Below are 56,114 nucleotides of genomic sequence, written 5' to 3'. Positions count from 1 at the left end.
GAGGGAGCCGACGAAGCCGATGGTGAGCAGACCGCGGAGGGACCGCTGCCGGTCGGGGTCGGGGCGGCGCTTGAACGCCTCCCAGGTGTGTCCGAACGCGAGGGCGCTGCAGACCGCGAACATCCCGACCGCGAGGATCCCGACGAAGCCGCCGACCTCGGCGATCCGAAGGCCCTGATAGGCGAAGCGCAGGAGGAGGCAGGAGACGGCTGCGGCGGCGAGGGAGCCGAGGGCGACGCCGATGCGGCGGGCCGCGTAACCGTTGTCGTGGTCGACCCAGGTCGTGCCGAAGAAGCGGATGGGCTCGGGGCGGGGGCCCGCCGGGGCTCCCGGGGAGCCCGCGGTGCTGTCCGGGATGCCGTTCTCTGCGCTCACGCATCGATTATGGCTCCGGGCGCGCCGCGGGCTCCGGGCGGGCCACGAGGGGCCCCGGGCGGCGTCAGGCGCAGCGCGATGCCACGTAGCCGTCGCTGCCGGTCAGCACGTAGGTGTCCGAGACGTACTCGCCGTTGCCGATGTTGTCCCAGATGTTCGACGTGCCGTACGTGCCCGTCACTGTCTCGCCCGGTGTCTGGCAGTAGATCGCGACGCTGGTTCCGGCGGGCAGGATACGCACGAGGTTGTAGTGCGTGCCCGGACCGCTGCGGACGTTGAGACGGACGCCCGGTGCGACCGGGTAGTAACGGACAGCGGCCTCGGCCGCCGTGCCGAGCACCAGGAGTAATGCTCCGGTGATACCGGCGAGCAGGACGGATCTGCGTCGTTTCAAGGTCATGCGTACTCCTGGGTGATGGGTGGCGATGGCGTCAGGCGCAGCGCGATGCCACGTAGCCGTCGCTGCCTGTTTTCACGTAAGCGTCCGAGACGTACTCGCCGTTGGCGATGTTGTCCCAGATGTTCGACGTGCCGTACGGGCCCGTGACCGTGGTTCCCGGGGACTGGCAGAAGACGGGGACCTTCGCCCCCTCCGCCAGGACGCGGACGACGGTGTACCCGGTGCCCGGACCGCTGCGGACGTTGAGACGGACGCCCGGCGCGACCGGGTAGTAACGCAGGGCCGCCGTGCTGACGGACTCCGTCCCGCTGGTGCCCTCTGCCTCACCGACATGGTCGACCGACATGGAAACCCTCCCCCGTTGTGCACCCCATGACTGTCATGGGGGTCCGTTCCTTCCCCCGAAACACGCCACGCACACCTGTTCATTCATGGAACACGGACACCAGCGAGCCGCCTCGGGCTCGTACGTGTCATCGACTAGGCTCCGTGCGTCGCGCGCGCGAACGAACAGCACGGGGGTGGTTCCATGGCGCCGCAGCGGAACGCCGGAGCGGGCGCGGAAGCGGAACTTCCCGAGTACGCCGGTCACTACCGTCTCGAGTCATGTCTCGGCTCCGGTGGGATGGGCGTGGTGCATCTGGCCCGGAGCACGTCCGGGCTGAAGCTCGCGGTGAAGGTCGTACACGCCCAGCTCGCGCGGGACCGCGAGTTCAGAGGACGTTTCCGGCAGGAGGTGGCGGCTGCCCGGCGGGTGAGCGGCGCCTTCACCGCACCGGTCGTCGACGCCGATCCGGAGGCCGAACGTCCTTGGATGGCAACGCTGTTCATCCCCGGACCGACGCTCGCCGAGCATGTGAAGCGGAACGGCCCGATGCCCTCGCCCCAGTTGCGCAGACTGATGGCCGGACTCGCGGAGGGGCTGCGGGACATCCATCGCGTCGGAGTGGTGCACCGCGATCTGAAGCCCAGCAACGTACTGCTCGCCGAGGACGGGCCGAAGGTCATCGATTTCGGCATCTCTCGGCCAAAGGACAGCGAACTGCGGACCGAGACGGGGAAGTTGATCGGCACCCCGCCCTTCATGGCGCCCGAGCAGTTCCGGCGTCCTCGTGAAGTGGGGCCCTCCGCGGACATCTTCGCGCTCGGTTCGCTCCTGGTGCACGCGGCCACCGGACGCGGGCCGTTCGACTCCGACAGCCCGTACGTCGTCGCCTACCAGGTCGTGCACGACGAGCCCGATCTGACCGGCGTGCCGGAGGGACTCGCCCCGCTGGTGCTGCGCTGCCTGGCCAAGGAACCCGAGGACCGGCCCTCTCCGGACGAGTTGATGCGGGAGCTGCGGTCCGTCGCGGCCTCGTACGACACCCGGGCGTTCCTGGCCGAGGCCTTCGTACCGGCGCAACGGACGGAGCCGACGGCCTCGACGAGCGCCGTACCCGGCCGTCAGGCGGAACCGGAACCCGAAGCACCCGAAGCACCCGAAGCACCCGAAGCAGCGGAGCAGGGCTCCGGGCCCGGGGCGGATGCCGAGGAGCCTCCCGCCGGGCAGGCGGCGGTGCGGCGCTCCGCACGGCCTCGGTCGAGCAAGCGGGCGCTGATCGGGGGCGGGGTGCTCGCCCTCGCCGTCTTCGGCACGTTGTTCTCCGTCCAACTGCTCGGTGACGGACCCCCGGAAAAACGGAGCACCGACGTGCGGACCGCGGCGGCCTCGTTCCAGGCGTGGGAGGTGACACCGTCGGGGAGGCAGAACGCCCCGCAGTGCGCGTACGGAGCCGACCGGCTGTTCTGTGCCCTGCCGGAGCAGGTGTTCGCCCTCGATCCCGACGACGGCGGCACGCTGTGGCGGCACACCGTCGCGCGGACGGACCGGAGCGGGCCACCGATCCTGTCGGGCGGCCTCGTGCAGCCCGCGCTCAACCAGCGCCGCGGCCTGGAGTCGCTCGACCCCGCCTCGGGGAAGCCGGTGTGGAGTCAGGACACCGTCGAGTACCGCGGGCTGGACAGGGCCGGGAGCACACTGCTGCTCACCGGCGACGACGGCACGGTCACCGGCGTGGACGCCGCCTCGGGCGACACCAGGTGGAGCTGCCCGATACCCGGACACGACATGCCGTACTTCGACTCGTTCGCGGGGGATCCGCTCGCATACGCGACGAGCACCTCCGCGGACGGCTCCGGCACACGGGTGACGGCGGTCGATCCGCAGACCGGTGAGGTGCGCTGGGACACGCGGCTGACGGGAACGCTGAAGCCGATCGGCACCATGGACGGTTCGGTCGTCCTCACCTCCGAGGACGCCGTCTACGGCGAGGTGAAGGCCCTCGTCCGCTATGCACCGGGCATCCGGGAGGTGCGACGGGTGGCACTGCCCGCCCCTCTGGCGCAGGTGCAGGGCACCGTGCACGAGGGCGTCGCCCACCTGGCGGGGACCGGCGGCAGGCTCGTGGCCGTCGACATGGGCGCGCTGCGGCAGCGGTGGAGCCTGGAGACCGGCGTGGCCCGTACGTCCGCGCCGGTGGCCGACGGGCGGCATGTCTTCCTCACGGCGCCCGACGGGCGGTTGCTCGCTGTGGATGCGCGGGTGGGGCGCCTCGTCGGGCAGACGGGGCCGCGGATGGCGGATGCCTCCGACCGGGTCGTCGCCGCGCTGCCCCAGCCGGTGCTCGCCGGCGGCCGTGTCTACGCCGCCGCCCCCGACGGCACGGTCTTCGCCGTGGACGGCCGGGACCCGGCCGACTGGTAGGGAGCACCACGCGCGCGTGCCCCGTGGACGAGGGCCACGCGCGCGCGGTGATGTGTGGTCGGGCCGGGGTCAGGCGAGCTTCGAGATGTCCCGCACCGCGCCCTTGTCCGCGCTGGTCGCCATCGCGGCGTACGCCTTCAGGGCCGCCGAGACCTTGCGGTCGCGGTTCTTCGGGGCGTACCGGCCGTTCAGGGCCTCTTCGCGGCGGGCCAGCTCGGCGTCGTCCACCAGGAGCTCGATGGAGCGGTTGGGGATGTCGATGCGGATGCGGTCGCCCTCCTCGACCAGGGCGATGGTGCCGCCCGAGGCCGCCTCCGGGGAGGCGTGGCCGATGGAGAGGCCGGAGGTGCCGCCGGAGAAGCGGCCGTCGGTGATCAGGGCGCAGGCCTTTCCGAGGCCGCGGCTCTTCAGGTACGACGTCGGGTAGAGCATCTCCTGCATGCCGGGACCGCCCTTGGGGCCCTCGTAGCGGATGACGACGACGTCGCCCTCCTCGACCTGCTTGGTGAGGATCTTCTCGACGGCCTCGTCCTGCGACTCGCAGACGACCGCCGGGCCCTCGAAGGTCCAGATGGACTCGTCGACGCCGGCCGTCTTGACCACGCAGCCGTCCACGGCGAGGTTGCCGCGCAGCACCGCCAGGCCGCCGTCCTTGGAGTAGGCGTGCTCGGCGGAGCGGATGCAGCCGCCCTCGGCGTCCTCGTCGAGGGTGTCCCAGCGCTCGGACTGGGAGAAGGCCTCGGCGGAGCGGACACAGCCGGGGGCCGCGTGCCACAGCTCCACCGCCTCCGGGGACGGGGAGCCGCCGCGGATGTCCCAGGTCTTCAGCCAGTCGGCCAGGGACGGGCTGTGGACCGAGTGGACGTCCTCGTTCAGCATGCCCGCGCGGTGCAGTTCGCCGAGCAGGGCGGGGATGCCGCCCGCGCGGTGCACGTCCTCCATGTAGTACGTGCGGTCCTTGGCGACGTTCGGCGCGACCTTGGCCAGGCAGGGGACGCGGCGCGAGAGGGCGTCGATCTCGGTCAGGCCGAACGGGACCTCGGCCTCCTGGGCGGCGGCCAGCAGGTGCAGGATCGTGTTGGTCGAGCCGCCCATGGCGATGTCCAGCGCCATCGCGTTCTCGAACGCGGCGACGGTGGCGATGCCGCGGGGCAGGACCGTCTCGTCGTCCTGCTCGTAGTAGCGGCGGGTGATGTCCATGACCGTGCGGGCGGCGTTCTCGTAGAGCGCCTTGCGGGCCGTGTGGGTGGCGAGGACCGAGCCGTTGCCGGGGAGGGAGAGGCCGATGGCCTCGGTGAGGCAGTTCATCGAGTTTGCGGTGAACATGCCGGAACAGCTGCCGCAGGTCGGGCAGGCGTTCTCCTCGATGCGCAGGACGTCGGCGTCGGAGATCCTGTCGTCGGCGGCGTCCACCATCGCGTCGATCAGGTCCAGCGTGCGGACCGTTCCGTCGACCAGGGTGGCCCGGCCGGCCTCCATCGGGCCGCCGGAGACGAAGACCGTCGGGATGTTCAGCCGCAGGGCGGCGTTGAGCATGCCCGGGGTGATCTTGTCGCAGTTGGAGATGCAGATCAGGGCGTCCGCGCGGTGCGCCTCGACCATGTACTCGACGCTGTCCGCGATCAGGTCGCGGGAGGGGAGGCTGTACAGCATGCCGCCGTGACCCATCGCGATGCCGTCGTCGACGGCGATCGTGTTGAACTCGCGCGGGATGCCGCCGGCCTCGACGACCGCCTCGCTGACGATCCTGCCCACCGGTGCGAGGTGGGTGTGACCGGGGACGAACTCCGTGAAGCTGTTGGCGACGGCGATGATCGGCTTGCGGCCGATGTCCGCGCCAGGTACACCGGAGGCTCGCATCAGGGCGCGGGCGCCCGCCATGTTGCGGCCGTGGGTGACTGTGCGGGACCTCAGCTCGGGCATCGTCGCTCGCTCCTTCAGACCTGTCGGGGTGCCGGCGTCAGAGAGTTCTGACTCCGGTCGAGCGTACGCCGGTCATCCAGGGATCGGGACAGGGTGTCCGGGGTGCGAGACACGTGTCTCAGTGCGGGAGCGGTGGGCCGCGGGTGCGTCAGGGGCCGGTCAGGTGTCCCTGCACCACCGGGGCCACCCGCCTGATGATCTGTTCGGGGTCCGCCGAGGCCAGCGGCTCCACCTTGATCACGTACCGGATCATCGCGATGCCGACCAGCTGGGCGGCGGCGAGCTCGGCGCGCAGCTCCGCGTCCGGCAGGTCGAGCTGTCCCGCGATCCGGCGCAGCAGCTGACCGGCGACCAGACGGCGGAAGACGCCGGCCGCGGTCTCGTTGTTGACGGCGGAGCGGACGATCGCGAGCAGCGGGGCCCGGGTCACCGGGTTCTCCCACAGACCGAAAATCATCCGGGTCATCTGCTCGCCGACCTCCCCGGGGGGCGCGTCGAGGACGGCGTCCCGGCCCTTGAGCGCGGGGGCGAAGGCGACCTCGACGGCCGCCTCGAAGACCTGTTCCTTGGTGCCGAAGTAGTGGTGGACCAGTGCGGAGTCGACTCCGGCCGACTTGGCGATCCCCCGTACGGAGGTCTTCTCGTACCCGCGTTCGGAGAACTCCTCGCGGGCGGCGTCCAGGATGCGGTCGCGGGTGTCGGCCGACTCCGTACGCGGAGGACGGCCGCGGCGCCGGGCGGTACCGCTGCCGCCGCCACCGGGGGACGTGTCCGGGCCGTCGGGCGCGCTGACGCCGGTCATCGCCGCGGCGTCCAGAGCGCCGAGGACCCTGTGGCTTCTGTGACCCCTGCGGTCCCAGTGGCCCCTGTGGTCCCGGTGGACCCGGACGCCAGGTGCAGGCGGGTGAACGCGAGCGCCTCCGCCAGGTCGGCCTCGCGCTCCGCGCTGGACATGGCGCGGCGGGTGTTGACCTCGATGACGACATGGCCGTCGAAGCCGTCGGCCGCGAGGCGCTCCAGCACCTCGGCGCACGGCTGGTCGCCGCGGCCCGGCACGAGGTGCTCGTCCTTGGCCGAACCCCGCCCGTCGGCGAGGTGGACGTGACCGAGGCGGTCGCCCATCCGGTCGAGCATCCCCAGGGCGTCGGTGCGGGCGGTCGAGGCGTGGCTGAGATCGATCGTGAAGTGGCGGTAGTCGTCCTTGGTGACGTCCCAGTCGGGGGCGTAGGCGAGCATCTCGCGGTCGCGGTAGCGCCAGGGGTACATGTTCTCCACGGCGAACCGCACATCCGTCTCGTCCGCCATCCGCCAGACTCCCTCGACGAAGTCACGGGCGTAGTGGCGCTGCCAGCGGAAGGGCGGGTGGACGACGACCGTGGTGGCCCCGAGCCGCTCGGCGGCGGAACGCGCCCGCTGGAGCTTGGTCCAGGGGTCGGTGGACCACACGCGCTGCGTGATGAGCAGGCAGGGGGCGTGCACGGCGAGGACGGGGATGTGGTGGTAGTCGCTGAGTCTGCGCAGCGCCTCGATGTCCTGGCTGACCGGGTCGGTCCACACCATGACCTCGACGCCGTCGTACCCGAGGCGTGCGGCGATCTCGAAGGCCGTCGCCGTCGACTCCGGGTAGACGGAGGCCGTCGACAGAGCGACCTTCGCATCCGGGATGCGCACCGCTGGTTCTGCCACGAGGGACAGCGTACGGGGTGTGTTCGACGGGCGGGACGTGGGCGATGTGCTTCGGCCGGAGCCGTTCGCCCCCGCCGGGACGGCGTGTCCGCAGGGCACGGGCGCTTGTCCGGCGCCCCCGGCCCGCCGGTCCGGGCGTCCGCCGTGTGATCGACCTGACCGAACACGGGTCGCCCCGCGCCCGCCCGCCGCGCGGGCCTCGCTACGCCGGGCCCATGTGGTCCAGGCGGCGCAGTATGACGCCCTCGCGCAGGGCCCAGGGGCAGATCTCCAGGCACTCCACGTCGAACAGGTCCATCGCGGCCTCCGCCACCAGCGCCCCGGCCACCAGCTGGCCCGCGCGGCCCTCGGAGACTCCGGGGAGCCCGGCGCGTTCGGCGGTGGTCATGCCGGACAGCCGCGGCACCCAGCTCTCCAGGGACTGGCGCTTGAGCTCACGCGGGACGTACGGGCCCTCGACGGAGCGGGCGGCGCCCGTGATGCGGGCGAGCTGCCTGAAGGTCTTGGAGGTGGCCACCACCCGGTCGGGCGGGCCGAGGCGGCTGAACTCGCCGACCGTACGGGCGATCTCCGCGCGGACGTGCCGGCGCAGCGCGCGGACGTCGTCCGGGGCCGGCGGGTCGCCGGGCAGCCGGGCGAGGGTGAGACGGCCGGCGCCCAGCGGCAGCGACACCACGGCGTCGGGCTCCTCGTCGAGACCGAAGGCGACCTCCAGGGAACCACCGCCGATGTCGATGACCAGCAGCTTCCCCGCCGACCAGCCGAACCAGCGACGGGCGGCGAGGAAGGTGAGCCGGGCCTCCTCCGCACCGGTGAGGACCTGCAGCTTGACGCCGGTCTCCTCACGCACGCGCGCCAGGACGTCCTCGGCGTTGCGGGCGTCACGCACCGCCGACGTCGCGAACGGCAGCAGCTCCTCGACGCCTTTGTCCTCGGCGGCCCGAAGCGCTTCCCGGACGACCGAGACCAGCAGGTCCGCCCCCTCGGCGCCGATCGCTCCGTCGGCGTCCAGCAACCGGGCGAGGCGCAGCTCAGCCTTGTGCGAGTGGGCGGGCAGCGGGCACGCCCCGGGGTGCGCGTCCACCACCAGCAGATGCACCGTGTTCGAGCCCACGTCGAGGACACCGAGTCTCATGTACGGCACGCTACTGCCCGCCGGACGGCGTGGACCCCGCTCCGCGGAACTCGAGCCGGTGCCGGGGAGTGAGATGGGCGACTTACCCTGGACGGGTGCCAAAGACGAAAAAGGCGAAAACCGAGAATGCCGAGAATGCCGAGAAGACGGACATGAAGGCCAAGAAGGTCAAAAAGGTCGCCGGTCCTTCCCGGGTTCCGTCGGATGTTCCGCCGAACGACGAGAAGGGCCTCGACTTCGCGCGGGCATGGGTGGAGTTCCCCGACCCGGCCGACGACGAGCAGGTCTTCCGCTGCGATCTGACCTGGCTGACCTCTCGCTGGAACTGCGTTTTCGGCAGCGGCTGCCAGGGCATCCAGGCGGGCCGCGCGGACGACGGATGCTGCACCCTGGGCGCGCACTTCTCGGAGGAGGACGACGAGAAGCGGGTTGCGGGGCACGTGGCGCGGCTCACCCCGGACATCTGGCAGCACCACGCCGAGGGCACCCGGAACGGCTGGGTCTCCGAGGACGAGGACGGCGACCGGCAGACCCGGCCGTTCCAGGGCTCGTGCATCTTCCAGAACCGGCCGGGCTTCGCCGGTGGCATGGGCTGCTCGCTGCACATCCTCGCCCTGAAGGAGGGGCGCGAGCCGCTGGAGACCAAGCCGGACGTGTGCTGGCAGCTTCCGATCCGGCGGACCTACGACTGGATCGACCGGCCCGACGACACGCGCGTGCTGCAGGTCTCCATCGGTGAGTACGACCGCCGCGGCTGGGGTCCGGGCGGCCACGACCTGCACTGGTGGTGCACATCGGCGACCTCGGCGCACGGCGCGGGCGATCCCGTGTACGTCTCCTACCGGGCGGAGCTGACCGAGCTGATGGGCAAGGCCGGCTACGACCGGCTGGTCGAGCTGTGCGAGGAACGGCTGGCCTCGCGGTTGCCGCTGGTGGCACCGCATCCGGCGGACCCCGCCTGATCCTCGCCACCTCTCCCGGGCGCCGGGCCTGCGGCACGGCGCCCGCGGAACACACGGTGCACGCGTCAGGGCGCGGGCGGGCTCGCGCTGCCGCCGGACACCGGACGGGGACGCCGAGTCCGCCGGGGCGGTGGGCTCCGGAGCGGTGCTTCAGAGCGAAGGGCGAAGGGGTCCGCTCGAACGGTGCACGCGTCAGGGCGCGGGCGGGGACGCCGAGTCCGCCGGGGCGGTTGAGAACGGATCGGTCGAGGCCGGGTCGCTCGGTGTCGGGTCGGTGGGCTCCGGGGCGGTCGGCTCCGGGGCGGGGGACGAGGGGGGTCCGCTCGGGTCGGGCTCCGACGGGGACGGTGCGGTGGGCGTCGGTTCCGGGGCCTGGGAGGACGGCGGCGGTCCCCCCGGCTCGCCGGAGCCCGGAGGAGAGGCGCTCGGGGAGCCGGGGTGCGCGGATCCCGGGCTTCCGGGACGACCGGAGTGCCCCCCGCCGGGGGCGGAGGGGGTGGGGGCCGGGCCGTGGCCCTCGATGGTCACCACGGCGCCGGCGGGTGAGACCGCCACCCGCGCGCTCCAGCGGCCGGACGGCTCGCGCAACTGGTCGACGTACACCCTGATCGTCAACGACCGGCCCGGCCGGAGCGTCCCCGACGACTGGCTCAGGTACAGCCAGGACACACCCGTCGACGCGGACCAGCGGACCGGGGCGGAGCCCCTGGCGGTCAGCGTGATCAGCGTGGTGTCACCGCTGTGACCGGCCGTGACGCCCAGTGCGGCGGCGCCCGTACGGCCGGTCCCGGCGACCCCGGCGACACCGACGACCTCCACGGACACGTCGCCCTCCTTGCCGTTCCCGCCCGCCTTGTCCTTCTTGCCGAAGGGGCCGCCCGGCCGGGTGCTGGCGTTGCCGGCGTTCTCGTAGCCGCCCGCCCCTTCGCCGTCGAGGTCGACGGGCATGTCGGCCTCCCGCGCGGAGGCGGAGCGGCCGTCCCCGGCCTCGCCGACCGGGGTGCCCCGGTAGGCGGCCCACAGTGCGAGCACGGGGGCCGCGACGACGGTGGCGACGACGGTCGTCGTGACGGCACGCGTGCGCAGCCGCTCTCTTCGCGCGACCCGGTCCTTGGGATCCATCGGGAAGCCGCGCCGGTCGAAGCGGGGCGCGGCACCACGCGCGCGCCGCTGCCGCGCCATCGCCGCGCGCAGGGCGGCGTCGGGAACCGCCAGGACCGGCAGTTCGTCGGGGGTGACGCCGGTGCCGGGCCAGCGGCCGGGGACGGCGTGCTCGGCGGTGCGGCGGCAGCGCGGGCAGTCGTCGACGTGCCGGACGAGTTCGCGGCGCAGCGTGCTGCTGAGCACGAGCCGGTTGTCGCCGGTGAGGTGCGCCACGCCCCGGCAGGCACCGGCCTCGACGACGGCGAGCGCCGCGCGGGTGCGTTCGACCTCGCAGGCGGCGGAGGCGAGCAGCTCGCGGGCGGCGGCGGGTTCCATGCCGAGCACGGCGGCGACCTCGTGGGCGCCGAGGTGGTGGCGGACGGCGAGTTCGAGCGCCTCGCGCTGCTCCGGCGTGGTGCCCGCGGCCTCCGGCCAGGCCAGCAGGGCCAGCTCACCGCGCCGCTCCTCCCGGACCTCCTCGGAGACGGCCGGGGCGGTGGCGGTCCGGTCCGGTCGTCTCCGGCCGCCGCGGCCCGCCGCCCGGGTGACCTGCCGTTCCTGTCGGGCCTCGGTCAGCTTGCGCAGACACGCCCAGCGGGCCAGCGCGTACAGCCAGGCCCTGCGGTCCCCGGCCGCGTCCGGCCCCTGCCGGCCGCGGCGCTCCGCGAGCGTGAGGACCTCGGCGAGGGCGGCGGTCGCCGCGTCGTGGTCGCACAGCACGGACAGGCAGTAGGTGAACAGGCCGTCCAGGTACGGTTCGTGGCATACCGGCGGCCGGTGCGCCAGCGTGCGGGCGGCCCCCAGGTCGCGCACCTCCCGGTGCGCCCGGTGTACGCCGGTCATGCGGGTCGGGATCTCCGGGCCACTGCTCATCATTCGGCGACCGTAGGCGGCCTGAGGTGGCCCCTTCCGGAGCCCTGAGCAGTTTTAATCCGTACGGGTGAAACGATCCCTCAATCGGGGACAGGAACCTTTCGCCGCACGGCCGGCGTGGGTCCCGTCCGGTGGGCTCCGGTCCCCGTTGTCAGTGGCGGGGGCTACCGTTTCGACCATGGCTGCCCGTACCAAGACCACCAAGGACCGACCGTCCTACCGCTGCACCGAGTGCGGCTGGCAGACGGCGAAGTGGCTCGGCCGCTGCCCCGAGTGCCAGGCCTGGGGGACGGTCGAGGAGTACGGCGTGCCCGCGGTCCGTACGACGTCCCCGGGGCGGGTCACCACCTCCGCCCTGCCCATCGGCCAGGTCGACGGCCGGCAGGCCACGGCCCGCTCCACCGGCGTCCCCGAGCTGGACCGGGTGCTCGGCGGCGGGCTGGTCCCGGGCGCCGTCGTCCTCGTCGCGGGCGAGCCGGGCGTCGGCAAGTCCACGCTCCTGCTGGACGTCGCGGCCAAGTCGGCGAGCGACGAGCACCGCACGCTCTACGTGACGGGCGAGGAGTCGGCGAGCCAGGTCCGGCTGCGGGCCGACCGCATCCACGCCATCGACGACCACCTGTACCTCGCCGCCGAGACGGACCTGTCCGCCGTGCTCGGCCACCTCGACGCGGTGAAGCCGTCCCTGCTGATCCTCGACTCGGTGCAGACGGTCGCCTCCCCGGAGATCGACGGGGCGCCGGGCGGCATGGCCCAGGTCCGCGAGGTGGCCGGCGCGCTGATCCGGGCCTCCAAGGACCGCGGGATGTCCACCCTCCTGGTGGGCCACGTCACCAAGGACGGCGCGATCGCGGGCCCGCGGCTGCTGGAGCACCTGGTGGACGTGGTCCTGAGCTTCGAGGGCGACCGGCACGCGCGCCTGCGCCTGGTCCGGGGCGTCAAGAACCGCTACGGCACGACCGACGAGGTCGGCTGCTTCGAACTGCACGACGAGGGCATCACGGGCCTGGCCGACCCCAGCGGGCTGTTCCTCACCCGCCGTGCGGAGCCGGTCCCGGGCACCTGTCTGACGGTGACGCTGGAGGGCCGCCGCCCCCTGGTCGCCGAGGTGCAGGCGCTCACGGTCGACTCGCAGATCCCCTCCCCCCGCCGCACCACGTCCGGACTGGAGACCTCGCGCGTCTCGATGATGCTCGCGGTCCTCGAACAGCGCGGCCGCATCAGCGCCTTGGGCAAGCGCGACATCTACTCCGCGACGGTCGGCGGGGTGAAGCTCTCCGAACCGGCGGCGGATCTGGCCGTCGCGCTCGCCCTGGCGTCGGCGGCGAGCGACACCCCGTTGCCCAAGAACCTGGTCGCGATCGGCGAGGTCGGCCTCGCGGGCGAGGTGAGGCGGGTCACGGGCGTTCAGCGCAGACTCTCCGAGGCGCACCGCCTGGGCTTCACGCACGCGCTCGTGCCGGGCGATCCGGGCAAAATCCCGTCAGGAATGAAGGTTCTGGAAGTCGCGGACATAGGGGACGCCCTGCGCGTCCTTCCTCGCTCCCGTCGCCGAGAGGCCCCACGGGACGAGGAGGACCGCCGGTAGACTTTGCCCTGGTCTCGCCCGTCCGTACGAACCGAGTGCGGTCAGGGTCTCTCGTGTGGACCAGGCCGGATCAGGGAGCGGGACCCGGTGCGTGCATCTGTAAGGCGGAGGTGGGGGTCCCCCCGGCCGAAGGCTGGGGGCGGAGTCATGGCGGAGCCATGGCGACCGACGACAACGCCGCAGATGTGCGTGCCGGGGCACGCGAGCCCGGCCTGGTCCACACGAGAGACCCAGAACGGGGGCGCCCCAGACATCGCGACCGGAGGAGTGCAGTGGCAGCCAACGACCGGGCAGCAGCTCCCGGAAAGTCCGGCGGGAGCGCCGGTTCCGATCGCCAGATGCGCGCCTCGCTGAGTGCCGTGGCACCCGGTACCGCCCTCCGTGACGGTCTGGAGCGCGTACTGAGGGGCAACACCGGTGGTCTCATCGTGCTCGGTTCGGACAAGACCGTCGAGACGCTGTGCAGTGGCGGCTTCGTCCTGGACGTCGAGTTCACCGCGACCCGGCTGCGCGAGCTGTGCAAGCTGGACGGCGGCATCGTCCTGTCGTCCGATCTGTCGAAGATCCTCCGGGCCGGCGTCCAGCTGGTGCCGGACCCGACGATCCCGACCGAGGAGACCGGCACCAGGCACCGCACCGCCGACCGCGTCTCCAAGCAGGTCGGCTTCCCGGTCGTCTCGGTCTCCCAGTCGATGCGCCTGATCGCGCTGTACGTCGACGGCCACCGCCGCGTCCTGGAGGACTCGGCGGCGATCCTGTCCCGCGCCAACCAGGCGCTCGCGACGCTGGAGCGCTACAAGCTCCGCCTCGACGAGGTCGCCGGCACCCTGTCGGCGCTGGAGATCGAGGACCTGGTGACCGTGCGGGACGTGTCGGCGGTCGCGCAGCGGCTGGAGATGGTGCGCCGCATCGCCACCGAGATCACCGAATACGTGGTCGAGCTGGGCACCGACGGCCGTCTCCTCTCCCTCCAGCTCGACGAGTTGATCGCGGGAGTGGAACCGGAGCGCGAGCTGGTCGTGCGGGACTACGTCCCCGAGCCCACCGCCAAGCGTTCACGCACCGTCGACCAGGCCCTGCACGAGCTGAACGCGCTCCCCCAGGCCGAGCTCCTGGAGCTGTCGACGGTGGCCCGCGCCCTGGGGTACACCGGATCCCCCGAGACACTGGACTCGGCGGTCTCCCCGCGCGGCTTTCGGCTGCTGGCCAAGGTGCCGAGGCTGCCCGGCGCGATCATCGACCGCCTGGTGGAGCACTTCGGCGGCCTGCAGAAGCTGCTCGCCGCCAGCGTGGACGACCTCCAGACGGTGGACGGCGTCGGCGAGGCCCGCGCCCGCAGCGTCCGGGAGGGCCTGTCGAGGCTGGCGGAGAGTTCGATCCTGGAGCGGTACGTCTAGCGGTCGGCCCGACCCGGCCCGGTCCGCTTCCGGCCGCTCCGGGTCCCGCCCGCTCCGGTCCGGGTGAGCCTCAGGCGCTCTCCAGCACGAAGGACGTCTGCACCTTCGCGAACCCCGGCGCCTTCGCCTCCACCAGGTACGTACCGGCCTTCGCCGACCCGGCCGGTGGCGTCGCGCACTGCGCGGCGCTCGGCTTGCGGTCCCACTTCACGCCGTAGGTGATGCTGTCGCCGGCGGGGACCCGGAAGACGAGGCTCCCCGGGCCCTTCGGGCAGTCGTCCGAAGCCCAGTACGGCTCGTCGCCGTCCGCCTGAGTGATCGTCAACACCGTGCTCTTCGGCCCGAGGTCGACCTTGCAGTCGCTGCCGGAGATGTTCCGCGCGGTCAGCCGGAAGGCGGGCTTCGCGTCGGGATCGTAGGCGTTGCGGACGCTGCGCAGACTGAACTTCACCGCGCTCGGGGCGCAGTCGGGCAGTCCGGACCCGGCCGGCAGCGCGTCACCCGCGCCGACCCCCGCCGAGGCGCCGCCTTCGGAGCCGTCGGCGTCACCGCCGTCGGCGTCGCCACCGGCACCGTCGCCGCCACCGCCGTCCGAGCCGCCGCCGGAGTCCCCGGGGTCGCCGTTCGCCCCGTCGTCCTCATCACCGCTCCCGGACGAGGAGCCGCCCGAGTCCTCACCGCCCGACTCGTCCCGTCCGCCCGGCGCCTGACTGATCGCCGGCCCCGAACTCGACGGTCCCGGAGTGATGGTGGACGGCGCGGGATTCTTGCCGTTGGCCCCGTTGTCGTGTCCGCCGTCGCCCCCGTCGCCGGAGACCACGATCCAGGTGACGAGCAACGCCGACACCACCAGCAGGGACAGCAGTACTGCCCTCCTACGCCAATAGATGGAGGAGGGAAGCGGCCCGACCGGATTGCGCAGAGATCCCACGGCGCAAACTGTACGAGAGATCCGGGCCGTCACCGGCCCCACCCGCCGCCAAGAGCCACAACTTTTCCGGATCATCATCCCGGAAACCGCCCGCTGCTGCCGTTCCCCGCCGGGAGCGGCGCGCGATGATCGCACGGCGTGACCGTTTCCGCATCCTGTGCACGATCCGTGACCGCGGGCTTCGCGGGCGGCGAACGGCACCGTCGACGCGGCACTCCGGCCCACGCGTTCGCGATCGTGTCCCTTGCACCTCTGGCCAGAGCCCTGTCGCCCGCTTGACGGGGTGGCGGAGCGCCCGTTCCCGTGGGTGGTCGTGGCAGGATCGAGGTGCCATGACTGCTCCCACCAAGCCCCCGCACAGCGGCACCGCCGAGACCACCGAACCCAGCGAACCCAGCGAACCCAGCGAACCCAGCGAGGCCACTGAGCCCACCGAGACCGCTGAGGCCTCAGAAACCTCTGAGACCTCTGAGACCTCTGAGACCTCAGCCGACGGCACGGCGCCTCAGCGTGCTCCCGGAGAGCCGCTGCACTCCCCCGTCATCGACTGGTTCGACGAGCACGCCCGGGATCTGCCGTGGCGGCGCCCGGAGGCCGGCGCGTGGGGGGTGATGGTCAGCGAGTTCATGCTCCAGCAGACCCCGGTGAACCGGGTCCTGCCCGTCTACGAACAGTGGCTGGCCCGCTGGCCGCGCCCCGCCGACCTCGCCGCCGAGGCACCCGGTGAGGCCGTCCGCGCCTGGGGCCGGCTCGGCTACCCGCGCCGCGCGCTGCGGCTGCACGGCGCCGCCGCCGCCATAACGGAACGGCACGGCGGCGACGTACCCGCCGACCACGCGCAGCTCCTGGCGCTGCCCGGCATCGGCGAGTACACGGCGGCCGCCGTGGCGTCGTTCGCGTACGGGCAGCGGCACGCGGTGCTGGACACCAACGTCCGCCGGGTGTTCGCCCGCGCGGTCACCGGTGTGCAGTACCCGCCGAACGCCACCACCGCCGCCGAACGCCGGCTCGCCCGCGCGCTGCTGCCCGAGGACGAGGCGACCGCCGCGCGGTGGGCCGCCGCCTCCATGGAGCTGGGGGCGCTGGTGTGCACGGCGAAGAGCGAGGCGTGCCACCGCTGCCCGATCGCCGCGCAGTGCGCCTGGCGGCTCGCGGGCAAGCCGGAGCACCAGGGGCCGCCGCGCCGGGGCCAGACGTACGCGGGCACGGACCGGCAGGTCCGCGGGCGACTGCTGGCCGTGCTGCGGGAGGCGCACGGTCCTGTCCCGCAGGGGGTCCTGGACCGGGTGTGGCACGAACCGGTGCAGCGTGCGCGCGCACTGGACAGCCTCGTCGCCGACGGTCTGGTCGAACCCCTGCCCGGCGGGCTGTACCGGCTGCCGCTGACCTGATCCGCCTGCGGGCAGCCTCCCCGTGCGCGGGCGCCCGTCGGCACCCCGGTGCGGCCATATCGCCGCACACTCCCCCCAACCGTCCCACGGCTTTAGCTCGTTCCTACTTCCGTTACACAACCGACGGACAGCCGACGGCCGTCCGCAGGCTGCCCCGCACAGTGCCGTGACAACACCTCCGTAGCTTCGTTCCCGTGCCCTCCAGTCAGGGACACGACGGCCACGGATCACAGCGGTGGGGGCCGGAACGCACGAGCGGGCCGGCGCGGGGAGCGGAAGGGCGGATCACCATGGCGCAGGGCGAGGTGCTCGGGTTCGAGGAGTACGTCCGTACCCGGCAGGACGCGCTGCTGCGCAGCGCCCGCCGTCTGGTGCCGGACCCCGTCGAGGCGCAGGACCTGCTGCAGACCGCGCTGGCCCGGACCTACGGCCGCTGGGACGGCATCGCCGACAAGCGGCTGGCCGACGCCTATCTGCGCCGCGTCATGATCAACACGCGGACCGAGTGGTGGCGCGCCCGCAAGCTGGAGGAGGTGCCCACCGAGCAGCTCCCGGACGCCCGCGTGGACGACGCCACCGAGCAGCACGCCGACCGCGCGCTCCTGATGGACGTGCTGAGGGTGCTCGCCCCGAAGCAGCGCAGTGTGGTGGTGCTGCGACACTGGGAGCAGATGTCCACGGAGGAGACGGCCGCCGCCCTCGGCATGTCGGCGGGAACGGTCAAGAGCACGCTGCACCGGGCGCTCGCCCGGCTCCGCGAGGAGCTGGAGGCCCGCGAACTGAACGACGCACGCGCGCTGGAGCATGAGGAGCGGGAGCGTTGCGCGGCCTGACCGGCGCGGGGCCCGAGCGGGCCCGGAGAACCGCCCGGGCGGCGACCACGGTGACGTCCGTGCTCGCCGCCCTCGTCCTTGTCGCCACCGCCTGCGGTACGAGCGGCACCGGCGCACGGGACGAGGGGCCCGCGCGCGCGGAGGCGGCCGGCGGCCGGTCCTCCGCTCCGTCCTACGCGGCCTCGCGCACACCGGACACGGCCGGCGCCCGCGTGGACGCGGTGCGGCTGGTCAAGGGCGACCCCACGGTCTCGGCGGCGGTCAAGCGGGAGCTGAAGCCGTGCGTGGCCGACGAGTACCCCGTCGACGTGAGCTACGGGAACCTCACCGGGGGGACCGTGGACGATGTCGTCGTCAACGTGCTGACCTGCAGCGACGCGGTGGGCGTCGGCTCGTACGTGTACCGCGGCCAGGGCGGCGCGTACCGGAACGTGTTCCGGACCGAGGAACCGCCCGTGTACGCGGAGATCGACCGCGGGGACCTGGTGGTGACCATGCAGGTGTACGAGCGGGGCGACCCGGTGTCGAGTCCCTCCGGCGAGAACATCATCACCTACCGCTGGACCTCGGGCCGGTTCGCCGAGAAGTTCCGCACCCACAACGACTACGGCAAGGTGGCGGGCGCGGAACCGACGCCGGCGCCCGACAGCTGAGGAGCACCGGCATGGCAGACCAGACCCACGTGTTGTTCGTCGAGGACGACGACGTCATCCGTGAGGCCACCCAACTCACCCTGGAACGGGACGGCTTCGCGGTCACCGCGATGCCCGACGGGCTGTCCGGCCTGGAGGCGTTCCGGGCGGACCGGCCCGACATCGCGCTGCTGGACGTCATGGTCCCCGGCCTCGACGGCGTCAGCCTGTGCCGGAGCATCCGCGACGAGTCGATGGTTCCGGTGATCATGCTGTCGGCGCGCGCGGACTCCATCGACGTCGTCCTGGGCCTGGAGGCGGGCGCCGACGACTACGTGACCAAGCCGTTCGACGGCGCCGTCCTGGTCGCCCGCATCCGCGCGGTGCTGCGCCGCTTCGACCGGGCGAACGGCGGCCGGCGGGATCCGTCGGCCGCGGGCGACGGGGGCGTACTGGCCTTCGGCGAGCTGGAGATCGACACCGTGGGCATGGAGGTGCGGCGGGCCGGGGAGCCCGTGTCCCTGACACCGACCGAGATGCGGCTGCTGCTGGAGTTCTCGTCGGCGCCGGGCACCGTGCTCTCCCGCGACCGGCTGCTCGAACGCGTGTGGGAGTACGGGTGGGGCGGCGACACCCGGGTCGTCGACGTCCATGTGCAGCGGCTGCGCGGGAAGATCGGCCAGGACCGTCTCGAGACGGTCCGCGGCTTCGGCTACAAACTGAAGGCCTGAGTACGGGCATGCGGGGGTACTTCCGGCGTCCGGTGCGAGCCGTTCTCGACCGGGCGGGCATCCGGACCGGTCTGCGGTGGAAGCTCAGTGCCGCCATCGCCCTGGTCGGCGCGCTGGTGGCGGTCGCGCTGAGCCTGGTGGTGCACAACGCGGCCCGGGTGTCGATGCTGGACAACGCGCGCGATCTCGCCGACGAACGCATCATGATCGCCCAGCGCAACTACGAGCTGTCCGGGCGGCTGAACTTCCCCAACACCAGGATCGACGACCCCGACCTGCCGGCCGAGCTGCGGGCGAAGGTCGAGGCGGGGCGGCGCGCGACGTACGTGGCCGACCGGCCGGGCGGGACGCCGGACATCTGGGCGGCCGTACCGCTGCAGGACGGGCATGTCATGTCCCTGCACTCGGGTTTCACCGACCGCAGCTCCAACATCCTCAAGGACCTCGACCGGGCCCTGGTGATCGGCTCCATCGCGGTCGTCCTGGGCGGCAGCGCGCTCGGGGTGCTGATCGGCGGCCATCTGTCCCGTCGGCTGCGCAAGGCGGCGAGCGCCGCCCACCGGGTCGCCAAGGGCGAGAGGGACGTCCGGGTGCGCGAGGCCATCGGCGGGGTCGTCCTGGACGAGACCGACGACCTGGCCAGCGCGGTGGACGCGATGGCGGACGCGCTGCGCCAGCGGCTGGAGGCCGAGCGCCGGGTCACCGCCGACATCGCGCACGAACTGCGCACCCCGGTGACCGGCCTGCTGACCGCCGCCGAACTGCTGCCGCCGGGCCGGCCGACCGAGCTGGTGCTGGACCGGGCGAAGGCCATGCGCACCCTGGTCGAGGACGTCCTGGAGGTGGCCCGGCTGGACGGCGCCTCCGAACGGGCCGAACTGCAGGACATCCTGCTGGCCCGGTTCATCACCCGGCGGATCGCGGCGAAGGATCCGGACGTCACGGTGCGCGTGGTGCACGAGTCGGAGGTCACCACCGACCCGCGGCGGCTGGAGCGGGTGCTCTTCAACCTCCTCGCCAACGCCGCCCGGCACGGCAGGCCGCCCATCGAGGTCTCCGTCGAGGGTCGGGTCGTCCGGGTCCGCGACCACGGGCCCGGCTTTCCCGCGGACCTGCTCGCCGAGGGGCCGAGCCGGTTCCGCACCGGCAGCGCGGACCGGGCCGGCCGTGGTCACGGCCTGGGTCTTACCATCGCGGCCGGGCAGGCCCGGGTGCTGGGGGCGCGGCTCACCTTCCGCAACGTACGGCCGGCCGGAGCCCCGGAGGACGCGCCGGCCGAGGGCGCGCTCGCCGTGCTGTGGCTGCCGGAGCACGCGCCGACGGACACGGGGAGCTACCCGATGCTGCCCCAGTGAGCAACCGCCGCGGCGGGGCGGCGGGCACGCGGGCGTCCGAAAGCCCTCCGGAGGGGAGGGACCCGACGGAGGGCTTGGAGGACATGGGCGGAGACTCGGCCCGGTTCGCTCATCGCGGTGCCGGGGCGGCCGCCCGGGGAGTGCTCAGCACCCGGTACACGACGCTGGGTACGCGGGGCCGGCTCTCATCGCGGGGTTCTCAGAGCCGGACGCCCTTGCCGCTGAGGAACTTCACCGGGTCGATGGCGGAACCGTAGTTCGGGCTGGTCCGGATCTCGAAGTGCAGGTGGGGGCCGCTGGAGTTGCCCGTGTTGCCGGACAGGGCGACCTTCTGGCCGGTCTTGACGACCTGGCCGGGCTGCACGTTCACCTGGGAGAGGTGGGCGTACTGGGAGTACGTGCCGTTGCCGTGGTTGATGACGACGGCGTTGCCGTACGCCGGACCGTCGCCGGCGCCGTTGCCGCCCGCCTTCACGACCGTGCCGCCGTGCGTGGCCACGACCTCGGTGCCGTTCGGCACGGCGTAGTCCTGGCCGCTGTGGGCGGACTGCCACATGCCGCCGGCCTGGGCGTAGCTCGCGGAGACCGTGTAGCTCTTCACCGGGCTGACCCAGGCGGCCGCCTTCTTGGCGGGCTGGGCGGCCTTCTTCGTCTCCGCGGCCTTCTTCGCCTCGACGGCCTTCTTCGCCTCGACGGCCTGGGTCTGCGCGGCCTTGGCCTGGGCTGCCGCCTGGGCCTGCACGGCGGTGGCGCTGGCGCTGGTGGTGGCGCTGGTGGCGGTGGCGGCCGTGTTGTTGGCGGCGGCCGCGATCCCGACTCCCGCGACGGCCGAGACCCCGACACCGGCGGCCAGCACGGCGGCACGGGTGCGGAGGTGGGACGCGAGGAAGGAACGGGACGTGACGCGCTGGAACATCGAAACCTCATGGGGGAGGGGGCAGAGGAAAACCACCCGGCGAACAGGTCCGCGCCGCAGTGGCCATTCCTTGGTAACCCCTCACCCGCAAAGCCACAAAGAGGGTCATCTACGACGGAAGTTCGTACTTCCGCCATGAGATGCACGTCTCTTGACACAGCGGACAGAGGGCACGAAAGCCCCATTTAAGGCTGATCGATCAGAGTTTTAATCCAAATGTCTGCTTTGCCCTACAGCCTCTTGCCACTATTTCGGCTAGTACCGGACAAAACGCCTGTGCAGCATGTCACCGGGAGCCCGGGGCGGACATTCCATAAATGTGGCGTGCGCCTCTAGCCGCCTACCGTCCGGTAACCCTACGGTTCCCCTCGCGCCACCCTCACAGACGAGCATGCACACGACATGTTGACCGCGTTATGAGCGTGAGAGGACCCCTCACCCCATGAGAAGCCGACGCCCCTGGCTGCGCCGTGCATCGGTGACCGCCGTGTCCGCCGCGGCCCTGATGGCCCTGGCCGTCCCCGCCCAGGCCTCGAGCACCCCCGCGACCACCGCGACGGCCACCACGGCCACCACGGCCACCGCGGCCGTCGACTACGAGACCTGGCAGCGGGACTGCCGGGCGGTCATGGAGCAGGCCCTGCCCCAGCTGAAGCAGCGCATCGCGGCCCCGCGGCCGGGCGAGAAGCAGGCGATCGTCCTCGACATCGACAACACCGCGCTGGAGACCGACTTCGGGTTCAGCTTCCCGCAGCCGGCCAACCAGCCGGTCCTGGAGGTCGCCGAGTACGCCCAGGAACGCGGTGTCGCGGTGTTCTTCGTGACCGCCCGGCCGGGCATCATCCACGCCCCCACCGCCTTCAACCTCGACCACGCCGGATACGAGTCCGCCGGACTCTACGTCCGCGGCTTCTTCGACCTGTTCCGGAACGTGGCCGAGTACAAGACGGCACAGCGCGTCGCCATCGAGTCGAAGGGCTACACGATCATCGCCAACATCGGCAACAGCGCCACCGATCTCTCGGGCGGCCACGCCGAGAGGACCTACAAGCTGCCGGACTACGACGGTCAGCTGTCGTAGTCACGGGGCCGTCCGGGCATCCGGGCGGCCGGGCATGCGAGAGGGGCCGGTGCCCTGCTCGGGCACCGGCCCCTCTCGGCTGCCGTGACGCTTACGCTTCCTTGCTGAGGTTCGGGCCGGCTCCACCGGCCGCCTGCTCGATCGGCGGGACGTCGGGCAGGGCCGACTTCTCCTCACCGCGGAAGGTGAAGGTGGCGGTCTCGCCCTCGCCCTCGGTGTCCACGACCACGATGTGACCGGGACGCAGCTCGCCGAAGAGGATCTTCTCCGACAGCGAGTCCTCGATCTCGCGCTGGATGGTCCGGCGCAGCGGCCGGGCGCCCAGCACGGGGTCGTAGCCCCTCTTGGACAGCAGCTCCTTGGCGGACTGGGAGAGCTCGATGCCCATGTCCCGGTCCTTCAGGCGCTCGTCCACCTTGTGGATCATCAGGTCGACGATCGCGAGGATGTCCTCCTGCGTGAGCTGCGGGAAGACGACCACGTCGTCGACACGGTTGAGGAACTCGGGACGGAAGTGCTGCTTGAGCTCGTCCGACACCTTGTTCTTCATGCGCTCGTAGTTGGTCTTCTTGTCGCCCGCGGCGGCGAAGCCCAGGTTGAAGCCCTTGGAGATGTCCCGGGTGCCGAGGTTGGTCGTCATGATGATGACCGTGTTCTTGAAGTCCACGACCCGGCCCTGGGAGTCGGTCAGGCGACCGTCCTCCAGGATCTGCAGCAGCGAGTTGAAGATGTCCGGGTGGGCCTTCTCGACCTCGTCGAAGAGGACGACCGAGAACGGCTTGCGGCGCACCTTCTCCGTCAGCTGACCGCCCTCCTCGTAGCCCACGTAGCCGGGGGGCGAACCGAAGAGGCGCGAGACCGTGTGCTTCTCGCTGAACTCCGACATGTCGAGGGAGATCAGCGCGTCCTCGTCACCGAAGAGGAACTCGGCGAGGGCCTTGGACAGCTCGGTCTTACCGACACCGGACGGACCGGCGAAGATGAACGAGCCACCGGGACGCTTCGGGTCCTTGAGCCCCGCGCGGGTACGGCGGATCGCCTTGGACAGCGCCTTGACGGCGTCGATCTGGCCGATGACCCGCTTGTGGAGCTCGTCCTCCATGCGCAGCAGACGCGAGGACTCCTCCTCGGTCAGCTTGAAGACCGGGATGCCGGTGGCCGTGGCGAGGACCTCGGCGATCAGGTCGCCGTCGACCTCGGCGACGACGTCCATGTCGCCGGCCTTCCACTCCTTCTCCCGCTTCGCCTTGGCGGCCAGGAGCTGCTTCTCCTTGTCCCGCAGCGAGGCGGCCTTCTCGAAGTCCTGCGAGTCGATCGCGGACTCCTTGTCCCGGCGGACACCGGCGATCTTCTCGTCGAACTCGCGCAGGTCCGGCGGCGCGGTCATCCGGCGGATGCGCATCCGGGAACCGGCCTCGTCGATCAGGTCGATCGCCTTGTCCGGGAGGAAGCGGTCCGAGATGTACCGGTCGGCCAGGGTGGCCGCCTGGACCAGCGCCTCGTCGGTGATGGAGACGCGGTGGTGCGCCTCGTACCGGTCGCGCAGGCCCTTGAGGATCTCGATGGTGTGCGGCAGGGACGGCTCGGCGACCTGGATCGGCTGGAAGCGGCGCTCCAGGGCCGCGTCCTTCTCCAGGTGCTTGCGGTACTCGTCCAGCGTGGTCGCACCGATGGTCTGCAGCTCACCGCGGGCCAGCATCGGCTTCAGGATGGAGGCCGCGTCGATGGCGCCCTCGGCGGCGCCCGCACCGACCAGCGTGTGCAGCTCGTCGATGAACAGGATGATGTCGCCGCGGGTGCGGATCTCCTTGAGCACCTTCTTCAGGCGCTCCTCGAAGTCACCGCGGTAGCGGGAGCCGGCGACCAGGGCACCGAGGTCCAGGGTGTAGAGGTGCTTGTCCTTGAGGGTCTCGGGCACCTCGCCCTTGACGATGGCCTGGGCGAGGCCCTCGACGACGGCGGTCTTGCCGACGCCGGGCTCACCGATCAGCACCGGGTTGTTCTTGGTACGGCGGGACAGCACCTGCATGACCCGCTCGATCTCCTTCTCGCGCCCGATGACCGGGTCGAGCTTGGACTCGCGGGCGGCCTGGGTGAGGTTCCGGCCGAACTGGTCGAGGACCAGGGACGTGGAGGGGGTGCCCTCGGCAGGACCGCCGGCGGTGGCGGTCTCCTTGCCCTGGTAACCGGAGAGCAGCTGGATGACCTGCTGCCGCACCCGGTTCAGATCTGCGCCCAGCTTGACCAGGACCTGGGCGGCGACACCCTCGCCCTCGCGGATCAGGCCGAGCAGGATGTGCTCCGTACCGATGTAGTTGTGACCCAGCTGCAGCGCCTCGCGGAGCGACAGCTCGAGCACCTTCTTGGCACGGGGAGTGAAGGGGATGTGGCCGGACGGCGCCTGCTGCCCCTGGCCGATGATCTCCTCCACCTGCTGGCGGACCGCCTCGAGCGAAATCCCGAGGCTCTCAAGGGCCTTGGCGGCGACACCCTCACCCTCGTGGATCAGGCCCAGGAGAATGTGCTCGGTGCCGATGTAGTTGTGGTTGAGCATCCGGGCTTCTTCCTGAGCCAGGACGACAACCCGCCGCGCGCGGTCGGTGAACCTCTCGAACATCGTTAATCGCTCCTCAGAGCGGTCAGGCAGTGGGGGGAACTTCCCCTCCCTGTCCTTCCGCAGCTTAGTCCCGCAAGCGGGGACCGCTCATTCCTACTGCCGACACCCTCGATGGCCTCCTGACCCCGAACGCCGACATATGCTTCAACCCGATGGTGCGAGACGATGTTCCCGCAGGCCAGGTGGTTACCCCCATCTCCAGTACGCCCGTGGCGAACGGAATACGTCCCCGTCCTGCGTGTCGCCCCCTCCCACTAGGGATGTCTTACCCGCTGCCACCGACCATCCATGCCGAGTGCACGGGTTCCCTCCGCTACGGGCGAACAACCTTGCACCTCCCCGCACTCCCTCACACCCCCCTGTTCGACACCCTGTGCGCATACATGCGCACCCAGCGTAACCCGAACGGCCTTCCGGGGGTTGCACTTGGCATGGTCGATCCGGTCCGGCACTGGTACGAGAACGAGCGGGGCTGGCCGACGGTGCCCGGGAACCCGGTGCGCCTGTCGGTGGGGGTGCGCTTCGACGTCCTGGACGTGCCCGCCGAGGCGGGACACGCGGCGCTGGAGCGCCTGCGGGGGGACGGGCGGGCGGGGCGGCGGCCGGGACCGGCGGACGCGGGGTTCCCGGTGGCCCTGCAGCGCGGTCGGATGCTGCTGCTGGTGGCCGCGGGCAGCGCGGAGGAACTGCCGGGACTGCTCGACTGGTTGGAGTGGGGCACGCTGGCCCTCGATCTCACCGCGATCGGCGCGGGCGGTCTCATCGACGCTCCGGCGCCCCCCGCGGCCGGCCGCGGCGCTCTCCGGCCGTCTGCGGGCCGCGCCGGTTCACAGGGGGCCGCCGTCGTCTGGCTGCGACCCCCCGGGCCGGGGCGCGAGGTCGAGGCCTCGCTGCCGACACTGTCGGCGACGGGGGGCCGGGACGGCGCCCCCGATCTCGTACGAGTGGTGAGCACGGTGGCCACCGAGTGCCACCGCATTCGACTGCTGCGCGCCTGCGGCCGGCCACCGGTCGGCACGCGCGAGGCCGGTCGGGCCGACGCTCAGCCGTTCGCCCGCTCGTAGGCCTCGCGAATGGCCGCGGGGACACGGCCGCGGTCGTTGACCTCGTGACCGTTCGCCTTCGCCCAGGCGCGGATCGCCGCGGTGTCCTGGTTGCCGCCGGAAGAGGCGCGGGCCTTTCCACGCCCACCCGAAGCACGGCCTCCCGTACGACGGCCGCCCTTCACGTAAGGCTCGAGAAGGCCGCGGAGCTTGTCCGCATTGGCGGTGGTGAGATCGATCTCGTATGTCTTGCCGTCCAACGCGAACGTCACGGTCTCGTCCGCCTCGCCGCCGTCGAGGTCGTCGACAAGAAGGACCTGAACCTTCTGTGCCACCGGATTTCCTTTCATCGACAACTTGAGGACCGGGATGTACCGGCATCCGCCGTATCGCCGTCCCCTTGTTATATGAACTACTGCAGTACCTCGGAAAGCAAACCGCTTTTGACGGAAAAACACAAACCCCGAGGAGAGGTCCGCCGCCCTCCCGCACCCCGGAAACGTGCGCGTTTCGGACATAGGGAGCGAGGTCAAGACGCGATGCGGAATACGCCTTGGCGTTGCGTGCGGGGCCCTCCGCCGCATGGCGCCGGGTGCGGAACACGACTGCGGAACGGCGACGATCACAGATGCAGAAGCATGCGGCTGTTGCCCAGGGTGTTCGGTTTCACTCGTTCGAGACCCAGGAACTCCGCGACTCCCTCGTCATAGGAACGCAGCAGCTCGGCGTACACATCGGTGTCGACCGGCGTCTCACCGATCTCCACGAAGCCGTGCCTGCCGAAGAAGTCGACTTCGAAGGTCAGACAGAAAACCCGGCGAACACCGAGCCAACGGGCGGTCTGCAGCAACTTCTCCAGCAAGTGGTGGCCCACGCCGGCGCCCTTCAGACCGGGCTTCACGGCGAGAGTGCGGACTTCCGCGAGGTCTTCCCACATCACATGCAGCGCGCCGCAGCCGACCACCTCGGCGTTGTCGTCCCGTTCCGCGATCCAGAACTCCTGGATCGCCTCGTAAAGCGTCACCGTCGCTTTGTCGAGCAGGATGCCCTTGCGGACGTAGGCGTCCAGGAGGCGGCGCACCGCCGGGACATCGCTGGTACGGGCCCGGCGGACGGTGATGGCTTTTGCGGTGACATCGGGGCTGTCTGCTGACATGAGCGGACGCTATCGCCCGCCGCGGCCCTCTGCGGAGGCGGGGTTCTCGCCCGGAGGTTCCACCTGGCCGGGCCGTCGAGCGGATCCGGGTTGTTCGGTCGGGCGGGGTTGTTCCGCTGTTTCCGGCAGTCCGGCAACGCGTACCGCGTCCCTGAGGGACTGACGCTGTTCCTCGCTCATCATGCCGAAGAAGGCGACGAGTGCGGCGGCGGCGTTGTCGCTCTGCGACCACGCCTCGTTCATCAGCGCGGCGGCGTAGGCGGCACGGGTGGAGACCGCCTCATATCGATAGGCCCGGCCTTCCGCCTCGCGGCGCACCCAGCCCTTCTGATGGAGATTGTCCAGAACGGTCATCACCGTGGTGTACGCGATGGACCGTTCCTTCTGCAGATCTTCCAGGACTTCCCGAACGGTCACCGGGCGGTTCCACTTCCACACCCGCGTCATGACCGCGTCTTCGAGTTCTCCCAATGGCCGGGGCACAACTGCACAGTAGTGGGAAACAGCGCCCACTGCTTATCGAACGCGCTTGAACACGGGTGAACATCAGCGAACACCGATGAACACTGATGAACGCCGATGAGTGCTGATGAACGCCGGCGAACGCGGACAAAAAGGGTGCGCGCGTCGCGCCCGACCCCACGCGGGCCGTACGCCCGGACCGGTCAGCCGTCGGCCTTGGCGGAGGACCGCTGGGCGCTCTCCGCGCGGGCGAGGGCCGCGTCCACGGCGGCGTCCTCCTTGGCCTTGTTGGCGCCGCCCTGGGTTTTCACGATCACCCGGATCACAGCGATGAAGAGGGCGGCCATGACGGCCGGGGGCAGCAACGCGGCGACGTATTCCATGGGTCCAGAGTAGCCAGGGCGCGACGGACGACCGGGCCGGGGTGGGCGCGGTGCGGCGGGTTTTTCAGCCCGCGGCCAGCCGCCGGCCCGACGGGGGCGGAGCCGGCTTGCGGCGGGGGAAGACCTCGCCCGGGGTGGGAAAGGGGCGGCCGGGCTTCGGCGCGCCGGGAGCGGGAGCCGGGTGCGGCACGGGCTCGGGCCGCGGGACGGACGGCTCGTGCTCCGGCTTCCTCTCGGGCTTCCCGGTCCCCTCGCTCCTCTCGGGCCGCTCCGACTGCTGCGAGCCCTCGGCGCCCTCGGCCTCTTCGACCCCTTCGATCCCTTCGGCCCTTTCGATCCCCTCGACCCTTTCGGCGTCCCCGGCACCCCGGGCCTGCCCGCCCGGCAGGGCGAGGAGCCGGACGCGGGAGGCCGGGGCGCCGGGCAGGGGGTCGGCGGCGGGGACCGCGCGGCCGGCGAGGCGGGCGCGTACGTCCTGTTCGGCAAGGAGCCGGCAGCGGTCCAGGAGGGCGGCGGCGGTGGGGTTGCCGCGCAGCGCCCGGAGCGCGGCGAGGTCGTCGGGGTCGGGCCGGTACCCGGCGCCCAGCGCCTCCTCCAGGAGCACCAGATAGCCGGCGGCGGTACCGGGCAGGGCGGCGCGGTAGCGGCCGAGGTCGGCCACCAGGAAGGCGCGCAGCCTGGTGTACTCCCGCATCGCCTCGTCGAGGGAGGCGGCGAGGCGGAGGCAGTCCTGGACGTCTTCGGCCGAGGCGGACGTGGGGTGCGGGGCGAGGGCGAGGGCGCGGCGGAGCACACGCAGCTCCTCGGCGCCGAACACCATGCCGCCGCGCGTTCCGTAGGGCGTGGGCATGCCGTGACGATACGCGCTAATCAGACAAACCTCGCATAGCGAACGGGTGTGGCGCGGGGCGTCCACCCAGGTGGAAGGCGTCCCGGGTGGAGGGCGCCCCGAGTGGAAGACGCCCGTTGCCTCACATCCGCGACACGTTCCGTTCGTAGACCAGGCGCAGGCCGATGAGGGTCAGCCAGGGCTCGTGCTCGTCGATGACCTCGCTCTCGCCCAGGACCATCGGCGCCAGTCCGCCCGTCGCGATGACGGTCACCCGGTCGGGGTCGTCACAGAGCTCGCGGGCCATCCGGCGGGCCACTCCGTCCACCTGGCCGGCGAAGCCGTAGACGATGCCGGACTGCATCGCCTCGACCGTGTTCTTGCCGATCACGCTCCGGGGCCGCGCCACCTCGATCTTGCGCAGCTGCGCGGCCCTGACCCCGAGGGCCTCCACCGAGATCTCGATGCCGGGGGCGATGACCCCGCCGACGTACTCCCCGCGCACCGAGATCGCGTCGAAGGTGGTGGCGGTGCCGAAATCGACGACGATCGCCGGGCCGCCGTAGAGCTCGTTCGCCGCGACCGCGTTGATGATGCGGTCGGCGCCGACCTCCTTGGGGTGGTCGAACTGGATCGGCACCCCCGTCTTCACGCCCGGCTCGACCAGCACCGCGGGCACGTCGCCGTAGTAGCGGCGGGTCACCTCACGGAGTTCGTGCAGGACGGAGGGGACCGTCGCGCAGATGGCGATGCCGTCGATGCCGTCGCCCAGTTCGTCGCCGAGCAGGGGGTGCATGCCCATCAGGCCCTGGAGCAGGACCGCGAACTCGTCGGCCGTGCGGCGCGGGTCGGTGGAGATCCGCCAGTGTTCGACGATGTCCTCGCCGTCGAACAGCCCCAGGACGGTGTGCGTGTTGCCCACGTCGATCGTCAGCAGCATGGCCGGCCCTACTCCGCTGCCCGCAGGTCCAGGCCGATGTCCAGGATCGGCGAGGAGTGGGTGAGGGCGCCCACGGCGAGGTAGTCGACCCCCGTGTCGGCGTAGGCCTTGGCGTTGCCGAGGGTGAGCCGGCCGGACGCCTCCAGCGCGGCCCGGCCGGCGACGACGGCCACGGCCTCCTCGCACTCGCCGGGCGTGAAGTTGTCCAGCAGGATCAGGTCGGCGCCGGCGTCGACGGCCTCGCGGAGCTGGTGCAGGGTGTCGACCTCGACCTCGATCGGCACGTCGGGGAAGCGCTCCCGAACCGCCTGGAATGCCTCGGCGACACCGCCCGCGGCGATGACGTGGTTGTCCTTGACCAGGGCCGCGTCGGAGAGCGACATGCGGTGGTTGACGCCGCCGCCGCAGCGCACCGCGAACTTCTCCAGGGAACGCAGGCCCGGGGTGGTCTTGCGGGTGTCGCGGACCTCGGCCCTGCTGCCCTCCAGGACGTCCGCCCACGCGCGGGTGGCCGTCGCGATGCCCGACAGACGGCACAGGAGGTTCAGGGCGCTGCGCTCCGCCGTGAGGAGGTCCCGGGTGCGGGCGGTGACGGAGAGCAGCTTGTCGCCGGCCTCCACCCGGTCGCCGTCCTCCACGTGCCGTTCGACCTCGAACTCCGCCGTGCAGACCACCGAGACGACGGCCTCGGCGATCCTCAGGCCCGCCACGACGCCCGCTTCCCGCGCGGCGAAGTCGGCGGTGGCGACGGCGTCCTCCGGGATGGTCGCGACCGTCGTCACGTCCACACCGCCCGCCAGGTCCTCCTGGACGGCGACCTGGGCGATGTCCTCCACCTCCACCGGATCCAGACCGGCGTCGGCCAGGAGCTGGGCGAGCGCGGGGTCGAGGCCGCACTCCGTGTAGTCGTCGTATCCGTCGTATCCGTCGTGTCCGTCGTGTCCGTCGGGGGTCTCGCCGCAGGCGCAGCCGTCGCCGCAGCCGCCGGACGGGACGAGGGGAAGATCTGGGGTGGTCACGGCAGTCACTGCTCCTGGAGGGCGTGAAGGGGGAGGGTCGGGGGGAAGTCCGTGGTGTCGGTGGTGTGCGCCGCCAGCGTGCGGTCCGGGTTCAGCCGTACGACGATGTGCCGGCGCCAGGCGGTGTCGTCGCGCTCGGGCCGGTCCTCGCGCCAGTGGCAGCCGCGGGTCTCCTCGCGCTGCCGCGCGGCGTCGACCAGGACGCGGGCCACGCACAGGAGGTTGGTGGCCTCCCAGGTGTCGACGCCGGGCTCGGCGGTCTTGCCGTTCTCGTCGAGGGCGTCACGGGCCTCGGCGTGCAGCCGCCGGAGCTCCTCGGCGGCCCGGGCCAGCGAGTCGGCGGAGCGCAGCACACCGGCTCCCCGGGTCATGATCCGCTGGATGGTGAGGCGGGCCTCCGGGGGGAGCAGGGGGTGCCCGGGGCGGTCGGCCTGCGGGAAGGGCTGGGGCACGCGCGCGCGGAGGGTGTCCCCGGTCCGGCTCGCGGCGATGTCGGCGGCGATCCGCTCGGCGTAGACCAGGCCCTCCAGGAGGGAGTTGGAGGCGAGCCGGTTGGCGCCGTGCACGCCGGTGCAGGCGACCTCCCCGCACGCGTACAGACCGGGGACGGTGGTGCGGCCCCGGGAGTCGGTGCGGACGCCTCCGGAGGCGTAGTGGGCGGCCGGGGCGACCGGGACGGGCTCGGTGACCGGGTCGATGCCGTGGGCGCGGCAGGCCGCGAGGATCGTCGGGAAGCGGTGCTCCCACATCTCGGCGCCGAAGTGGCGGGCGTCGAGGTACATGTGCTCGGCGCCCTTCTCCCGCATCCGGCGCATGATGCCCTTGGCGACGATGTCGCGCGGGGCGAGTTCGGCGAGCTCGTGCTGCCCCGCCATGAAGCGCACGCCGTCGGCGTCGACCAGGTGGGCGCCCTCGCCGCGCACCGCCTCGGAGACCAGGGGCTGCTGGCCCTCCGCGTCGGGGCCGAGGAACAGGACAGTCGGGTGGAACTGGACGAACTCGAGGTCGCTGACCTCGGCGCCCGCGCGCAGGGCCAGCGCCACGCCGTCGCCGGTGGAGACGGAGGGGTTCGTGGTCGCGCTGAACACCTGGCCCATGCCGCCGGTCGCGAGCACCACCGCGGGGGCGTGCACGGCCCCCACGCCGTCGTGCTGGCCCTCCCCCATGACGTGCAGGGTCACACCCGCGGTGCGGCCCTCGGCGTCCGTCAGCAGGTCCAGGACGAGCGCGTTCTCGATGGTGCGCGTCCCGGCCGCGCGCACGGCCTCCACCAGCGCGCGGGAGATCTCCGCGCCGGTGGCGTCCCCGCCCGCGTGCGCGATGCGCCGCCGGTGGTGGCCGCCCTCCCTGGTCAGTTCCAGGCCGCCCTCGGAGGACTCGTCGAAGTGGGCGCCGGTGGCGATGAGACGGCGTACCGCGTCGGGGCCCTCGGTGACGAGGATGCGGACCGCTTCCTCGTCGCACAGGTCCGCTCCGGCCACCAGGGTGTCGTCCCGGTGCTGCTCGGGGGTGTCGCCCTCGCCGAGGGCCGCGGCGATGCCGCCCTGGGCCCAGCGGGTGGAGCCGTCGTCGAGCCGGGCCTTGGTGACCACGACGGTGGCCAGCCCGGCGGCCTCGCAGCGCAGCGCCGCGGTCAGTCCGGCGACACCGGAGCCGACGACCACGACGTCCGCGTCGATGGACCACCCGGGCGCGGGCGCATGCAAACGGGGGCGAGCGCGAAGCGCTCTCGTTCGAGGGTGGTGGCGGGCGACGGGCGGGCGTATGCCGGTGCTGGTCACGAGGCGGCTCCGAGGGTGCCGAAGGTCAGGGGGAGGTTGTCGATCAGCCGGGTCGTCCCGACCCGGGCGGCCACCGCGAGGACGGCCTCGCCGGTGAAGCCGTCGTCGATCTCGGTGAAGTCCGAGGGGTCGACCAGGGCCAGGTAGTCCAGGGTGAGCGGCGGGGTGAGGTGGGCCGCCCCGTCGAGGACCTGGCGGGCGGCGGCGAGGACGGCCGCCGGGCCGGCCGCCGTGGCGACGGCGTGCGCGTCGGCCGCCGCGCGGGCCTCGCCCAGCGCGTTGAGCGCCTCGGCCCGCGCGTGCGTGGAGGGCACTTCGCGGGCCCGCGCGCGCAGCGCCTCCTGCGCGGCGTGCCGGTCCCGGCCGGCGAACAGCGCGCCGGACAGCGCGAGGGCGGTGCGCCGCTCCGCGGCGGAGAGGTAGCGGTTGCGGCTGGACAGGGCCAGTCCGTCGTCCTCGCGGACGGTGGGGACGCCGACGATGTCGACGCCGAAGTTCAGGTCGCGCACCATGCGGCGGATCAGGGCGAGCTGCTGGGCGTCCTTCTGGCCGTACAGGGCGACGTCGGGGCGTGTGAGGTGCAGCAGTTTGGCGACGACGGTGAGCATGCCGTCGAAGTGGCCGGGGCGGACGGCGCCCTCCAGGCGTTCCCCCATGGGGCCGGCGCTGATCCGGACCTGGGGCTCGCCGCCCGGGTAGACCTCCTCGGCCGACGGGGCGAAGACGGCGTCGGCGCCCGCCCGTCCGGCGACGTCGAGGTCGGCGTCCAGGGTCCGCGGGTACCGGTCGAGGTCCTCGCCCTCGCCGAACTGCAGCGGGTTGACGAAGACGGTGACCACGACCTCGCCGTCGGCGCCCGCGAGGTCACGGGCGGCGCGGATCAGGGTGGCGTGGCCCTCGTGCAGGGCGCCCATGGTCATCACCACGGCGCGGCGGCCCGTACGCGTGCGTGCGTGCAGTTCCCCGGCGGTGCGCAGCAGGGTGGTGGTCATCGGGGTTCGCCTCCGCCTTCGCCTTCGCCTTCGCCTTCACCGGGGGCGCCTGTTCCGCCGGTGGCGCCCGTCGTCCCGCCGGCGAGCACCCCGAGCAGGTCCTCGGCGAGCTCCGGCTTCAGCAGGCCGTGGGCGAGGGCGCGGTCCGCGGTCGCGCGGGCCATCGCCAGGTAGCCGGCGACGGTCTGCGGGGCGTGCCGCCGCAACTCGGCGACGTGCGCGGAGACGGTGCCGGCGTCGCCGCGCGCGACGGGGCCGGTGAGGGCCGCGTCGCCGGAGCGCAGGGCGTTGTCCAGGGCCGCGCCGAGCAGCGGGCCGAGCATCCGGTCGGGGGCCTCGACCCCGGCGGCGCGCAGCAGTTCCAGGGACTGCGCGACCAGGGTGACCAGGTGGTTGGCGCCCAGGGCGAGGGCCGCGTGGTAGAGCGGGCGGCTCTCCTCGGCGATCCACTCCGGCTCGCCGCCCATCTCGATCACCAGCGCCTCGGCGGCCAACCGCAGCTCCTCGGGCGCCGTCACGCCGAAGGAGCATCCGGCGAGCCGCTGCACGTCCACGGGGGTGCCGGTGAACGTCATCGCCGGGTGCAGGGCCAGCGGCAGCGCCCCGGCCCGCCGGGCGGGGTCCAGCACCTTCGCTCCGTACCGCCCGGAGCTGTGCACGAGGAGTTGCCCCGGCCGCACCGCACCCGTCCCGGCGAGCCCGGAGACCAGCTCGGGCAGCGTGTCGTCCGGGACGGTCAGCAGCACCAGTTCGGCCCGCTCCAGCACCTCGGCGGGCGGGACCACCGGTACGCCGGGGAGCAGTTGCTCGGCGCGCCTCCTGGACGCGGCGGAGACCGCGGAGACGGCCACCGGGCGGTGTCCGGCGAGCCGGAGGGAGGCGGCCAGGGCCGGGCCCACCCGCCCGGCGCCGACGACGCCGACGGTGAGCCGCGCGGGGCGGTCCCTGGGATCCGGCTGTGGGGCTGTGTTCACGCGAGGGCGGCCTTCCCGTTCCAGTCCGCTCGGGGTACCGGACGATTTCTCGTCATGTTAACGCGATCGGTTCCCCGGATGTTCGGCGGAAACCCTGATGCCCTCGCTCTCCCGCCCGGGGGATGATGCCGGGCATGAGTGGTGCGGCGGGGAACGACATGGCGGAAGCAGAAGCGGAAGCGGAAACAGAGCAGGGCGGGCGGCGCACCGGCGGGGAGGGGCAGCGCGAGCTCCGCGAACGGCGGGTCGCCGCCTACCGCGCCGCTCCGCGCGTCCTCGCCCGCCTCGGGTTCCTGGGCACGCTCCGGGAACGGCTGGCGCTGCTGGCGGAGGCGGACGGCCGGTACGACCTGGACGAGGCGTCCGACCTGTACGGCGACGGTGTCGTCGAGGCGCTGGAGGAGCGGGTCGCCGGGCTCCTCGGCACCGAGGCCGCCGCGTTCTTCCCGACCGGCACGATGGCCCAGCAGGTGGCGCTGCGCTGCTGGGCGGGCCGTACCGGCAGCCCCGTCGTCGCCCTGCACGGGCTCAGCCACCCCGAGGTCCACGAGCGGAACGCGTTCAGCCGGGTCGCCGGGTTGCGTCCGGTGCGGGTGACGAGCGAGCCCAGGACGCCGACCGCCGCCGAGGTGCGGGACTTCGAGGAGCCCTTCGGCGCGCTGATGCTGGAGCTCCCCCTCCGGGACGCCGGTTTCCTGCTGCCCACCTGGGAGGAGCTCACCGAGGTGGTGGCCGCCGCGCGGGAACGCGAGGCCGTGGTGCACTTCGACGGGGCCCGGCTGTGGGAGTGCGCCGTCCACTTCGGCCGGCCGCTGGACGAGATCGCCGGCCTGGCGGACAGCGTCTACGTGTCGTTCTACAAGTCGCTCGACGGCTTCGGCGGCGCGGCCCTCGCCGGCCCCGGGGCGCTGGTGGCGGAGGCGAAGGCCTGGCGGCACCGGTACGGCGGCACCGTCTTCCAGCAGTTCCCGACCGCGTTGTCGGCCCTGATCGGCCTGGAGCGGGAGCTGCCCCGGCTGCCGGAGTACGTCACCCACGCGCAGGTGGTGGCCGCCGCGCTGCGCGCGGGCCTGGCGGCGGCCGGGGTGCCGTGGGCGCGCGTCCATCCCGAGGTGCCGCACACCCACGACTTCCAGGTGTGGCTGCCGTACGACGCGGAGGTCCTCGCGCGGGCGGCGATCCGCACGGCCGAGGAGACGGGGGCCATGCTGTTCGCCAACGGCTGGGAGCAGCGGGGTCCCGGCCTGGCACTCACCGAGGTGTACGTGCGGGCGGCCGGTCTGGAGTGGTCCCCCGAGGACGTGCGGACGGCGGCCGCGGACTTCGTGACCCGGCTGCCGGAGACGGCACGGGGGGCGGCCGGGCGTTAGCGCCCGCGGGGTCGGCGACGTCTGCGGGGGCGGCCGGGCGGTAACACCCGCGAGGCCGACGACACCTGCGGGGGCGGCCGGGCGACAGCGCCCGCGAGGCCGACGACACCTGCGGGGGCGGCCGGGCGACAGCGCCCGCGAGGCCGACGGCGTCCGCGGGGGCGGCGGCGTCCGCGGGGGCGGCGGCGTCCGCGGGGGCGGCGGCGTCCGCGGGGGCCTCAGTCGAAGCGGATGTGCCGGAGTCCGACGCGCGCCTGCCGCAGCCGGGTGCGCAGCGGGCCCCCGCCGTGGGGGCGCAGCTCCAGTCCCGCCAGTACGGCGACGCGGTCCGCCGTCTTCGGCACGGTGGTGCGGTCCGTCCACAGCTGCTCGGCGAACTCCGGTCCGGTGAGCCGCTCCAGACAGTGGTCGAGCTGCCGCACGGCCCAACTCTCCCGGTGCGGGACCGTTTTCTTCCCCGCGACGGAGCGCAGCAGGCGTTCGAGGCCGCGTTCGCGCAGCCGTCCGAGCACCGTCTCGCGTTCGGCGAGAAGGGCGAAGTGGTGGACCTCGTGGCCGAGTTCGCGCAGCCGGCCGACCGTCTCGGCGAAGTGGCCGGAGTCCGTGACCGTCATCGGCGCGATCACGACGCCGTGGTGCCGGGTCAGGGCGAGGTCGAGGACCTCGACGACACCCTGCCGCCAGGAGGTCAAATCCCGGAAGTCCTCACGCAGTTCGGGTGGAAGCATGCGGCGCAGCCCGAATCCGGCGTGCTCCGGGTCGCAGACGACGCTGCCCGGGAGACGACGGTGTATCTCGTACGCGGTTTGTGTCTTACCGCCCCCGAAAGGGCCGTTGATCCACAGCAGCATGCGCCGACCCTACCGACGCCGGGGCTCCCGGTCAGCCGTGTCCGCCGGCCCGTACCAGGCCCGTCTCGTAGGCGAGGACCACCACCTGCACCCGGTCCCGCAGTCCCAGCTTGGTGAGGATGCGGCCCACGTGCGTCTTCACCGTCGCCTCCGACAGCACCAGCCGGGCCGCGATCTCGCCGTTGGACAGGCCCTGCGCGACCAGCACCATGACCTCCCGCTCCCGCTCGGTGAGCCGCTCCAGCGCCTTGTGCCGGGGCTGCTCGGCGGTGGTCGGCAGCATGGGGGCGAAGCGGTCCAGGAGCCGGCGGGTGGTGGACGGCGCGACCACGGCGTCGCCACTGTGCACCGCGCGGATCGCGGCGAGCAGGTCGCCCGGGGGCACGTCCTTGAGCATGAAGCCGGAGGCGCCCGCCTTCAGCCCGGAGAAGGCGTACTCGTCGAGGTCGAAGGTGGTCAGGATCAGCACCTTCGGCGGGTCCGGGTCCGCGCAGATCCGGCGGGTCGCCTCCACCCCGTCCAGCTTCGGCATCCGGACGTCCATGAGCACCACGTCGACGGCGGTGGCGCGCAGCACCTGGAGGGCCTCCACACCGTCGCCGGCCTCCGCCACGACCTCCATGTCCGGCTGGGCGTCGAGCACCATCCGGAACCCGGTGCGCAGCAGCACCTGGTCGTCGACGAGCATCACGCGGATCGCCATCGGGTCCTCTTCCAGTACGGTTCCGGGCCAGTGTTGCAGGGTCGGCAAGGGGTGTGTGCGGGCGTCCGGGCGTCAGGGGCCGGGTTTGAGCGGCAGCAGGACGCTGATGCGGAATCCTCCGCCCGGCCGCGGACCCGCGTCCAGGGTGCCGCCGACCATACCGACCCGCTCGCGCATGCCGATCAGACCGTGGCCCTGGCCGTCGAACCCGCCCTCCTGGTACAGCTCGTGCGGGGCGCCCTTGCCGTCGTCCTCGACCAGCAGGCCGAGACCGTCGTCGAAGTACACCAGGCGCACGCTGGCGCCCGTGTCGGGCCCGCCGTGCTTGCGGGTGTTGGTGAGCGCCTCCTGCACGATGCGGTACGCGGTGAGTTCGACGCCGCTGGGCAGCGGACGCGGGGTGCCCTCCACCTTGAAGTCCACCGGCAGTCCGGACTCCCGGCACTGCTCGACGAGGTCCTCGATCTGCTGCACGTCGGGCTGCGGCACGTACTCGCCGGCCTCCTCGTGCTCGCCGGTGCGCAGCACGCCGAGCAGGCGGCGCATCTCGGCGAGGGCCTGGCGGCCGGTGGAGGAGATGGTCTCCAGGGCCTTCTTCGCCTGGTCGGGCGCGGCGTCGAGGACGTAGGCGGCGCCGTCGGCCTGGACCACCATCACCGACACGTTGTGGGCGACGACGTCGTGCAGTTCGCGCGCTATGCGGGCGCGTTCGGCGGCGACCGCGACCTTGGCCTGCGCCTCGCGCTCCTTCTCCAGCCGGGCGGCGCGCTCCTCCAGCTGGGCGAAGTAGGCACGCCGGGTGCGCATGGAGTCGCCGAGCACCCAGGCGAGGGCGAAGGGCACGGTCAGGAAGACGACCATGGCGATGTTGCCCGCCACGCTCACCTCCTCGAACGGCCAGCGCGCCTGCGCCACGGGAGCCGCGCACAGGCCGGCGGTCAGCGCCAGCCGGGAGGCCCAGCGGGCGCCGACGGCGGCGACCGTGTAGACGATCACCAGCAGCGCGAAGTCGGCGGGTACCGTCGCCACGTTCAGGACCACCTGGAGCAGGCCCACCACGACGGCCAGGACCAGCATCCGCTCCGGCATCCGGCGGCGCAGCGCGACGACCAGCGACAGCAGCAGCATGACCGTCACGGCCAGGGCCTTCGGCGGGGTCCCGTGGCCCTCCTCGACGGGTGCTCCGCTGAACAGCGAGATCCCGAACAGGACCACGCTCCAGAAGCCGTCGACCCCTGTCGGGTGTCTGCGGAGAAAATCATAGAAGCGCTGCACGTAACCCAGCGTAGGGAAGCAAAGCGCGTGCAGGGGTCAACCGGAGGGCCGATCCCCGCTCGGCACGCGTACTCCGCAAGGTGGAGGCCCGGCATGTCCGCATGCTTAACCTGGCCCCGTGACAGTGACGAGGAGCGAGGGGCGCCGGTGACGGCGGGGGTGGAAGGCGGCTGGCGCGGTTGGGGGGCGGCGACCCGGGCCGCCCTGTACGGGCCGGACGGCTTCTACCGTCGGCCGGAGGGGCCCGCCGGGCACTTCCGTACGTCGGTGCACGCCTCACCGCTGTTCGCGGGGGCCGTGGCCCGGCTGCTGTGCCGGGTCGACGAGGCGCTGGGGCGGCCCGCGGTGCTCGACTTCGTGGACATGGGGGCGGGCCGGGGCGAACTGGTCACGGGCGTGCTCGCCGCGCTGCCCGCCGAGGTGGCGGCACGCGTGCGCGCGTACGCCGTCGAACTCGCCGTCCGGCCCGGCGGACTCGACCGCCGCGTCGAGTGGCGCACCGAGCCCCCGGAAGGGGTCACCGGGCTGCTGTTCGCCAACGAGTGGCTGGACAACGTGCCCCTGGAGGTCGTCGAGGTGGATCCGGAGGGCACCTCGCGCCTGGTGCTGGTGCGGGAGGACGGCACGGAACGGCTCGGGGCGCCGGTCACGGGCCCGGAGGCCGAGTGGCTGGCCCACTGGTGGCCGTTGCCGGCCGGGGAGGGGCTGCGGGCGGAGATCGGACTGCCCCGGGACGTGGCGTGGGCGTCGGCGGTCGGGACCCTCCGGCGGGGGCTCGCCGTCGCCGTGGACTACGCGCACTCGGCAGGGGCGCGCCCGCCCTTCGGGACCCTCACGGGCTTCCGGGAGGGGCGGGAGACGACTCCCGTGCCGGACGGGTCGTGCGACATCACCGCGCACGTCGCCCTCGACTCCTGCGCGGCGGCCTGCGCGCTCCCCGGGGCCCGGCTGCTCCCCCAGCGGGCGGCCCTGCGCTCCCTGGGCCTCACCGGCGCGCGCCCCCCGCTCACGCTGGCGTCCACCGACCCCGCCGGCTACGTACGCGCCCTCGCGGGCGCCTCCCAGGCCGCCGAACTCACCGCACCGGGCGGGTTCGGCGACTTCGGGTGGCTGCTGCAGCCCGTGGGCATCCCGGACGTCCTCGCGGACTGACCCCGGCGCGTCGGCTGCTCGGCGGCTGTTCGGCAGCTATTTGTCAGCTATTTGTCGATGTCGCCCACCACGAAGAACATCGACCCCAGGATCGCCACCATGTCCGAGACCAGCGTCCCCGGCAGCAGTTCGGTGAGCGCCTGGATGTTGTTGTACGACGCCGAGCGCAGCTTCAGCCGGTACGGCGTCTTCTCGCCCTTGCTGACCAGGTAGTACCCGTTGATGCCGAGCGGGTTCTCGGTCCACGCGTAGGTGTGCCCCTCGGGCGCCTTGAGGACCTTCGGGAGCCGCTGGTTGACCGGTCCCGGCGGCAGGTCGGCGAGCCGGTCGAGACAGGCGTCGGCGAGGTCGAGGGAGTTGTAGGTCTGCTCCAGGAGGCACTCGAAGCGGGCGAGGCAGTCGCCCTCCCGGCGCGTCACGACCTTCAGGACGTCGCCCAGTTCGCCGTAGGCGAGATACGGCTCGTCGCGGCGCAGGTCGAAGTCGACGCCCGAGGCACGGGCGATCGGCCCGCTCACGCCGTACGCGTGCACGGCGTCCGCGGAGAGGACGCCCACCCCGCGGGTGCGGCCCCGGAAGATCTCGTTGCCGAGCACCAGGTCGTCGAAGCGGTCCATGCGGGAGCGCACGTCGGCGACGGCGGCGCGCGCGCGGGTGGTCCATCCCGCCGGCAGGTCCTCCTTGAGGCCGCCCACGCGGTTGAACATGTAGTGCATGCGCCCGCCGGAGACCTCCTCCATGACGTGCTGGAGCTCCTCGCGCTCGTGGAAGGCGTAGAAGATCGGCGTGATGCCGCCGAGCTCCAGCGGATAGGAACCGAGGAACATCAGGTGGTTGAGCACCCGGTTCAGCTCCGCGAGGAGCGTGCGCAGCCACACCGCGCGCTCGGGGACCTCCATGCCGAGCATCCGCTCCACCCCGAGGACCACGCCCAGCTCGTTGGAGAACGCCGACAGCCAGTCGTGGCGGTTGGCCAGCATGATGATCTGGCGGTAGTCGCGCGCCTCGAACAGCTTCTCCGCGCCCCGGTGCATGTAGCCGATCACGGGCTCCGCGTGGTTGATGAGCTCGCCGTCCAGGACGAGCCTCAGCCGCAGCACGCCGTGCGTGGACGGATGCTGGGGCCCGATGTTGAGCACCATGTCGGTGCTCTCCGCGGCGCCGCCGATGCCGACCGTGGTCTCCGTCGTAGGAGTCATGCCCCCAGTCTCCCCCACGCCCGCGGGAGCCCACGCCCGCCGGGACCCGCGCACTCCGGGGCTCGCGTACTCCGGGGCCTACGTACCCTGGGGCCATGAAGACGGGGAACCCGCACGACACGGGGACAGCGGTGGGGCCGGTGGTGGGTCCCGGTGACGGGCCGCGGTGGATCGCGCTGCCGCCGGGGCTGCTGAAGCTGCGTCGGCTGATGCTCGTGGTGTGGATGGGGTTGCTCGCCCTGGCCGCCGGGCTCGTCCCGGGGCTGCTGGCCGGGCCCGTCTGGGCCGGCTTCGCCGCGCTGCCGCTGGCCGTGCTGGCCTGGGGCTGGGTGATGCTGGAGCGCAACTGGCGCTCCTGGCGGTACGCCGAGCGGGCCGACGACCTGCTGATCAGCCGGGGCGTCCTGTGGCGCCAGGAGACGATCGTGCCGTACGGGCGGATGCAGCTGGTGGAGGTCACCTCCGGTCCCGTGGAACGGCACTTCGGCCTGGCCAGCGTGCAGCTGCACACGGCGGCCGCGGCGACCGACGCCACCATCCCCGGCCTCGAACCGGCCGAGGCCGAACGGCTGCGCGACCGGCTCACCGAGCTGGGCGAGGCCCGATCGGCGGGGCTGTGACGGCCCCGGAGGTCCACCGTGACGAACACGAACGGCACCCGGTGATCGAGCGCCGGCTGCACCCCGTCACGCCGCTCAGGCGGGCGTGGGCGCCCATAGCGGTCGTCCTGGGGTGGGCGCTGCACGACCCGGACCAGGCACAGCGTCAGCTGACCCGGCTGACCACGACGACCCTGCTGATCGGTCTCGGCGTCCTCATCCCGGCCGCCGCCCTCTACGGCTTCCTGACCTGGTGGTTCACCCATTTCGCGGTGACCGACAGCGAACTGCGCATCCGCACCGGGCTGTTGTTCCGCCGCACCGTCCACATCCGGCTGGAGCGGATCCAGGCCATCGACGTCACCCAGCCGCTGCTCGCGCGGGTCGCGGGCGTGTCGAAACTCAGACTCGACGTCATCGGCACCGACAAGAAGGACGAACTGGCCTTCCTGGGAGCCGACCACGCCCGCGCGCTGCGCGCCGAACTGCTCGCGCGGGCGGCGGGTTTCGCCCCCGAGACGGCGCACGAGGTCGGCGAGGCGCCGTCCCGGCAGCTGCTGCGCGTGCCGCCCGGCGTCCTCGTCCTCTCCCTCGTGCTGACCGCCGGGACCTGGGTCTGGCTGGTCGCCGCCCTCGTCGTGGTGCCGCTGCTGTGGCTGGCCACCCACAACCTGTGGACGGTCCTCGCCGCCGCCGTGCCGCTGTTCGGCGCGGCGGGCGCGAGCAGCGTCGGCCGGTTCGTCACCGAGTACGACTGGACCCTGGGCGAGTCGCCCGACGGACTGCGGATCGACCACGGGCTGCTGGACCGGGCGCACGAGACGGTGCCGCCGGGGCGGGTGCAGACCGTGCGGATCGTGGAGCCGCTGCTGTGGCGGCGCCGGGGCTGGGTACGGGTCGAACTCGACGTGGCCGGCTCGTCCAACTCCCTGCTGCTGCCGGTCGCTCCGCGCGAGATCGCCGAGTCCGTCGTCGCGCGCGTGCTCCCCGGCGTCCACGTGCCGTCGCACGCGGAACTCTCCCGGCCGCCGCGGCGCGCCCGGTGGTGCATGCCGGTGTGGTGGCGCGGCCACGGGCTCGCCGTCACCGACACCGTGTTCGCCGCGCGGCACGGCCTGCTGAGCCGGACCGTCGCCCTGGTGCCGCACGCGAAGGTGCAGAGCGTACGGCTGACCCAGGGGCCCTGGCAGCGCGCCCGGGGCGTCGCGAACGTCCATGTGGACACCGGGGCCGACAAGTCCGTGACGGCCCGGCTGCGGGACGCCGACGAGGCGGCGGAGCTGCTCCGGGCCCAGGCGGAACGCTCCCGGACGGGTCGCAGGGACGCCCTCCCGGACCGCTGGATGGCCTGACCCCGGAGCCGGGGGAACGCGTGCGGCGCCTCAGGAGACCGCGCTGCGCAGTCCCTTGGCGCCGGCCGCGTCGGCCGGGCCGTCCGTACGGTGCGCGCCGTGCGGACCGTCCGTACCGTGCGGGCCGGCCGTGCCGTCCGGTCCGGTCTCTTCCGGCTCGTCGTGCGCCGTCAGGTCGATGACCCGGCCGGCGGCCCGCGGGTCCTCGCCGGCCCGCGGGTCCTCGCCGGCCGGCGAGGACCCGGCTTCGTCCTCGGTCCCGCGCGGGGTCAGGGCCTCCTGTCCGACGGCGTCGGCGAGGTCCTCGTCCTGGGCGCCCTCCCGGCCGGGTCCCTCCTCCTTCTGCGTACCGAAGAAGTCGAACCCGCCGTCGGTCACCGGACGCCGCACGGGCTCCGTCGGCGGTACGACCGCGACCGCGGTCGGCACGGTGAAGTGCCCGGAGGGCCGCACCGAGCGGCCGGACGGGGCCGGCGGGGCCGACTGCTCGGGCTGGGAGGGCTCCTCGGGCGCGGTACCGGTGCCGGGGCCGGCGTCCGGGCCGGAGGCGGCCGCACGCTCGCGCTCCCCGGCCGCTCCCGGCCGCCCCTCCGACCCGTCCTTCTCCGGCTGCTCCGGCTTCCGCTTCCTTGTGGGCTCGGGGCCATCGCCCTCGGGGGAGTCGTTCTCGGAGGCGTCGTTCCCGGAGGTCTCGTTCCCGGAGGTCTCGTTCGCGGGTGTTTCGCGGTGCGCCCCCCGCGCGTCGTCGCCGAGCCGGGTCAGCGCCGCCTCGGCCCGCAGGAACAGGCCCGCCCCCTCGGGCGAGAAGACCGGGGGAACCGCCGGCTCCGCCCCGACCGCTTCCGCACCGGCCGTCTCCTCCGCCGAGGTCCCGCCCGCGGTCCCGTCCTCGCTCCTGGCCGCCGGCACGGACGCCGTCCCGGCGGTCTCGTCACCGGAGCGCGCCGAAGGCCCCGCCGGCAACGCACGGGCCGGGACCGCCGCCTCTATCTCGAGCACCCGGCGCTCCTCCAGCACGCTCGCCCGCTCGGCCTCCGCGGAGGCGTACCTCCGGAGCAGTGCCGCGTGCTCGTTGCGCAGCCCGGTCAGCTCCCCGCGCTGGGCGCGCAACCGCTGCTCCAGCTTGACGCGCAGTTCGCGCGACTCCTCGAGGTCGGCCTCCAGTTCGGCGACCCGCTCCTCGAACCGCCACTCGTCACCGGCCCGCGCGCGCGTGAGGTCGGCGACCTGCTTGCCGGCCAGGATGTCCCAGTGCCGCATGACGACCGCACCGATGATCGCCGTGGTCGCCGCGGCGGCGGCCAGCAGGCGAAGCGTCATCGGTTCTGTGAACACCCAGGGCCCCAGGGCGCAGACGAGGGAGACGCCTGCGATCGCCGACGGGGGCAGCATCCTGTGCAGGGGCGGGGAATGGCGGTGACGTCCACGTGACATGGCCAGAAACTTACCGCGCGTAGGCGAATGATGAAGCCCCGCCCCGTGAAAACAAAGCCCCACCGAGGCTTTCACAGGGCGTCAGGGAACTGCGCCGAACCGTGAATAGACCCGGCCCCCGAATATGCAAGATCATTTTCACGCGAGGGGCGGGTTACCGCTTTCCGGGAAGACCGACGAGATCCGCCGAGGAAATACCGGACAGGGGCACGGACCCCGCTCCCTTCCGCGCCTTCCGGGCCTTCCGTTCCTTCCGGGCCTTCCGTTCCTTCCTGGTCTTCCGCGCCCTCCGTGCCGTCCGCTCCTTCCGGGGCTCCCCTCCCGGGTCCGGCTCCCCAGGGTCCGGGTCTCCCGGGCCGCGCCCGGGGCATACGCTGAACATATGAGCAGCAGCAGCGGACAGCTCCACGTCGCGGGTCTCCCCCACTGGGACCGCTGCGCGGTCATGGGCGTGGTGAACGTGACCCCCGACTCCTTCTCCGACGGCGGCCGCTGGTTCGACACGACGACCGCCGTCAAGCGCGGCCTCGACCTGGTCGCCCAGGGTGCCGACCTGATCGACGTCGGCGGCGAGTCCACCCGCCCCGGCGCCACCCGCGTCGACGAGGCCGAGGAACTCAAGCGCGTCATCCCCGTGGTCCGCGGCCTCGCCGCCGAGGGCGTCACCGTCTCCGTCGACACCATGCGCGCCTCGGTCGCCGACCAGTCCCTCGTGGCCGGCGCCGCGCTCGTCAACGACGTGAGCGGCGGTCTCGCCGACCCCGACATGCTCCGCGTCGTCGCCGCCGCCGGCGCCCCCTTCGTCGTCATGCACTGGCGCGGCCTGCTGGAGGGCGGCAACGTCAAGGGCGTGTACGACGACATCGTCACCGAGGTCGTCGACGAGCTCCGCGCGCGCGTGACGGCGGTGCTGGAGGCCGGCGTCGCGGCCGACCGCGTGATCGTCGACCCCGGACTCGGCTTCTCCAAGGACACCGGCCACGACCTCGCCCTCCTCGCCCGGCTCGACCGCCTGCGGGCACTCGGTCACCCGCTGCTCGTGGCCGCGTCCCGCAAGCGGTTCCTCGGCCAGGTCCTGGCCGGGCCCGACGGCACGCCCCCGCCCGCCCGGGAACGCGACGCCGCCACCGCCGCCGTCTCCGCCCTCGCCGCCCGGGGCGGCGCCTGGGCGGTCCGCGTGCACGAGGTCCGCGCCACCGCGGACGCCGTACGGGTCGTACGCGCCGTCGAACTGGCGCGCACCCCGGACGGCACGCGCCCCGAAGCCGCCCCGCACGGTGCGGAAGGAGCCCGGTGAGCGCGCCTCACACCGACGTCGAGCAGGTCGAGGCCACCAACGCCGCCTTCTACGAGGCACTCGAACAGGGTGACTTCGAAGAGGTGGCGTCGCTCTGGCTCACCCCGGCCGACCTGGGCGTCGACGAGACCTACCACGACCCGGCGGACACCGGGGTGGTCTCCTGCGTGCACCCCGGCTGGCCGGTGCTCACCGGCCGCGGCGAGGTGCTCCGGTCGTACGCCCTGATCATGGCGAACACCGACTACATCCAGTTCTTCCTCACCGACGTGCACGTCTCCGTCACCGGCGACACCGCCCTGGTGACCTGCACCGAGAACATCCTCAGCGGCGGTCCCGCGCCGAAGGCGGGCGAGGAGCTCGGTCCCCTGGTCGGCCAGCTGGTCGTCGCCACCAACATCTACCGGCGCACCCCCGCGGGCTGGAAGCTCTGGTCCCACCACGCCTCCCCCGTCCTCGCCGAGAACGGCGAGGACGAGCCGCCCGACACCCCCGACGACACCGACACCCCCGCCTGAGAGGCCCGCCCGGGGAACCCGGGGCCCGCCCGGGGAGAACGCCGGGTGAATCCTCCCGTACCGGTCCGGGCCGGCACCCCCTCGGGGCCGGTGCCGTCGGTGCCCGCGGGTAGATTCGACTGACCGACCGACTGACCGACTGACCGACTGACCGGCCAACCGACTACAGGAGTGGATTCGTGTGGATCGTGTCGCGCTGCACGGCCTGAAGGCCCGTGGGCACCACGGTGTGTTCCCCAAGGAACGCGAGGAGGGCCAGACCTTCGTCGTCGACCTCGTCCTCGGTCTGGACACCCGGCCGGCCGCGACCGACGACGACCTGACGAAGACCGTGCACTACGGAATCGTGGCGGAGCAGGTCGTGGCGGTCGTCGAGGGCGAACCGGTGAACCTCATCGAGACGCTCGCCGAACGCATCGCCCGGGTCTGCCTCGAGCACGCCGTGGTCCAGGAGGTCGAGGTCCGCGTCCACAAGCCGGACGCGCCGATCACCGTGCCCTTCGACGACGTGACCGTCACCATCACCCGGAGCCGTGTATGACCAGGCCGTCCGCCCAGGGCCACACCGACCCGACCGTCCAGCCGGTCCCCGCCTCCGTGACGGAGCGGGTCGACGCCGCCGACAGCACCCTGCAGAACCCGAAGCGGGCCGTGGTCGCCCTCGGCGCCAACCTCGGCAACCGGCTGGAGACCCTCCAGGGGGCCGTCGATGCCTTGGAGGACACCCCGGGCATCCGCGTCACAGGGGTGTCCCCCGTGTACGAGACGGAGCCGTGGGGCGTCGAGCCCGGCAGCCAGCCCTCGTACTTCAACGCGGTGGTGGTCCTGAAGACCACCCTCCCCCCGTCCTCCCTGCTGGAGCGGGCGCACGCGGTCGAGGACGCCTTCCACCGGGTCCGCGACGAGCGCTGGGGCCCGCGCACCCTGGACGTGGACATCGTCGCCTACGCGGACCTCCTGTCCGACGACCCGCGGCTGACCCTCCCCCATCCCCGCGCCCACGAGCGCGCCTTCGTCCTGGCCCCCTGGCACGACGTCGAACCCGAGGCCGTTCTCCCCGGACGCGGACCCGTCGCCGCCCTGCTGGACGCGGTCGGCCGAGAAGGCGTCCTGTACCGGGCCGACCTGGAACTCCGGCTGCCCGAATAGCCGTTAAGGTCGAGACGACCGCATTCCGGGGCACCGGGGAACCGAAGGGACACCGTGAGAGAGCTGCGCATCAGGGTGCTGGCCGGCGTCTTCGTCGTGGCCGGGATCCTGTCCTGGGCCGTCGCCCGCCTCTGGAACTCCCTCGGCACGCTGCCGAGCGTCCCGGTGGCCGCGCCCGTCGTCCTCGCCCTGATCGCCGTGGTCCTCACGGCCACGGCGCTCTCCCTCCGCACCCGCCTCAGGGCCCAGCGCGAGCGCCGTCCCGACGCCAAGGGCGTCGACCCCATGATGGCTGCCCGCGCGGTCGTCTTCGGCCAGGCCAGCGCCCTGGTCGCCGCCCTGGTCGCCGGGATGTACGGCGGCACCGGCGTCTTCCTCCTGGGGTCCCTCGACGTCCCGGCCCGCCGCGACCAGGCCATCTACGCCGGCGCCTCGGTCCTGGCGGGGATCGGCGTCATAGCGGCCGCCCTCTTCCTGGAGCGGGTCTGCAAGCTCCCGGAGGACGACGACGACCACCACAACGGCAGGGGCACGGCCCCGGCGGCCTGAGACGCCTTCCGGGGCCGGTCCCGGAGGCCCGGGCCGGCCCGGCGCGGGCGCCCGCCCCGGGTCAGCGCGCCATGATCAGGCTCATCGCCTCGTTGCGCGTCGCCGCGTCCCGCAGCTGGCCGCGCACGGCCGAGGTGAGGGTCTTCGCGCCGGGCTTGCGGATGCCCCGCATCGACATGCACATGTGCTCGCACTCCACGACCACGATCACTCCGCGCGGCTCCAGGATCTCCATCAGGGAGTCCGCGATCTGGGTGGTGAGCCGCTCCTGCACCTGCGGCCGCCGCGCGTAGACGTCCACCAGCCGGGCCAGCTTCGACAGTCCCGTGATCTTTCCGCTGGTGGCCGGGATGTAGCCGACGTGGGCCACGCCCCGGAACGGCACCAGGTGGTGCTCGCACGTCGAGTACACCTCGATGTCCTTCACCAGCACCATCTCGTCGTGCCCGAGGTCGAACGTGGTCGTCAGCACGTCCTCGGGCTTCTGCCACAGACCGGCGAATATCTCCTTGTACGCCCGTGCCACCCGGGCCGGCGTCTCCTGCAACCCCTCCCGGTCGGGATCCTCACCCACCGCGATCAGCAGCTCGCGTACGGCGTTCTCGGCTCGCTTCTCGTCGAACTCGCCGAAGGTGAGATCGCCGTCCAGCGTCACGGGGTCGGTCATGGGGTGCCTCGTTCCTGTGCCTGCGCGCGTCAGAGGTACGCGTATCGACTGCGGGTACGCAAAAGCCGCGCCCCCCAGGCTAGAACCTGGGGGGCGCGGCGTTCATTCCGGGCCCGGCGGGGTCACCCGGAGAGCCGGTCAGCCCTCGGGGCGCTCCTCCGGGGTCCGCTCGGGCGCCGACGCGGGTTCCGCGGCGGTGCTCTTCACGGTGGAGATGGCCGGCGTCGCGCCGTTCGCCCCGTTCGTCAGCGCCAGCTCCTTGGGGGAGAGCACCGGCGGACGGGTGGACGGCGTACGGCGGGAGGAACCGGTCCAGGCGGGCCGGGGCGGGCGCTTGACGATCGGCGCGAAGATCTCGGCGATCTCCTCCTTGCCCAGCGTCTCCCGCTCCAGGAGGGCGAGGACCAGGTTGTCGAGCACGTCGCGGTTCTCGACCAGGATCTCCCACGCCTCGTTGTGCGCGGTCTCGATGAGCTTCTTGACCTCTTCGTCGACCAGCGCGGCGATCTCCTCCGAGTAGTCGCGCTGGTGAGCCATCTCACGTCCGAGGAACGGCTCGGAGTTGTCGCCGCCGAACTTGATCGCGCCGAGACGCTCGGTCATGCCGTACTGGGTGACCATCGCGCGGGCCAGGCCGGTGGCCTTCTCGATGTCGTTGGCCGCACCGGTCGTCGGGTCGTGGAAGACGAGCTCCTCGGCCGCCCGGCCGCCCAGCATGTAGGCCAGCTGGTCCAGCATCTCGTTGCGCGTGGTCGAGTACTTGTCCTCGTCCGGCAGCACCATCGTGTAGCCGAGGGCGCGGCCCCTGGACAGGATGGTGATCTTGTGGACGGGGTCGGCGTTCGGGGAGGCCGCCGCGACCAGGGCGTGTCCGCCCTCGTGGTACGCGGTGATCTTCTTCTCCTTGTCCGACATGATCCGGCTCCGCTTCTGCGGGCCCGCGACCACACGGTCGATCGCCTCGTCCAGCATGTGGTTGTCGACCAGCTTCTGATCGCTGCGCGCGGTCAGCAGAGCGGCCTCGTTCAGCACGTTGGCCAGGTCGGCGCCGGTCATGCCGGGGGTGCGGCGGGCGACGGCCGCCAGGTCGACGTCCGGGGCGACCGGCTTGCCCTTCTGGTGGACCTTGAGGATCTCCAGCCGGCCCTGCATGTCCGGGCGGTCGACCGCGATCTGACGGTCGAAGCGGCCGGGGCGCAGGAGGGCCGGGTCGAGGATGTCGGGCCGGTTCGTCGCGGCGATGAGGATCACGCCGCCCTTGACGTCGAAGCCGTCCATCTCGACGAGGAGCTGGTTCAGGGTCTGCTCGCGCTCGTCGTGACCGCCGCCGAGGCCGGCGCCGCGGTGGCGGCCGACCGCGTCGATCTCGTCGACGAAGACGATCGCCGGGGCGTTGGCCTTGGCCTGCTCGAACAGGTCACGGACCCGGGAGGCGCCGACACCGACGAACATCTCGACGAAGTCGGAACCGGAGATCGAGTAGAAGGGGACCCCGGCCTCGCCCGCGACGGCACGCGCGAGCAGGGTCTTGCCGGTTCCGGGCGGACCGTACAGCAGCACACCCTTGGGGATCTTCGCCCCGACGGCCTGGAACTTCGCCGGCTCCTGCAGGAACTCCTTGATCTCGTGGAGTTCCTCGACCGCCTCGTCCGAGCCCGCGACGTCGGCGAACGTCGTCTTCGGGGTGTCCTTGGTGATGAGCTTCGCCTTGGACTTGCCGAACTGCATGACGCGGGAGCCGCCGCCCTGCATCTGGTTCATCAGGAACAGGAAGACCACGACGATGAGGACGAAGGGCAGCAGCGACAGCAGAATGCTGACGAACGCGTTCTGCTTGGACGGCGAAACCGTGTAGCCGTCCGGGATCTGCTTGTTCTGGTACTTGTCCTGCAGCGTGTTGGCGATGGTGACGCCCTGGTCACCGATGTAGCTCGCCTGGATCTTCGAGCTGTCCTCGATCTTCTCACCGGACTTGAGCTCGACCTTGATGATCTGCTCGTCGCCGGTGGTCAGCTTGGCCGACTCGACTTTGTTCTGGTTGATCGCCTGGACCACCTGGCCGGTGTCCACCGTCTTGTAGCCGCCGGACGAGCCGACGACCTGCATCAACACGACCACGGCGAGGACGGCCAGCACGATCCACATGACCGGCCCACGGAAGTATCGCTTCACGTCCATCCATACGGAGCGGTGCCGCCCCGTCCCTCCTGCCATAGTGAGTTTGATAAAGACTGTTCTTCGGACGGTACCCCAGCATCGCCCGCCGAAGCGGCGTGGGACTGCCGGCAATCGCGTCCACGCATGCTCCAACGGAGCGGAACCCGCCGGGGTTCCCGATCACATACGGCGCTCCGGGCCGGGTGACTCAGCCGCCGTAGACATGAGGCGCGAGCGTACCGACGAACGGGAGGTTGCGGTACTTCTCGGCGTAGTCGAGGCCGTATCCGACGACGAACTCGTTGGGAATGTCGAAACCGACCCATTCCACGTCGATGTTGACCTTGGCGGCCTCGGGCTTGCGCAGCAGCGTGCACACCTTGAGGGAGGCGGGCTCGCGCGAGCCGAGGTTCGAGATCAGCCACGACAGGGTCAGGCCGGAGTCGATGATGTCCTCGACGACCAGGACGTGCTTGCCCTTGATGTCGGTGTCGAGGTCCTTGAGGATCCGCACCACACCGGAGGACTGGGTGCCCGCCCCGTACGAGGATACGGCCATCCAGTCCATGGTGACGGGGGTGGACAGCGCTCGGGCGAGGTCGGCCATGACCATCACGGCGCCCTTGAGGACCCCGACGATCAGCAGTTCCCTGCCCTCGTACTCCGCGTCGATCTTCGCGGCCAGCTCAGCCAGCTTGGCGTCGATCTCTTCCTTGCTGATGAGCACCTTCTCGAGGTCGGCACCCATGTCTTTCGCGTCCACCCGCATCACTTTCGGTCGTCCCAGCGGCTGTCCCGTGCCGTCCGCGGCGCTGCCGAGGGCACGTTTTTCAGCCTTGCCGAATCACCAGTCTGCCACCCTGGCGGCGGGCGACGACCCGGCCGGGCAGATTGATGGCCCCCTGGCCGCGCCAGCCGGTGATCAGCCGGTCGACCTCCTCGATGTGCCGGGCGAACAGCGAACCGGCCGGGGCTCCCGCCTCGATGGCGGCCCGGCGCAGCACACGGCGGCGCACGGCGGGCGGAAGGGCGTGCAGCCCGGCGCACTCCAGGCGGCCGTCCGCGTCGCGGACGCCGGCCTCGGCCCGGCCGGCCCAGGCGTCGAGGGCGTCGGCGTCGTCGCGGGAGAGCTGGGCCGTCCGGGCGAGGGCCTCGACGACGCCCTTGCCGAGCGCCTTCTCCAGGGCGGGCAGGCCCTCGTGGCGCAGCCGGGAGCGGGTGTAGGCGGGGTCGGTGTTGTGCGGGTCGTCCCAGACGGGGAGGGACTGGGCCAGGCAGGCCGTGCGGGCCGTCTGCCGGTCGAGCCGGAGGAACGGCCTGCGGTAACGGCCGGCGGCCCCCGAGACCGCGGCCATTCCGGACAGCGAACGGATGCCGGAGCCGCGGGCGAGGCCCAGCAGGACGGTTTCCGCCTGGTCGTCGCGGGTGTGTCCGAGCAGGACGGCGGCGGCCCCGTGCCGTTCGGCCGCGGCGTCGAGGGCGGCGTAGCGGGCGTCGCGGGCGGCGGCCTCCGGCCCGCCTTCGCGGCCGACGGTGACGGCGACGGATTCGACGGGGGCCAGGCCCAGTTCGCGCAGGCGCAGGGTCACTTCGGCGGCGCGCAGATCGGAGCCGGCCTGGAGGCCGTGGTCGACGGTGACGCCGCCAGCCCGCAGGCCCAGCCGTGGGGCCTCGAAGGCCAGGGCTGAGGCGAGGGCCATGGAGTCGGCGCCGCCGGAGCAGGCCACGAGCACGAGGGGGGAGGACGCACGGTCGTACGGGGGCCGGCCGGGGGCGTGGCCGGTCTCGTCGGGGGTTCGGTTGTGTTCGTCGAGGATGTCGTGGAGTACGCGGCGGACCGCCAGGCGTATCGCCGCGACCGCAGGATGGGGACCCATGTCCGGTTCCCTTCATGAAGTTGTCAGAGTCGTCAGAGGGCGTGGGCTCGCATCGGTCACTCAGAGTGTGTAAATGGTGACAGAGCCGGGCCGTTACCCGAGCATTGCACGCCTACTCTTCGCTCACGGTCCCTCGGACGGGTGATTACCGGGTCATCCGCCTGCCGGATCCACGACCGCCGGATCCACGACCGCCGGACACGGCTGCCGGGTTCACGACTCGGGTTTGCGGTGCACGCGCGTGATCCATTCCGCCGGTTCGGCGATCTCCGCCTTGGTGGGGAGGGTGTTGGGCGAGGTCCACACCCGGTTGAAGCCGTCCATGCCGACCTCGTCGACGACCGCGCGGACGAAGCGTTCACCGTCGCGGTACTGACGGAGCTTGGCGTCCAGGCCGAGCAGTTTGCGCAGCGCCAGGTCCAGGCGGGAGGCGCCCTTCGCACGGCGCTGCTGGAACTTCTCGCGGATCTCGGCGACGCTCGGCACGACCTCGGGTCCGACGCCGTCCATCACGAAGTCGGCGTGTCCCTCCAGCAGCGACATCACCGCTGTGAGGCGGCCGAGGATCTCCCGCTGGGCCGGGGTCTGCACGAGTTCGACCAGGGAACGCCCCTCGTCGGCCGCCTCTCCCTCCTCGCCCTCGGGCCGGCCTCCGGCGAAGGTCTGGACGGCCTCGCGGACCCGCTCCAGAACGGTCATCGGGTCGACGTCGGTCTCCGCCAGGAACGCCTGGATCTCGCCCTCCAGGTGGTCGCGCAGCCAGGGCACGGCGGAGAACTGGGTGCGGTGCGTCTCCTCGTGCAGGCACACCCACAGCCGGAAGTCGTGCGGGTGCACGTCGAGTTCGCGTTCGACGTGGACGATGTTGGGGGCGACGAGCAGCAGCCGTCCGCCGCCGTTCGGGGCGTCGGCGGGGCCGCCGGCCGGCAGGTCGCGGGTGGCGGGGGCGAAGGTCTCGTACTGGCCGAGGACCCGGGAGGCCAGGAAGGACAGCAGTATGCCCAGCTCGACGCCGGTGACCTTGCCGCCGACGGTGCCGAGGAGCACCCCGCCGGGGGAGCTGCCGCGCCGTTCCTGCATCTTGTCGAGGAGCGGTTTGAGGAGTTCGCGGAAGCCGGCGACGTTGGCCCGCACCCAGCCCGGGCGGTCGACGACGAGGACGGGGGTGTCGTGGATCTCCTCGGTGCCCAGCCGGGTGAAGCCCCGGACGTGTTCCTCGGACGCCTTCGCGTGCCGGCGCAGTTCCGCGACGACGGCCCTGGCGTCGTCACGGTTCACATCGGGGCCCGGCCGCATGAGCCGGGTCGCGGTCGCGACCGCGAGATCCCAGTCGACCATCCCGGAAGAGGCAGCACCACCGAAACTCGTCATGGTGCAACGGTACGTGAGTACGGCGGTGCGGGGCAGGGCGAAAGGGCGGTCGTCCCGGCCGTCCCGAGGGTCACCGGCAGCCGCACGCCGCCAGGGCCGTGGCCGCCCTGTCCAGGGCCGTCTGGGCCGCCGTGGGGTCGCTGGTGCCGGTCGCCAGGAAGGCGAAGGCGAGCAGTCGGCCCTCCTGGTCGACGACGGTGCCCGCCAGGGCGTTGACACCGGTGAGGGTGCCCGTCTTGGCGCGCACGAGGCCGGCCGCCCCGTCGGCGTAGCGGCCGGTGAGGGTGCCGGTGAAGCCCCCGACGGGCAGGCCGGTGAGGACGGCCCGCAGCTCGGGGTGGGCGGGGTCGGCGGACTTCACCAGCAGCGCGGTGAGCAGGTCGGCGGTGAGCCGGTTGGTGCGGTCGAGTCCGCTGCCGTCCTTGAACACGGTCCCTTCCAGGGGGACCCGGAGCTCGGCGAGCCGGGTGCGGAGGGCGGCCGCGGCGCCCGCGAAGTCGGCGCGTTCGCCGGTCGCGATCGCGGTGTGCCGGGCGAGGGCCTCGGCGAGGTCGTTGTCGCTGTTGGTGAGCATCCGTTCGACCAGGGTGGCGAGCGGGGGCGAGGACACCGTGGCGAGGGTGGCGGCCCGGGTCGTGGACTTCGAGGGGCCGGGCGGGGTGGCCTTGACGCCGTGCTCCCTCAGGAACTCGCCGAACTTCCGCGCGGCGTCGGCCGCCGGGTCGGCGACGCGGTTCGCGGGGCCGCTGACGGACTCGTCGACCCGGGCCTCGTCGGCCATCAGGGGGGTGACGGCGGCGATGTTGGGGTTGATCCCGATCGGGTGCCTGTCGCCGCCCGCGTAGAGGGTGGCGTCGTAGGACAGGGTCACCTCGCGCACACCGCGTTCGGCGAGGGCGGCGGCGGTCCGCCCGGCGAGGTCGCGCAGGCTCGCCGAGCCCGTGGCGTCCTTCTTCCGGGCGGTGAGGGTGGGGTCGCCGCCGCCGACGAGGATGACCTCCTTCGTGTCGGGTTCGAAGGTGGTGCGGGTGGTCAGGCGGTGGTCGGGGCCCAGCGCGGTGAGGACCGCGGCGGCGGTGGCGATCTTCGTGGTGGAGGCGGGGGTGAGCGCGTCGCCGGAACCCTGGGCGTACAGCTTCCGGCCGGTGGAGACGTCGACCACGGCGGCGGCGGGACGGCCGAGCTCCGGGGCCTTCAGCAGCGGGGTGAGGGTACCGGCGAGGGCCTTGCCTGCGGGCGCCGGGCGCACGGCGGCGGAGCCGTCGAGGCCGACGAGCACGGAGGGGGCGCTGGGGGCCGCCCGGGGACCGCGGGGCGGCGTGCCGGCGTTGCCGCGGGTGCCGCCGTGATCTGTGCCACGCGCGGCCTGCAGGGCCACGGCCCGGTCCCGCTCGGCCGTACGCTGGCCTGTGGCGTCCCAGGGACCCGCGGCGGTCGCCACACCGGCGGCCAGTGCCATTCCGGTGGCGGCCGCGACCACGGTGAACCGCCGGGTCTTCGACCAGGTGCCCGGCCTGGCCACCGGCCACGCGATCCGTGGCCCGGCGGCCGTGACGACACGCGCCAGCCGCGGCCGTACGGTCGCGGCGGCCCGGGCGAGACGCGGTCGTACGGCGTCCGCGATCCGCACCACGTGCGGTCTCGCGGCCCGCCAAGGCCTCAGCTCTGGCACGACCACCAGCCCCTTTCGCGATCACACACCTGCGTGAGGGACACTTAATCACCAGAACTATGTGCTGATCATGGAGGAGCGTCCGGTGGAGTTCGACGTCACGATCGAGATCCCGAAGGGTTCGCGGAACAAGTACGAGGTGGACCACGAGACGGGTCGGATCCGCTTGGACCGTCGACTCTTCACCTCGACCGCCTACCCGACCGACTACGGCTTCGTCGAGAACACCCTCGGCGAGGACGGCGACCCGCTGGACGCGCTGGTCATCCTCGACGAACCGACGTTCCCCGGCTGCCTGATCCGCTGCCGCGCGATCGGCATGTTCCGGATGACGGACGAGGCCGGCGGCGACGACAAGCTGCTGTGCGTCCCCTCGACGGACCCGCGCGTGGAGCACCTGCGTGACATCCACCACGTGTCGGAGTTCGACCGTCTGGAGATCCAGCACTTCTTCGAGGTCTACAAGGACCTGGAGCCGGGCAAGTCGGTGGAGGGCGCCAACTGGGTCGGCCGGACCGACGCCGAGATCGAGATCGAGCGGTCCTACAAGCGCTTCAAGGAGCAGGGCGGCCACTGAGCCCGTTCCCACGGAGACGCGCGACGGGGCGCACGCGGACGCGTGCGCCCC

At 72.5% G+C, this 56,114-nt stretch carries 53 protein-coding genes (1 of these 53 running past the window's edge); 21 read left to right on the top strand and 32 right to left on the bottom strand.

The window, feature by feature from the left end:
- The 3 genes from ACWEQO_RS30350 to ACWEQO_RS30340 all read right to left on the bottom strand — a co-directional run.
- Nucleotides 1–375 carry the 5' portion of an EamA/RhaT family transporter gene (locus ACWEQO_RS30350; protein ID WP_361459971.1) on the bottom strand. Its footprint begins 138 nt before the window's first position, so the window shows 375 of its 513 coding nt (coding positions 1–375); its start codon is at nt 373–375; its stop codon lies off the left edge, out of view.
- Nucleotides 376–439: 64 nt separating this feature from the next.
- The gene (locus tag ACWEQO_RS30345) at nt 440–775 is read right to left on the bottom strand and encodes a hypothetical protein (protein WP_361459972.1); all 336 of its coding nucleotides are present in this window, start codon (nt 773–775) and stop codon (nt 440–442) included.
- A 31-nt stretch (nt 776–806) separates the two neighbouring features.
- A complete protein-coding gene (locus tag ACWEQO_RS30340) occupies nt 807–1,121 on the bottom strand; it encodes an SH3 domain-containing protein (protein ID WP_361459973.1) in 315 nt (104 codons plus the stop codon).
- A gap of 183 nt (nt 1,122–1,304) precedes the next feature.
- Here ACWEQO_RS30340 and ACWEQO_RS30335 point away from each other — a divergent pair, with 183 nt between their 5' ends.
- Nucleotides 1,305–3,521 (top strand): serine/threonine-protein kinase, encoded by a 2,217-nt coding sequence (locus ACWEQO_RS30335; RefSeq protein ID WP_452985949.1) that lies wholly within the window; start codon nt 1,305–1,307, stop codon nt 3,519–3,521.
- A 69-nt stretch (nt 3,522–3,590) separates the two neighbouring features.
- On the opposite strand, the gene ilvD is transcribed toward ACWEQO_RS30335, so the two are convergent.
- From ilvD to ACWEQO_RS30315, 4 genes are all read right to left on the bottom strand, one after another.
- Nucleotides 3,591–5,444, bottom strand: coding sequence for a dihydroxy-acid dehydratase (ilvD, locus tag ACWEQO_RS30330; protein ID WP_361459975.1), 1,854 nt, complete (start codon nt 5,442–5,444; stop codon nt 3,591–3,593).
- A gap of 148 nt (nt 5,445–5,592) precedes the next feature.
- Nucleotides 5,593–6,246 (bottom strand): TetR/AcrR family transcriptional regulator, encoded by a 654-nt coding sequence (locus tag ACWEQO_RS30325; protein ID WP_452985948.1) that lies wholly within the window; start codon nt 6,244–6,246, stop codon nt 5,593–5,595.
- A complete protein-coding gene (locus ACWEQO_RS30320) occupies nt 6,243–7,130 on the bottom strand; it encodes a sugar phosphate isomerase/epimerase family protein (RefSeq protein WP_452985947.1) in 888 nt (295 codons plus the stop codon). Before ACWEQO_RS30320 ends, ACWEQO_RS30325 begins: the two co-directional genes overlap by 4 nt.
- A 202-nt stretch (nt 7,131–7,332) precedes the next feature.
- On the bottom strand, nt 7,333–8,265 hold the full coding sequence (locus ACWEQO_RS30315) for a Ppx/GppA phosphatase family protein (protein ID WP_452985946.1): 933 nt from the start codon (nt 8,263–8,265) through the stop codon (nt 7,333–7,335).
- A gap of 95 nt (nt 8,266–8,360) precedes the next feature.
- Here ACWEQO_RS30315 and ACWEQO_RS30310 point away from each other — a divergent pair, with 95 nt between their 5' ends.
- Nucleotides 8,361–9,227 carry a hypothetical protein gene (locus tag ACWEQO_RS30310; protein WP_361459982.1) on the top strand — a complete coding sequence of 289 codons (867 nt, stop codon included), beginning with the start codon at nt 8,361–8,363 and terminating at the stop codon, nt 9,225–9,227.
- 192 nt (nt 9,228–9,419) lie between these two features.
- On the opposite strand, the gene ACWEQO_RS30305 is transcribed toward ACWEQO_RS30310, so the two are convergent.
- Nucleotides 9,420–11,246: a BACON domain-containing protein gene (locus ACWEQO_RS30305; RefSeq protein WP_452985945.1), complete on the bottom strand. Its 1,827-nt coding sequence runs from the start codon at nt 11,244–11,246 to the stop codon at nt 9,420–9,422.
- Nucleotides 11,247–11,421: 175 nt separating this feature from the next.
- Between ACWEQO_RS30305 and radA the strand changes: the two genes are divergently transcribed.
- The gene (gene radA / locus ACWEQO_RS30300) at nt 11,422–12,831 is read left to right on the top strand and encodes a DNA repair protein RadA (protein WP_361459985.1); all 1,410 of its coding nucleotides are present in this window, start codon (nt 11,422–11,424) and stop codon (nt 12,829–12,831) included.
- A gap of 272 nt (nt 12,832–13,103) precedes the next feature.
- Nucleotides 13,104–14,228 (top strand): DNA integrity scanning diadenylate cyclase DisA, encoded by a 1,125-nt coding sequence (gene disA, locus ACWEQO_RS30295; protein ID WP_361459987.1) that lies wholly within the window; start codon nt 13,104–13,106, stop codon nt 14,226–14,228.
- Nucleotides 14,229–14,298: 70 nt separating this feature from the next.
- Here the strand turns inward: disA and ACWEQO_RS30290 are convergent, their stop codons facing one another.
- On the bottom strand, nt 14,299–15,159 hold the full coding sequence (locus ACWEQO_RS30290) for a hypothetical protein (protein WP_452985944.1): 861 nt from the start codon (nt 15,157–15,159) through the stop codon (nt 14,299–14,301).
- A 332-nt stretch (nt 15,160–15,491) separates the two neighbouring features.
- Here ACWEQO_RS30290 and ACWEQO_RS30285 point away from each other — a divergent pair, with 332 nt between their 5' ends.
- From ACWEQO_RS30285 to cseC, 5 genes are all read left to right on the top strand, one after another.
- Nucleotides 15,492–16,550: an A/G-specific adenine glycosylase gene (locus ACWEQO_RS30285; RefSeq protein WP_452985943.1), complete on the top strand. Its 1,059-nt coding sequence runs from the start codon at nt 15,492–15,494 to the stop codon at nt 16,548–16,550.
- 290 nt (nt 16,551–16,840) lie between these two features.
- Nucleotides 16,841–17,383 (top strand): SigE family RNA polymerase sigma factor, encoded by a 543-nt coding sequence (locus ACWEQO_RS30280; RefSeq protein ID WP_361459992.1) that lies wholly within the window; start codon nt 16,841–16,843, stop codon nt 17,381–17,383.
- Nucleotides 17,371–18,036 carry a hypothetical protein gene (locus ACWEQO_RS30275; protein ID WP_361459993.1) on the top strand — a complete coding sequence of 222 codons (666 nt, stop codon included), beginning with the start codon at nt 17,371–17,373 and terminating at the stop codon, nt 18,034–18,036. Before ACWEQO_RS30280 ends, ACWEQO_RS30275 begins: the two co-directional genes overlap by 13 nt.
- 11 nt (nt 18,037–18,047) lie before the next feature.
- Nucleotides 18,048–18,746: a two-component system response regulator CseB gene (cseB, locus tag ACWEQO_RS30270; protein ID WP_361459994.1), complete on the top strand. Its 699-nt coding sequence runs from the start codon at nt 18,048–18,050 to the stop codon at nt 18,744–18,746.
- Nucleotides 18,635–20,101, top strand: coding sequence for a two-component system sensor histidine kinase CseC (cseC, locus tag ACWEQO_RS30265; protein ID WP_452985942.1), 1,467 nt, complete (start codon nt 18,635–18,637; stop codon nt 20,099–20,101). The genes cseB and cseC overlap by 112 nt, the downstream gene beginning before the upstream one ends.
- A gap of 199 nt (nt 20,102–20,300) precedes the next feature.
- On the opposite strand, the gene ACWEQO_RS30260 is transcribed toward cseC, so the two are convergent.
- Entirely contained in the window at nt 20,301–21,017 is a 717-nt protein-coding gene (locus ACWEQO_RS30260; RefSeq protein ID WP_452985941.1) for a M23 family metallopeptidase, read from the bottom strand.
- Between the two features lie 442 nt (nt 21,018–21,459).
- Between ACWEQO_RS30260 and ACWEQO_RS30255 the strand changes: the two genes are divergently transcribed.
- Nucleotides 21,460–22,098, top strand: a complete 639-nt coding sequence (locus ACWEQO_RS30255) for an HAD family acid phosphatase (protein ID WP_452985940.1) — start codon at nt 21,460–21,462, stop codon at nt 22,096–22,098.
- Nucleotides 22,099–22,189: 91 nt separating this feature from the next.
- Here the strand turns inward: ACWEQO_RS30255 and ACWEQO_RS30250 are convergent, their stop codons facing one another.
- The gene (locus tag ACWEQO_RS30250; RefSeq protein WP_361460001.1) at nt 22,190–24,715 is read right to left on the bottom strand and encodes an ATP-dependent Clp protease ATP-binding subunit; all 2,526 of its coding nucleotides are present in this window, start codon (nt 24,713–24,715) and stop codon (nt 22,190–22,192) included.
- Between the two features lie 431 nt (nt 24,716–25,146).
- On the opposite strand from ACWEQO_RS30250, the gene ACWEQO_RS30245 reads away from it, so the two are divergent.
- Entirely contained in the window at nt 25,147–25,779 is a 633-nt protein-coding gene (locus ACWEQO_RS30245) for an SCO3374 family protein (protein ID WP_452985939.1), read from the top strand.
- Here ACWEQO_RS30245 and ACWEQO_RS30240 read toward each other — a convergent pair.
- The 10 genes from ACWEQO_RS30240 to ACWEQO_RS30195 form a co-directional block, all read right to left on the bottom strand.
- A complete protein-coding gene (locus ACWEQO_RS30240; protein WP_202281346.1) occupies nt 25,758–26,093 on the bottom strand; it encodes a histone-like nucleoid-structuring protein Lsr2 in 336 nt (111 codons plus the stop codon). The two genes, ACWEQO_RS30245 and ACWEQO_RS30240, sit on opposite strands and share 22 nt — an antisense overlap.
- Before the next feature lie 287 nt (nt 26,094–26,380).
- Nucleotides 26,381–26,914, bottom strand: coding sequence for an amino-acid N-acetyltransferase (locus ACWEQO_RS30235; protein ID WP_361460004.1), 534 nt, complete (start codon nt 26,912–26,914; stop codon nt 26,381–26,383).
- A 9-nt stretch (nt 26,915–26,923) separates the two neighbouring features.
- Entirely contained in the window at nt 26,924–27,361 is a 438-nt protein-coding gene (locus ACWEQO_RS30230; protein ID WP_452985938.1) for a BlaI/MecI/CopY family transcriptional regulator, read from the bottom strand.
- Nucleotides 27,362–27,579: 218 nt separating this feature from the next.
- A complete protein-coding gene (locus ACWEQO_RS30225) occupies nt 27,580–27,759 on the bottom strand; it encodes a hypothetical protein (protein WP_452985937.1) in 180 nt (59 codons plus the stop codon).
- Between the two features lie 64 nt (nt 27,760–27,823).
- Nucleotides 27,824–28,579: a hypothetical protein gene (locus tag ACWEQO_RS30220; protein ID WP_452985952.1), complete on the bottom strand. Its 756-nt coding sequence runs from the start codon at nt 28,577–28,579 to the stop codon at nt 27,824–27,826.
- A gap of 151 nt (nt 28,580–28,730) precedes the next feature.
- The gene (locus ACWEQO_RS30215; protein WP_361460010.1) at nt 28,731–29,528 is read right to left on the bottom strand and encodes a type III pantothenate kinase; all 798 of its coding nucleotides are present in this window, start codon (nt 29,526–29,528) and stop codon (nt 28,731–28,733) included.
- Between the two features lie 8 nt (nt 29,529–29,536).
- Complete coding sequence (nadC, locus tag ACWEQO_RS30210) at nt 29,537–30,547, bottom strand: carboxylating nicotinate-nucleotide diphosphorylase (RefSeq protein WP_452985936.1); 1,011 nt, start codon at nt 30,545–30,547, stop codon at nt 29,537–29,539.
- A gap of 5 nt (nt 30,548–30,552) precedes the next feature.
- Nucleotides 30,553–32,313 carry an L-aspartate oxidase gene (locus tag ACWEQO_RS30205; RefSeq protein WP_361460055.1) on the bottom strand — a complete coding sequence of 587 codons (1,761 nt, stop codon included), beginning with the start codon at nt 32,311–32,313 and terminating at the stop codon, nt 30,553–30,555.
- Between the two features lie 11 nt (nt 32,314–32,324).
- Nucleotides 32,325–33,320 carry a pantoate--beta-alanine ligase gene (gene panC, locus ACWEQO_RS30200; RefSeq protein ID WP_361460013.1) on the bottom strand — a complete coding sequence of 332 codons (996 nt, stop codon included), beginning with the start codon at nt 33,318–33,320 and terminating at the stop codon, nt 32,325–32,327.
- Nucleotides 33,317–34,294 (bottom strand): Rossmann-like and DUF2520 domain-containing protein, encoded by a 978-nt coding sequence (locus tag ACWEQO_RS30195; protein ID WP_452985935.1) that lies wholly within the window; start codon nt 34,292–34,294, stop codon nt 33,317–33,319. Before ACWEQO_RS30195 ends, panC begins: the two co-directional genes overlap by 4 nt.
- A 134-nt stretch (nt 34,295–34,428) precedes the next feature.
- Between ACWEQO_RS30195 and ACWEQO_RS30190 the strand changes: the two genes are divergently transcribed.
- The gene (locus ACWEQO_RS30190; protein ID WP_452985934.1) at nt 34,429–35,664 is read left to right on the top strand and encodes a threonine aldolase family protein; all 1,236 of its coding nucleotides are present in this window, start codon (nt 34,429–34,431) and stop codon (nt 35,662–35,664) included.
- Nucleotides 35,665–35,882: 218 nt separating this feature from the next.
- On the opposite strand, the gene ACWEQO_RS30185 is transcribed toward ACWEQO_RS30190, so the two are convergent.
- The 3 genes from ACWEQO_RS30185 to ACWEQO_RS30175 form a co-directional block, all read right to left on the bottom strand.
- Complete coding sequence (locus tag ACWEQO_RS30185) at nt 35,883–36,515, bottom strand: AAA family ATPase (RefSeq protein ID WP_452985933.1); 633 nt, start codon at nt 36,513–36,515, stop codon at nt 35,883–35,885.
- A 31-nt stretch (nt 36,516–36,546) separates the two neighbouring features.
- On the bottom strand, nt 36,547–37,218 hold the full coding sequence (locus ACWEQO_RS30180; RefSeq protein ID WP_452985932.1) for a response regulator: 672 nt from the start codon (nt 37,216–37,218) through the stop codon (nt 36,547–36,549).
- A 72-nt stretch (nt 37,219–37,290) separates the two neighbouring features.
- Nucleotides 37,291–38,493, bottom strand: coding sequence for a sensor histidine kinase (locus tag ACWEQO_RS30175; protein WP_361460021.1), 1,203 nt, complete (start codon nt 38,491–38,493; stop codon nt 37,291–37,293).
- Between the two features lie 93 nt (nt 38,494–38,586).
- On the opposite strand from ACWEQO_RS30175, the gene ACWEQO_RS30170 reads away from it, so the two are divergent.
- Nucleotides 38,587–39,645 carry an SAM-dependent methyltransferase gene (locus ACWEQO_RS30170; RefSeq protein WP_452985931.1) on the top strand — a complete coding sequence of 353 codons (1,059 nt, stop codon included), beginning with the start codon at nt 38,587–38,589 and terminating at the stop codon, nt 39,643–39,645.
- A gap of 47 nt (nt 39,646–39,692) precedes the next feature.
- On the opposite strand, the gene ACWEQO_RS30165 is transcribed toward ACWEQO_RS30170, so the two are convergent.
- Nucleotides 39,693–40,844, bottom strand: a complete 1,152-nt coding sequence (locus ACWEQO_RS30165) for an NADH-quinone oxidoreductase subunit D (RefSeq protein WP_361460024.1) — start codon at nt 40,842–40,844, stop codon at nt 39,693–39,695.
- Nucleotides 40,845–40,939: 95 nt separating this feature from the next.
- Here ACWEQO_RS30165 and ACWEQO_RS30160 point away from each other — a divergent pair, with 95 nt between their 5' ends.
- Together ACWEQO_RS30160 and ACWEQO_RS30155 are read left to right on the top strand one after the other, a co-directional pair.
- Nucleotides 40,940–41,464: a PH domain-containing protein gene (locus ACWEQO_RS30160; RefSeq protein ID WP_452985930.1), complete on the top strand. Its 525-nt coding sequence runs from the start codon at nt 40,940–40,942 to the stop codon at nt 41,462–41,464.
- Nucleotides 41,461–42,795 (top strand): PH domain-containing protein, encoded by a 1,335-nt coding sequence (locus ACWEQO_RS30155; protein WP_361460028.1) that lies wholly within the window; start codon nt 41,461–41,463, stop codon nt 42,793–42,795. Before ACWEQO_RS30160 ends, ACWEQO_RS30155 begins: the two co-directional genes overlap by 4 nt.
- A gap of 30 nt (nt 42,796–42,825) precedes the next feature.
- Here the strand turns inward: ACWEQO_RS30155 and ACWEQO_RS30150 are convergent, their stop codons facing one another.
- On the bottom strand, nt 42,826–44,229 hold the full coding sequence (locus tag ACWEQO_RS30150) for a hypothetical protein (protein ID WP_452985929.1): 1,404 nt from the start codon (nt 44,227–44,229) through the stop codon (nt 42,826–42,828).
- 382 nt (nt 44,230–44,611) lie between these two features.
- On the opposite strand from ACWEQO_RS30150, the gene folP reads away from it, so the two are divergent.
- From folP to ACWEQO_RS30125, 5 genes are all read left to right on the top strand, one after another.
- Nucleotides 44,612–45,526, top strand: a complete 915-nt coding sequence (gene folP, locus ACWEQO_RS30145; RefSeq protein WP_452985928.1) for a dihydropteroate synthase — start codon at nt 44,612–44,614, stop codon at nt 45,524–45,526.
- Nucleotides 45,523–46,044, top strand: coding sequence for a nuclear transport factor 2 family protein (locus ACWEQO_RS30140; protein ID WP_361460034.1), 522 nt, complete (start codon nt 45,523–45,525; stop codon nt 46,042–46,044). Before folP ends, ACWEQO_RS30140 begins: the two co-directional genes overlap by 4 nt.
- Nucleotides 46,045–46,225: 181 nt before the next feature.
- Nucleotides 46,226–46,585 carry a dihydroneopterin aldolase gene (gene folB / locus ACWEQO_RS30135; RefSeq protein WP_361460035.1) on the top strand — a complete coding sequence of 120 codons (360 nt, stop codon included), beginning with the start codon at nt 46,226–46,228 and terminating at the stop codon, nt 46,583–46,585.
- Entirely contained in the window at nt 46,582–47,193 is a 612-nt protein-coding gene (folK, locus tag ACWEQO_RS30130; protein WP_361460037.1) for a 2-amino-4-hydroxy-6-hydroxymethyldihydropteridine diphosphokinase, read from the top strand. Before folB ends, folK begins: the two co-directional genes overlap by 4 nt.
- 54 nt (nt 47,194–47,247) lie before the next feature.
- Entirely contained in the window at nt 47,248–47,742 is a 495-nt protein-coding gene (locus ACWEQO_RS30125; RefSeq protein WP_361460039.1) for a DUF3180 domain-containing protein, read from the top strand.
- 61 nt (nt 47,743–47,803) lie between these two features.
- Here the strand turns inward: ACWEQO_RS30125 and folE are convergent, their stop codons facing one another.
- The 6 genes from folE to dacB all read right to left on the bottom strand — a co-directional run bounded on the left by folE (nt 47,804) and on the right by dacB (nt 55,492).
- Nucleotides 47,804–48,409, bottom strand: a complete 606-nt coding sequence (gene folE / locus ACWEQO_RS30120) for a GTP cyclohydrolase I FolE (protein ID WP_361460041.1) — start codon at nt 48,407–48,409, stop codon at nt 47,804–47,806.
- Nucleotides 48,410–48,547: 138 nt separating this feature from the next.
- Entirely contained in the window at nt 48,548–50,587 is a 2,040-nt protein-coding gene (gene ftsH, locus ACWEQO_RS30115; RefSeq protein ID WP_361460043.1) for an ATP-dependent zinc metalloprotease FtsH, read from the bottom strand.
- 187 nt (nt 50,588–50,774) lie between these two features.
- Entirely contained in the window at nt 50,775–51,335 is a 561-nt protein-coding gene (hpt, locus tag ACWEQO_RS30110; protein WP_361460045.1) for a hypoxanthine phosphoribosyltransferase, read from the bottom strand.
- Nucleotides 51,336–51,396: 61 nt separating this feature from the next.
- Nucleotides 51,397–52,443 carry a tRNA lysidine(34) synthetase TilS gene (gene tilS / locus ACWEQO_RS30105; protein ID WP_361460047.1) on the bottom strand — a complete coding sequence of 349 codons (1,047 nt, stop codon included), beginning with the start codon at nt 52,441–52,443 and terminating at the stop codon, nt 51,397–51,399.
- Nucleotides 52,444–52,656: 213 nt separating this feature from the next.
- On the bottom strand, nt 52,657–53,814 hold the full coding sequence (locus ACWEQO_RS30100; protein ID WP_361460049.1) for a zinc-dependent metalloprotease: 1,158 nt from the start codon (nt 53,812–53,814) through the stop codon (nt 52,657–52,659).
- A gap of 70 nt (nt 53,815–53,884) precedes the next feature.
- Nucleotides 53,885–55,492: a D-alanyl-D-alanine carboxypeptidase/D-alanyl-D-alanine endopeptidase gene (gene dacB / locus ACWEQO_RS30095; protein ID WP_452985927.1), complete on the bottom strand. Its 1,608-nt coding sequence runs from the start codon at nt 55,490–55,492 to the stop codon at nt 53,885–53,887.
- Between the two features lie 79 nt (nt 55,493–55,571).
- On the opposite strand from dacB, the gene ACWEQO_RS30090 reads away from it, so the two are divergent.
- Nucleotides 55,572–56,063: an inorganic diphosphatase gene (locus ACWEQO_RS30090; protein ID WP_064731883.1), complete on the top strand. Its 492-nt coding sequence runs from the start codon at nt 55,572–55,574 to the stop codon at nt 56,061–56,063.
- Nucleotides 56,064–56,114 lie beyond the last annotated feature (51 nt).

The sequence above is a fragment of the Streptomyces sp. NPDC004051 genome (genome assembly GCF_053604275.1).
Note: the sequence above shows the minus strand (reverse complement) of the source record. Positions and strands in the feature narration are given on the sequence as shown.

Coding starts and splice junctions, on each gene's coding strand:
- ACWEQO_RS30230 (WP_452985938.1), bottom strand. CDS start 27,361: ATGACGCGGGTGTGGAAGTGGAACCGCCCGGTGACCGTTCGGGAAGTC.
- ACWEQO_RS30180 (WP_452985932.1), bottom strand. CDS start 37,218: ATGGCGATCCGCGTGATGCTCGTCGACGACCAGGTGCTGCTGCGCACC.
- panC (WP_361460013.1), bottom strand. CDS start 33,320: ATGACCACCACCCTGCTGCGCACCGCCGGGGAACTGCACGCACGCACG.
- ACWEQO_RS30305 (WP_452985945.1), bottom strand. CDS start 11,246: ATGATGAGCAGTGGCCCGGAGATCCCGACCCGCATGACCGGCGTACAC.
- hpt (WP_361460045.1), bottom strand. CDS start 51,335: ATGCGGGTGGACGCGAAAGACATGGGTGCCGACCTCGAGAAGGTGCTC.
- ACWEQO_RS30220 (WP_452985952.1), bottom strand. CDS start 28,579: ATGGTGTTCGGCGCCGAGGAGCTGCGTGTGCTCCGCCGCGCCCTCGCC.
- ACWEQO_RS30335 (WP_452985949.1), top strand. CDS start 1,305: ATGGCGCCGCAGCGGAACGCCGGAGCGGGCGCGGAAGCGGAACTTCCC.
- ACWEQO_RS30100 (WP_361460049.1), bottom strand. CDS start 53,814: ATGACGAGTTTCGGTGGTGCTGCCTCTTCCGGGATGGTCGACTGGGAT.
- ACWEQO_RS30260 (WP_452985941.1), bottom strand. CDS start 21,017: ATGTTCCAGCGCGTCACGTCCCGTTCCTTCCTCGCGTCCCACCTCCGC.
- folK (WP_361460037.1), top strand. CDS start 46,582: ATGACCAGGCCGTCCGCCCAGGGCCACACCGACCCGACCGTCCAGCCG.
- folP (WP_452985928.1), top strand. CDS start 44,612: ATGAGCAGCAGCAGCGGACAGCTCCACGTCGCGGGTCTCCCCCACTGG.
- ACWEQO_RS30285 (WP_452985943.1), top strand. CDS start 15,492: ATGACTGCTCCCACCAAGCCCCCGCACAGCGGCACCGCCGAGACCACC.
- ACWEQO_RS30225 (WP_452985937.1), bottom strand. CDS start 27,759: ATGGAATACGTCGCCGCGTTGCTGCCCCCGGCCGTCATGGCCGCCCTC.
- ACWEQO_RS30315 (WP_452985946.1), bottom strand. CDS start 8,265: ATGAGACTCGGTGTCCTCGACGTGGGCTCGAACACGGTGCATCTGCTG.
- ACWEQO_RS30170 (WP_452985931.1), top strand. CDS start 38,587: ATGTCCGCATGCTTAACCTGGCCCCGTGACAGTGACGAGGAGCGAGGG.
- ftsH (WP_361460043.1), bottom strand. CDS start 50,587: ATGGACGTGAAGCGATACTTCCGTGGGCCGGTCATGTGGATCGTGCTG.
- folE (WP_361460041.1), bottom strand. CDS start 48,409: ATGACCGACCCCGTGACGCTGGACGGCGATCTCACCTTCGGCGAGTTC.
- ACWEQO_RS30345 (WP_361459972.1), bottom strand. CDS start 775: ATGACCTTGAAACGACGCAGATCCGTCCTGCTCGCCGGTATCACCGGA.
- ACWEQO_RS30185 (WP_452985933.1), bottom strand. CDS start 36,515: ATGCTGCTGTGGATCAACGGCCCTTTCGGGGGCGGTAAGACACAAACC.
- ACWEQO_RS30325 (WP_452985948.1), bottom strand. CDS start 6,246: ATGACCGGCGTCAGCGCGCCCGACGGCCCGGACACGTCCCCCGGTGGC.
- ACWEQO_RS30235 (WP_361460004.1), bottom strand. CDS start 26,914: ATGTCAGCAGACAGCCCCGATGTCACCGCAAAAGCCATCACCGTCCGC.
- ACWEQO_RS30250 (WP_361460001.1), bottom strand. CDS start 24,715: ATGTTCGAGAGGTTCACCGACCGCGCGCGGCGGGTTGTCGTCCTGGCT.
- ACWEQO_RS30340 (WP_361459973.1), bottom strand. CDS start 1,121: ATGTCGGTCGACCATGTCGGTGAGGCAGAGGGCACCAGCGGGACGGAG.
- cseB (WP_361459994.1), top strand. CDS start 18,048: ATGGCAGACCAGACCCACGTGTTGTTCGTCGAGGACGACGACGTCATC.
- ilvD (WP_361459975.1), bottom strand. CDS start 5,444: ATGCCCGAGCTGAGGTCCCGCACAGTCACCCACGGCCGCAACATGGCG.
- ACWEQO_RS30165 (WP_361460024.1), bottom strand. CDS start 40,844: ATGACTCCTACGACGGAGACCACGGTCGGCATCGGCGGCGCCGCGGAG.
- ACWEQO_RS30255 (WP_452985940.1), top strand. CDS start 21,460: ATGAGAAGCCGACGCCCCTGGCTGCGCCGTGCATCGGTGACCGCCGTG.
- ACWEQO_RS30215 (WP_361460010.1), bottom strand. CDS start 29,528: ATGCTGCTGACGATCGACGTGGGCAACACGCACACCGTCCTGGGGCTG.
- tilS (WP_361460047.1), bottom strand. CDS start 52,443: ATGGGTCCCCATCCTGCGGTCGCGGCGATACGCCTGGCGGTCCGCCGC.
- ACWEQO_RS30160 (WP_452985930.1), top strand. CDS start 40,940: ATGAAGACGGGGAACCCGCACGACACGGGGACAGCGGTGGGGCCGGTG.
- ACWEQO_RS30190 (WP_452985934.1), top strand. CDS start 34,429: ATGAGTGGTGCGGCGGGGAACGACATGGCGGAAGCAGAAGCGGAAGCG.
- ACWEQO_RS30245 (WP_452985939.1), top strand. CDS start 25,147: ATGGTCGATCCGGTCCGGCACTGGTACGAGAACGAGCGGGGCTGGCCG.
- radA (WP_361459985.1), top strand. CDS start 11,422: ATGGCTGCCCGTACCAAGACCACCAAGGACCGACCGTCCTACCGCTGC.
- ACWEQO_RS30150 (WP_452985929.1), bottom strand. CDS start 44,229: ATGTCACGTGGACGTCACCGCCATTCCCCGCCCCTGCACAGGATGCTG.
- ACWEQO_RS30280 (WP_361459992.1), top strand. CDS start 16,841: ATGGCGCAGGGCGAGGTGCTCGGGTTCGAGGAGTACGTCCGTACCCGG.